Source organism: Pseudomonas sp. P1_A1 (assembly GCF_056406935.1).
The window spans coordinates 391,173-441,632 of record NZ_JBFTZE010000004.1 but is presented as its reverse complement, the minus strand read 5'-3'; the positions used below and the strand labels follow the sequence as shown (position 1 = coordinate 441,632).

General features: G+C 59.7%; 52 protein-coding genes (1 of these 52 cut by a window edge). 41 read left to right on the top strand and 11 right to left on the bottom strand.

All coding sequences use genetic code 11. From position 1 onward, the window contains the following. From AC1D2Q_RS09005 to pdxJ, 7 genes are all read left to right on the top strand, one after another. Window positions 1–222 (top strand): hypothetical protein (locus AC1D2Q_RS09005; protein WP_477812954.1); only part of this gene is annotated, 222 nt, incomplete at its 5' end. Further along, window positions 219–2,018: a translation elongation factor 4 gene (lepA, locus tag AC1D2Q_RS09000; RefSeq protein ID WP_018927092.1), complete on the top strand. Its 1,800-nt coding sequence runs from the start codon at window positions 219–221 to the stop codon at window positions 2,016–2,018. The genes AC1D2Q_RS09005 and lepA, both read left to right, overlap by 4 nt. Before the next feature lie 5 nt (window positions 2,019–2,023). Further along, complete coding sequence (gene lepB, locus AC1D2Q_RS08995) at window positions 2,024–2,878, top strand: signal peptidase I (RefSeq protein WP_018927091.1); 855 nt, start codon at window positions 2,024–2,026, stop codon at window positions 2,876–2,878. Between the two features lie 184 nt (window positions 2,879–3,062). After that, complete coding sequence (rnc, locus tag AC1D2Q_RS08990) at window positions 3,063–3,752, top strand: ribonuclease III (protein WP_103405809.1); 690 nt, start codon at window positions 3,063–3,065, stop codon at window positions 3,750–3,752. Next, window positions 3,745–4,647: a GTPase Era gene (era, locus tag AC1D2Q_RS08985; protein ID WP_018927088.1), complete on the top strand. Its 903-nt coding sequence runs from the start codon at window positions 3,745–3,747 to the stop codon at window positions 4,645–4,647. The genes rnc and era overlap by 8 nt, the downstream gene beginning before the upstream one ends. Window positions 4,648–4,795: 148 nt before the next feature. Beyond that, window positions 4,796–5,485, top strand: a complete 690-nt coding sequence (gene recO / locus AC1D2Q_RS08980) for a DNA repair protein RecO (RefSeq protein WP_477812953.1) — start codon at window positions 4,796–4,798, stop codon at window positions 5,483–5,485. A gap of 51 nt (window positions 5,486–5,536) precedes the next feature. After that, entirely contained in the window at window positions 5,537–6,283 is a 747-nt protein-coding gene (gene pdxJ / locus AC1D2Q_RS08975; RefSeq protein ID WP_019581078.1) for a pyridoxine 5'-phosphate synthase, read from the top strand. Window positions 6,284–6,379: 96 nt separating this feature from the next. Here pdxJ and mltF read toward each other — a convergent pair whose 3' ends face one another. Continuing rightward, complete coding sequence (gene mltF / locus AC1D2Q_RS08970; RefSeq protein WP_477812952.1) at window positions 6,380–7,840, bottom strand: membrane-bound lytic murein transglycosylase MltF; 1,461 nt, start codon at window positions 7,838–7,840, stop codon at window positions 6,380–6,382. A 274-nt stretch (window positions 7,841–8,114) separates the two neighbouring features. On the opposite strand from mltF, the gene purL reads away from it, so the two are divergent. Continuing rightward, entirely contained in the window at window positions 8,115–12,011 is a 3,897-nt protein-coding gene (purL, locus tag AC1D2Q_RS08965; RefSeq protein ID WP_477812951.1) for a phosphoribosylformylglycinamidine synthase, read from the top strand. Window positions 12,012–12,030: 19 nt separating this feature from the next. Continuing rightward, a complete protein-coding gene (locus tag AC1D2Q_RS08960; protein ID WP_019581076.1) occupies window positions 12,031–12,342 on the top strand; it encodes a YqfO family protein in 312 nt (103 codons plus the stop codon). A gap of 178 nt (window positions 12,343–12,520) precedes the next feature. Here AC1D2Q_RS08960 and AC1D2Q_RS08955 read toward each other — a convergent pair whose 3' ends face one another. Together AC1D2Q_RS08955 and AC1D2Q_RS08950 are read right to left on the bottom strand one after the other, a co-directional pair. Beyond that, a complete protein-coding gene (locus AC1D2Q_RS08955; RefSeq protein ID WP_477812950.1) occupies window positions 12,521–13,024 on the bottom strand; it encodes a L,D-transpeptidase family protein in 504 nt (167 codons plus the stop codon). Window positions 13,025–13,090: 66 nt separating this feature from the next. Further along, window positions 13,091–13,642 (bottom strand): NUDIX hydrolase, encoded by a 552-nt coding sequence (locus tag AC1D2Q_RS08950; protein WP_019581068.1) that lies wholly within the window; start codon window positions 13,640–13,642, stop codon window positions 13,091–13,093. A 146-nt stretch (window positions 13,643–13,788) separates the two neighbouring features. Here AC1D2Q_RS08950 and AC1D2Q_RS08945 point away from each other — a divergent pair, with 146 nt between their 5' ends. From AC1D2Q_RS08945 to purT, 5 genes are all read left to right on the top strand, one after another. Then, complete coding sequence (locus tag AC1D2Q_RS08945) at window positions 13,789–14,388, top strand: CoA pyrophosphatase (protein WP_018927081.1); 600 nt, start codon at window positions 13,789–13,791, stop codon at window positions 14,386–14,388. A gap of 68 nt (window positions 14,389–14,456) precedes the next feature. Continuing rightward, window positions 14,457–14,981, top strand: coding sequence for a gamma carbonic anhydrase family protein (locus AC1D2Q_RS08940; protein ID WP_007954617.1), 525 nt, complete (start codon window positions 14,457–14,459; stop codon window positions 14,979–14,981). Further along, window positions 14,978–15,193, top strand: coding sequence for a DUF1289 domain-containing protein (locus AC1D2Q_RS08935; RefSeq protein WP_096479584.1), 216 nt, complete (start codon window positions 14,978–14,980; stop codon window positions 15,191–15,193). Before AC1D2Q_RS08940 ends, AC1D2Q_RS08935 begins: the two co-directional genes overlap by 4 nt. Before the next feature lie 105 nt (window positions 15,194–15,298). Then, on the top strand, window positions 15,299–15,766 hold the full coding sequence (locus tag AC1D2Q_RS08930) for a preQ0 transporter (RefSeq protein WP_477812949.1): 468 nt from the start codon (window positions 15,299–15,301) through the stop codon (window positions 15,764–15,766). A 90-nt stretch (window positions 15,767–15,856) separates the two neighbouring features. Next, window positions 15,857–17,038: a formate-dependent phosphoribosylglycinamide formyltransferase gene (gene purT / locus AC1D2Q_RS08925; RefSeq protein ID WP_477812948.1), complete on the top strand. Its 1,182-nt coding sequence runs from the start codon at window positions 15,857–15,859 to the stop codon at window positions 17,036–17,038. 42 nt (window positions 17,039–17,080) lie between these two features. Here purT and AC1D2Q_RS08920 read toward each other — a convergent pair whose 3' ends face one another. The 3 genes from AC1D2Q_RS08920 to AC1D2Q_RS08910 form a co-directional block, all read right to left on the bottom strand. Next, window positions 17,081–18,397: an MFS transporter gene (locus AC1D2Q_RS08920; protein WP_019581065.1), complete on the bottom strand. Its 1,317-nt coding sequence runs from the start codon at window positions 18,395–18,397 to the stop codon at window positions 17,081–17,083. 329 nt (window positions 18,398–18,726) lie between these two features. Beyond that, window positions 18,727–19,959, bottom strand: coding sequence for a transporter associated domain-containing protein (locus tag AC1D2Q_RS08915; protein WP_477812947.1), 1,233 nt, complete (start codon window positions 19,957–19,959; stop codon window positions 18,727–18,729). 12 nt (window positions 19,960–19,971) lie between these two features. Then, entirely contained in the window at window positions 19,972–20,784 is an 813-nt protein-coding gene (locus AC1D2Q_RS08910) for a cytochrome C assembly family protein (RefSeq protein ID WP_018927074.1), read from the bottom strand. 210 nt (window positions 20,785–20,994) lie between these two features. On the opposite strand from AC1D2Q_RS08910, the gene ffh reads away from it, so the two are divergent. The 5 genes from ffh (at window position 20,995) to rplS (ending at window position 24,566) form a co-directional block, all read left to right on the top strand. Further along, on the top strand, window positions 20,995–22,371 hold the full coding sequence (gene ffh / locus AC1D2Q_RS08905; protein WP_007941401.1) for a signal recognition particle protein: 1,377 nt from the start codon (window positions 20,995–20,997) through the stop codon (window positions 22,369–22,371). Between the two features lie 250 nt (window positions 22,372–22,621). Then, window positions 22,622–22,873 carry a 30S ribosomal protein S16 gene (gene rpsP / locus AC1D2Q_RS08900; protein WP_003198088.1) on the top strand — a complete coding sequence of 84 codons (252 nt, stop codon included), beginning with the start codon at window positions 22,622–22,624 and terminating at the stop codon, window positions 22,871–22,873. Between the two features lie 5 nt (window positions 22,874–22,878). After that, the gene (gene rimM, locus AC1D2Q_RS08895; RefSeq protein WP_019581061.1) at window positions 22,879–23,415 is read left to right on the top strand and encodes a ribosome maturation factor RimM; all 537 of its coding nucleotides are present in this window, start codon (window positions 22,879–22,881) and stop codon (window positions 23,413–23,415) included. Then, window positions 23,397–24,170, top strand: coding sequence for a tRNA (guanosine(37)-N1)-methyltransferase TrmD (trmD, locus tag AC1D2Q_RS08890; RefSeq protein ID WP_172901170.1), 774 nt, complete (start codon window positions 23,397–23,399; stop codon window positions 24,168–24,170). The genes rimM and trmD overlap by 19 nt, the downstream gene beginning before the upstream one ends. Before the next feature lie 45 nt (window positions 24,171–24,215). Further along, entirely contained in the window at window positions 24,216–24,566 is a 351-nt protein-coding gene (gene rplS / locus AC1D2Q_RS08885) for a 50S ribosomal protein L19 (protein WP_003175895.1), read from the top strand. Between the two features lie 257 nt (window positions 24,567–24,823). Here the strand turns inward: rplS and suhB are convergent, their stop codons facing one another. Beyond that, the gene (gene suhB, locus AC1D2Q_RS08880) at window positions 24,824–25,642 is read right to left on the bottom strand and encodes a type III secretion system regulator SuhB (RefSeq protein WP_007941397.1); all 819 of its coding nucleotides are present in this window, start codon (window positions 25,640–25,642) and stop codon (window positions 24,824–24,826) included. 146 nt (window positions 25,643–25,788) lie between these two features. Between suhB and trmJ the strand changes: the two genes are divergently transcribed. From trmJ to AC1D2Q_RS08775, 21 genes are all read left to right on the top strand, one after another. Beyond that, complete coding sequence (gene trmJ / locus AC1D2Q_RS08875) at window positions 25,789–26,559, top strand: tRNA (cytosine(32)/uridine(32)-2'-O)-methyltransferase TrmJ (protein ID WP_018927071.1); 771 nt, start codon at window positions 25,789–25,791, stop codon at window positions 26,557–26,559. Between the two features lie 2 nt (window positions 26,560–26,561). Beyond that, complete coding sequence (cysE, locus tag AC1D2Q_RS08870; RefSeq protein ID WP_428633836.1) at window positions 26,562–27,338, top strand: serine O-acetyltransferase; 777 nt, start codon at window positions 26,562–26,564, stop codon at window positions 27,336–27,338. A gap of 184 nt (window positions 27,339–27,522) precedes the next feature. After that, a complete protein-coding gene (gene iscR / locus AC1D2Q_RS08865) occupies window positions 27,523–28,014 on the top strand; it encodes a Fe-S cluster assembly transcriptional regulator IscR (protein ID WP_007941394.1) in 492 nt (163 codons plus the stop codon). Window positions 28,015–28,064: 50 nt separating this feature from the next. Continuing rightward, window positions 28,065–29,279, top strand: a complete 1,215-nt coding sequence (locus AC1D2Q_RS08860) for an IscS subfamily cysteine desulfurase (protein ID WP_007941393.1) — start codon at window positions 28,065–28,067, stop codon at window positions 29,277–29,279. Window positions 29,280–29,364: 85 nt separating this feature from the next. Next, window positions 29,365–29,751 (top strand): Fe-S cluster assembly scaffold IscU, encoded by a 387-nt coding sequence (gene iscU, locus AC1D2Q_RS08855; protein ID WP_003443374.1) that lies wholly within the window; start codon window positions 29,365–29,367, stop codon window positions 29,749–29,751. A gap of 34 nt (window positions 29,752–29,785) precedes the next feature. After that, complete coding sequence (iscA, locus tag AC1D2Q_RS08850) at window positions 29,786–30,109, top strand: iron-sulfur cluster assembly protein IscA (protein WP_007941391.1); 324 nt, start codon at window positions 29,786–29,788, stop codon at window positions 30,107–30,109. 8 nt (window positions 30,110–30,117) lie between these two features. Beyond that, window positions 30,118–30,639 (top strand): co-chaperone HscB, encoded by a 522-nt coding sequence (gene hscB, locus AC1D2Q_RS08845; RefSeq protein WP_477812946.1) that lies wholly within the window; start codon window positions 30,118–30,120, stop codon window positions 30,637–30,639. A 51-nt stretch (window positions 30,640–30,690) separates the two neighbouring features. After that, entirely contained in the window at window positions 30,691–32,553 is a 1,863-nt protein-coding gene (gene hscA, locus AC1D2Q_RS08840) for a Fe-S protein assembly chaperone HscA (protein ID WP_064620145.1), read from the top strand. Window positions 32,554–32,556: 3 nt separating this feature from the next. Further along, window positions 32,557–32,898, top strand: a complete 342-nt coding sequence (gene fdx / locus AC1D2Q_RS08835) for an ISC system 2Fe-2S type ferredoxin (RefSeq protein WP_018927066.1) — start codon at window positions 32,557–32,559, stop codon at window positions 32,896–32,898. Between the two features lie 14 nt (window positions 32,899–32,912). Next, window positions 32,913–33,113, top strand: coding sequence for a Fe-S cluster assembly protein IscX (gene iscX, locus AC1D2Q_RS08830; RefSeq protein ID WP_477812945.1), 201 nt, complete (start codon window positions 32,913–32,915; stop codon window positions 33,111–33,113). A 92-nt stretch (window positions 33,114–33,205) separates the two neighbouring features. Continuing rightward, entirely contained in the window at window positions 33,206–33,631 is a 426-nt protein-coding gene (gene ndk, locus AC1D2Q_RS08825) for a nucleoside-diphosphate kinase (RefSeq protein WP_018927065.1), read from the top strand. A 28-nt stretch (window positions 33,632–33,659) separates the two neighbouring features. Continuing rightward, window positions 33,660–34,808: a dual-specificity RNA methyltransferase RlmN gene (rlmN, locus tag AC1D2Q_RS08820; RefSeq protein WP_477812944.1), complete on the top strand. Its 1,149-nt coding sequence runs from the start codon at window positions 33,660–33,662 to the stop codon at window positions 34,806–34,808. Window positions 34,809–34,820: 12 nt separating this feature from the next. Beyond that, on the top strand, window positions 34,821–35,579 hold the full coding sequence (gene pilW, locus AC1D2Q_RS08815) for a type IV pilus biogenesis/stability protein PilW (RefSeq protein WP_477812943.1): 759 nt from the start codon (window positions 34,821–34,823) through the stop codon (window positions 35,577–35,579). Further along, window positions 35,579–36,613, top strand: a complete 1,035-nt coding sequence (locus tag AC1D2Q_RS08810; RefSeq protein ID WP_477812942.1) for a RodZ domain-containing protein — start codon at window positions 35,579–35,581, stop codon at window positions 36,611–36,613. Before pilW ends, AC1D2Q_RS08810 begins: the two co-directional genes overlap by 1 nt. A 3-nt stretch (window positions 36,614–36,616) precedes the next feature. Then, the gene (gene ispG, locus AC1D2Q_RS08805) at window positions 36,617–37,726 is read left to right on the top strand and encodes a flavodoxin-dependent (E)-4-hydroxy-3-methylbut-2-enyl-diphosphate synthase (RefSeq protein ID WP_003185136.1); all 1,110 of its coding nucleotides are present in this window, start codon (window positions 36,617–36,619) and stop codon (window positions 37,724–37,726) included. A gap of 37 nt (window positions 37,727–37,763) precedes the next feature. Continuing rightward, window positions 37,764–39,053, top strand: a complete 1,290-nt coding sequence (gene hisS / locus AC1D2Q_RS08800) for a histidine--tRNA ligase (protein WP_018927062.1) — start codon at window positions 37,764–37,766, stop codon at window positions 39,051–39,053. Between the two features lie 40 nt (window positions 39,054–39,093). Next, window positions 39,094–39,735: a tetratricopeptide repeat protein gene (locus AC1D2Q_RS08795; protein WP_018927061.1), complete on the top strand. Its 642-nt coding sequence runs from the start codon at window positions 39,094–39,096 to the stop codon at window positions 39,733–39,735. Further along, window positions 39,728–40,879, top strand: coding sequence for an outer membrane protein assembly factor BamB (gene bamB / locus AC1D2Q_RS08790; RefSeq protein WP_019581056.1), 1,152 nt, complete (start codon window positions 39,728–39,730; stop codon window positions 40,877–40,879). Before AC1D2Q_RS08795 ends, bamB begins: the two co-directional genes overlap by 8 nt. Window positions 40,880–41,014: 135 nt before the next feature. After that, entirely contained in the window at window positions 41,015–42,487 is a 1,473-nt protein-coding gene (gene der, locus AC1D2Q_RS08785; protein ID WP_018927059.1) for a ribosome biogenesis GTPase Der, read from the top strand. Window positions 42,488–42,735: 248 nt separating this feature from the next. Then, window positions 42,736–43,884: a pyridoxal phosphate-dependent aminotransferase gene (locus AC1D2Q_RS08780; RefSeq protein WP_477812941.1), complete on the top strand. Its 1,149-nt coding sequence runs from the start codon at window positions 42,736–42,738 to the stop codon at window positions 43,882–43,884. Then, entirely contained in the window at window positions 43,872–44,663 is a 792-nt protein-coding gene (locus AC1D2Q_RS08775) for an amidohydrolase (protein WP_477812940.1), read from the top strand. The genes AC1D2Q_RS08780 and AC1D2Q_RS08775 overlap by 13 nt, the downstream gene beginning before the upstream one ends. A gap of 71 nt (window positions 44,664–44,734) precedes the next feature. On the opposite strand, the gene leuA is transcribed toward AC1D2Q_RS08775, so the two are convergent. The 4 genes from leuA to AC1D2Q_RS08755 form a co-directional block, all read right to left on the bottom strand. After that, a complete protein-coding gene (gene leuA, locus AC1D2Q_RS08770) occupies window positions 44,735–46,414 on the bottom strand; it encodes a 2-isopropylmalate synthase (protein WP_064620129.1) in 1,680 nt (559 codons plus the stop codon). A 430-nt stretch (window positions 46,415–46,844) separates the two neighbouring features. Beyond that, window positions 46,845–47,666 (bottom strand): peptidoglycan DD-metalloendopeptidase family protein, encoded by an 822-nt coding sequence (locus AC1D2Q_RS08765; RefSeq protein WP_477812939.1) that lies wholly within the window; start codon window positions 47,664–47,666, stop codon window positions 46,845–46,847. A 3-nt stretch (window positions 47,667–47,669) separates the two neighbouring features. Further along, window positions 47,670–49,049 carry an exodeoxyribonuclease VII large subunit gene (gene xseA, locus AC1D2Q_RS08760; protein ID WP_018927054.1) on the bottom strand — a complete coding sequence of 460 codons (1,380 nt, stop codon included), beginning with the start codon at window positions 49,047–49,049 and terminating at the stop codon, window positions 47,670–47,672. Window positions 49,050–49,121: 72 nt separating this feature from the next. Next, window positions 49,122–50,018 (bottom strand): LysR family transcriptional regulator, encoded by an 897-nt coding sequence (locus tag AC1D2Q_RS08755; RefSeq protein ID WP_305503143.1) that lies wholly within the window; start codon window positions 50,016–50,018, stop codon window positions 49,122–49,124. 100 nt (window positions 50,019–50,118) lie between these two features. Between AC1D2Q_RS08755 and AC1D2Q_RS08750 the strand changes: the two genes are divergently transcribed. Continuing rightward, on the top strand, window positions 50,119–50,460 hold the 5' portion of the coding sequence (locus AC1D2Q_RS08750) for a sulfite exporter TauE/SafE family protein (protein WP_477812938.1). It continues 426 nt past the right edge of the window; only the first 342 of its 768 coding nucleotides appear in the window; the start codon lies at window positions 50,119–50,121; its stop codon lies off the right edge, out of view.

Genomic DNA, 50,460 nt, shown 5'->3' with positions numbered 1-50,460 from the left:
CGCGATGGCATCGCTGCGGTCATCCAGACCCATCGCGGCGTCCCCATCGCCAGCAAGCCGGCTCCTACAAAAGTCGCCAAAAACGCCCCTGTCGCAAGACCGGGGCGTTTTTGTAGGCGCCGTCTGACCTGCAAACGTGACGCTTGCGCCGTGGATCAGGTACAATTCCCGGCTATTTTTCGGCGGGCTATGCCTGCAGCCTTTTTGAGTGTTGATCCGTGAGTGATTTGAGTCATATCCGCAATTTCTCCATCATCGCCCACATTGACCATGGCAAGTCGACGCTGGCCGATCGCTTCATCCAGATGTGCGGCGGCCTTGCCGAGCGCGAAATGGAAGCCCAGGTGCTGGATTCCATGGACCTGGAACGTGAACGCGGGATCACCATCAAGGCCCACAGCGTCACCCTGTATTACAAAGCCCGCGATGGCATTAACTACCAGCTGAACTTCATTGATACCCCGGGCCACGTCGACTTCACCTATGAAGTCAGCCGGTCGCTGGCGGCTTGTGAAGGTGCGTTGCTGGTGGTCGATGCCGGTCAGGGCGTCGAGGCGCAATCGGTTGCCAACTGCTACACGGCGATCGAGCAGGGCCTGGAAGTCATGCCGGTGCTGAACAAGATCGACCTGCCACAGGCCGATCCGGAGCGCGTCAAGGAAGAAATCGAAAAAATCATCGGCATCGATGCCACCGACGCAGTCGAGTGCAGTGCCAAGACCGGCCTGGGCGTCGATGAAGTGCTCGAGCGTCTGGTTCACACCATTCCCGCGCCGACCGGCAACATCGAAGATCCGCTGCAAGCGTTGATCATCGACTCCTGGTTCGACAACTACCTGGGCGTTGTTTCCCTGGTTCGTGTGCGCCACGGTCGGGTGAAAAAGGGCGACAAGATTCTGGTCAAGTCCACCGGCAAGATCCACCTGGTGGACAGCGTCGGTGTATTCAACCCGAAACACACCCCTACCGTCGACCTGAAGGCCGGTGAAGTGGGCTTCATCATCGCCAGCATCAAGGACATTCACGGTGCGCCAGTGGGCGATACCTTGACCCTGAGCTCGACGCCGGACGTCGATGTGCTGCCAGGCTTCAAGCGCATTCAGCCGCAGGTGTATGCCGGCTTGTTCCCGGTCAGCTCCGACGACTTCGAAGACTTCCGCGAGGCGCTGCAAAAGCTCACCCTCAACGATTCGTCGCTGCAATACACACCGGAAAGCTCAGACGCACTGGGTTTCGGCTTCCGTTGCGGCTTCCTCGGCATGCTGCACATGGAAATCATCCAGGAGCGCCTCGAGCGCGAATACAACCTGGACCTGATCACCACGGCGCCGACGGTAATCTTCGAGCTGCTGCTCAAGACCGGCGAGACGATCTACGTCGATAACCCGTCCAAGCTGCCAGACCTGTCTGCCATCGAAGACATGCGCGAGCCAATCGTGCGCGCCAATATTCTTGTGCCGCAAGAGCACCTGGGTAACGTCATTACCCTGTGTATCGAAAAACGTGGCGTACAGGTCGATATGCTGTTCCTCGGCTCCCAGGTACAAGTGACCTACGACCTGCCGATGAACGAAGTGGTGCTGGACTTCTTTGATCGTCTGAAATCCACCAGTCGCGGCTATGCTTCTCTGGACTACCATTTCGATCGTTACCAATCGGCCAGCCTGGTGAAACTGGACGTGTTGATCAACGGCGACAAGGTCGACGCTCTGGCGCTGATCGTGCACCGTGACAACTCGCACTACAAAGGTCGCCAGTTGACCGAGAAGATGAAAGACCTGATTCCGCGGCAGATGTTCGACGTGGCAATCCAGGCCGCCATTGGCGGTCAGATTGTGGCGCGTACAACCGTCAAGGCACTCAGAAAGAACGTATTGGCCAAATGCTACGGTGGTGACGTCAGCCGTAAGAAAAAGCTGCTGGAAAAGCAAAAGGCCGGTAAAAAACGCATGAAGCAGGTCGGTAACGTGGAAATTCCACAAGAAGCCTTCCTTGCCGTGCTCAGGTTGGATAGTTAGGTCCTATGTCACTAAATTTCCCGCTGTTGCTGGTCATCGCCGTGTTCGTCTGCGGCCTGTTGGCGTTGCTCGATCTGCTGTTCCTGGCGCCACGGCGCCGGGCTGCCATCAACTCCTATCAGGGGAGCGTCAGCCAGGCTGACATGGTAGTGATCGAAAAACTGAACAAAGAGCCGCTGCTGGTCGAATACGGCAAGTCGTTCTTCCCGGTGTTGTTCATCGTGCTGGTGCTGCGTTCGTTCCTGGTGGAACCGTTCCAGATTCCTTCCGGCTCGATGAAACCGACCCTGGACGTCGGTGACTTCATTCTGGTGAACAAGTTTTCTTACGGGATCCGCCTGCCGGTGATCGACAAGAAAGTCATCGAAGTCGGTGATCCGCAGCGCGGCGATGTGATGGTGTTCCGCTACCCGAGCGACCCGAACGTCAACTACATCAAGCGTGTAGTGGGCCTGCCGGGCGATCAGATTCGCTACACCGCCGACAAGCGCCTGTTCGTCAATGGTGAGTCGATTGCCGAACAACTGGTCGGCTCCGAGCCGGGCACGTTGGGTAGCGCCGAGCTCTACAAGGAAAAACTTGGCGCCGCCGAGCACCTGATCCGCAAGGAAATGAGCCGCTACCGCGCAACGCCGGACCATTCGTGGACCGTGCCGGCCGGGCACTACTTCATGATGGGCGACAACCGCGACAACTCGAACGACAGTCGCTACTGGGATGATCCGAGCATTCCCAAGGATCTGCTGGGCATGGTTCCCGACAAGAATATCGTCGGCAAGGCCTTCGCAGTCTGGATGAGCTGGCCGGAACCCAAACTCGGTCACCTGCCGAATTTCTCGCGGGTTGGTCTGATCAAGTAATCACACACGGCGCTGTTGAACACAGCGCCGAATGCATTTCTGGAGTCGGCACAATCGGCGACAGGAGCATGAAAACAACGATATTCAGGACGTTATTTTTGAACACAGCGTTAATTGTCCCAAGCCTGCGCCGCATCAAGGCCCTGGTGGTGGAATCCAACCACGAACTCAGCGTGGGTAAACCGTGAGCGTCTCCTTAAGCCGTCTCGAGCGTCAGCTCGGTTACACCTTCAAGGATCAGGAACTGATGATCCTGGCCCTGACTCACCGCAGTTTTGCCGGGCGCAACAACGAACGCCTGGAATTCCTCGGCGATGCCATCCTCAATTTCGTTGCCGGCGAGGCGCTGTTCGATCGCTTCCCGCTGGCCCGCGAAGGCCAGTTGTCGCGTTTGCGCGCGCGCCTGGTGAAAGGTGAGACCCTGGCCGTACTGGCCCGCGGTTTCGACCTGGGCGAATACCTGCGCCTGGGCTCCGGCGAATTGAAAAGCGGCGGTTTCCGTCGCGAGTCGATTCTGGCCGATGCCCTCGAAGCGCTGATCGGTGCGATCTACCTGGACGCCGGCATGGAGGTGGCGCGCGAACGCGTGCTGGCCTGGCTGGCCGGAGAGTTCGAAGGCCTGACGCTGGTCGACACCAACAAAGATCCGAAAACCCGCCTGCAGGAATTCCTGCAGTCCCGTGGTTGTGAGCTGCCGCGTTACGAAGTGGTGGATATCCAGGGTGAGCCGCATTGCCGGACGTTCTTCGTCGAATGTGAAATCATCTTACTGAATGAAAAAAGCCGAGGTCAGGGTGTGAGTCGTCGTATTGCCGAACAGGTAGCGGCCGCCGCAGCACTGATTGCCCTGGGTGTGGAGAATGGCAATGACTGATTCAACCGCAACTCGCTGTGGCTATGTTGCCATCGTCGGCCGTCCCAACGTGGGCAAGTCCACGCTGCTGAACCACATTCTGGGTCAGAAACTGGCGATCACCTCACGCAAGCCGCAGACCACTCGCCACAACATGCTCGGCATCAAGACCGAAGGTGACGTTCAGGCGATCTACGTCGACACCCCGGGTATGCACAAGGGCGGCGAAAAGGCCCTGAACCGTTACATGAACAAGACCGCTTCGGCGGCGTTGAAAGACGTCGACGTGGTGATCTTCGTGGTTGACCGTACCAAGTGGACCGACGAAGACCAGATGGTCCTCGAGCGCGTTCAGTACGTGACCGGTCCGCTGATCGTGGCGCTGAACAAGACCGACCGCATCGAAGACAAATCCGAGCTGATGCCGCACCTGACCTGGTTGCAGGAACAGCTGCCGAACGCGCAGATCATGCCGATCTCGGCCCAGCACGGGCACAACCTCGACACGCTGGAGCGAGTGATCGCCGAGCACCTGCCGGAAAACGATCACTTCTTCCCGGAAGATCAGATCACCGACCGCAGCAGCCGCTTCCTAGCGGCTGAACTGGTACGTGAAAAAATCATGCGTCAGATGGGCGCCGAGCTGCCGTACCAGATCACCGTTGAAATCGAAGAGTTCAAGCAGCAGGGCAAAACCTTGCACATCCATGCCTTGATCCTCGTCGAACGTGACGGTCAGAAGAAAATCATCATTGGCGACAAGGGCGAGCGCATCAAGCGCATCGGCACCGAGGCGCGCAAGGACATGGAGCTGCTGTTCGACTCCAAGATCATGCTCAACCTGTGGGTCAAGGTGAAAGGTGGCTGGTCTGACGACGAACGCGCCTTGCGCTCGCTGGGTTACGGCGACCTGTAACAGGTACAAAGATCAAAAGATCGTCCGAACGCGGCCCGAGCCTTCGGCAACTCCTACAGAGTTTTGTGTACCCCTGTAGGCGCTGCCGAAGGCTCGGGCCGCGTTCGGACGATCTTTTTGCAATCCCTGACCGGGACACAAATAAACCATGTCGACTACCGCGCCCATCGGCCAACCCGCCTACGTGCTCCACTCCCGCGCCTACCGCGAAAGCAGTGCGCTGGTGGATTTCCTCACGCCGCAAGGTCGGCTGCGGGCGGTGTTGCGCAGTGCGCGGGGCAAGGCCGGAACGTTGGCGCGGCCGTTCGTGCCGCTGGAAGTCGAGTTCCGTGGCCGGGGCGAACTGAAGAATGTCGGCCGCATGGAAAGCGCCGGTGTTTCCACCTGGCTCAATGGCGAAGCGCTGTTCAGTGGTCTTTACCTCAACGAATTGCTGATCCGCCTGCTGCCCGCCGAAGATCCTCATCCCGCGGTTTTCGATCACTACGCCGCGACCTTGCTTGCCCTGGCCGAAGGTCGACCGCTGGAACCATTGCTGCGCTCCTTCGAATGGCGACTGCTTGATGATCTCGGTTATGGCTTCGCGCTGAATACCGACATCCATGGCGACTCCATCGCACCGGACGGTCTCTATCGCTTGCAAGTGGATGCCGGCCTGGAGCGGGTCTATCTGCTGCAGCCGGGCCTGTTCAATGGTACCGAACTGCTGGCCATGGCCGATGCCGACTGGTCTGCACCCGGTGCGCTGTCCGCCGCCAAGCGCTTGATGCGTCAGGCGTTGGCCGTTCACTTGGGCGGGCGTCCATTGGTCAGTCGTGAGTTGTTTCGAAAGCCGTAGTCTCCCCGTATGCTGTGCACCGAACTTCCCCCCTTCTTCAGGAGCGTTTCCGTGACCACCAGCAATCGCATTCTTCTTGGCGTGAACATCGACCACGTTGCCACCCTGCGTCAGGCCCGGGGTACTCGTTATCCGGATCCGGTCAAGGCAGCGCTGGACGCGGAAGAGGCGGGCGCTGACGGCATCACCGTGCACCTGCGTGAAGACCGCCGGCACATCCAGGAGCGCGACGTATTGCTGCTCAAGGATGTGCTGCAAACCCGCATGAACTTCGAAATGGGCGTCACCGAAGAAATGATGGCATTCGCCGAGCGTATCCGCCCGGCGCACGTTTGCCTGGTCCCGGAAACCCGTCAGGAGCTGACCACTGAAGGCGGTCTGGACGTAGCGGGGCAGGAAGCGCGGATCAAGGCGGCGGTGGATCGCCTGGCGAAAATCGGCTGTGAAGTGTCGCTGTTCATCGACGCTGACGAGCGGCAGATCGAAGCGTCCCGCCGTGTCGGCGCGCCGGCCATTGAATTGCACACCGGGCGTTACGCGGACGCCGAGACGCCAACCGAAGTTGCTGAAGAGCTCAAGCGCGTGGCCGATGGCGTGGCATTCGGTCTGGCCCAAGGCCTGATCGTCAACGCCGGCCACGGTTTGCACTATCACAACGTCGAGGCTGTTGCGGCAATCAAGGGCGTCAACGAACTGAACATCGGCCATGCGCTGGTGGCCCATGCGTTGTTCGTCGGGTTCAAGTCGGCGGTGTCGGAGATGAAGGCGCTGATCCTGGCCGCCGCTTTGAAGGGCTGAAAATCAAAAGATCGCAGGCTTCGCCAACTCCTACGGGTGTACACAAGACCCTGTAGGAGCTGCCGAAGGCTGCGATCTTTTCGCAGGTGCCGCGATTTAAAGCGGCGGCGTTTCCTGGCTCGGCTTGGTCTTGTCGACCCCCGGCACGTGCAGGTTGCCCTCGGCGACCTGGGTGCCTTCGAGCTGCGGCTGCGTGACCCACGTCAGGATGTCGTAGTAGCGACGGATGTTCGCCACGAAATGCACCGGTTCGCCGCCACGGGCGTAGCCATAACGGGTTTTGCTGTACCACTGTTTCTGCGACAGGCGCGGCAGGATTTTCTTCACGTCCAGCCACTTGTCCGGGTTCAACCCTTCCTTGGCCGCCAGTTTGCGCGCGTCATCCAGATGACCGCTGCCCACGTTGTAGGCTGCCAACGCGAACCACGTGCGATCCGGCTCCTGGATCGACTCGTCCAGTTGATCCTTCATGTAGACCAGATACTTCGCGCCGCCCATGATGCTCTGCTTGGGGTCGAGTCGATTGGACACGCCCATGGCTTGTGCCGTGTTCTGGGTCAGCATCATCAACCCGCGCACGCCGGTCTTGGACGTGACCGCCGCTTGCCACAACGACTCCTGATAACCGATCGCCGCCAGCAGGCGCCAGTCGACTTTTTCTTTCTTGGCGGACGCCTTGAAGTGCTGTTCGTATTTGGGCAGTCGTTGCTGCAAGTGCTGGGCGAAGGTAGTGGCGCCCATGTAGCCGAGTACGTCGACATGCCCGTAGTAGCGGTCTTTGAGGCGTTGCAGGGTGCCGTTTTGCTTTACCTTGTCGAGGTAGGTGTTGATTTCGTTGAGCAGGCTGTTGTCATCGCCGGCGGCCACGGCCCAGCTCTGGTTGCTGGCATCACCGAGGTCGAAGGCGACCCGCACGTTGGGGAAGTAGACCTGGTTCATCGCCACTTCGTTGGAGTCGACCAGGGTCAGGTCGATCTGACCTTCGTCGACCATACGCAGCAGGTCGACGACTTCAACCGCGTCGGACTCTTCGTATTCAATGCCGGGATATTTCTTTTTCAGCTCTGCCAATTGCTCGGCGTGGGTGCTGCCCTTGAGCACCATGATTTTCTTGCCGACCAGATCGCCTGCGTCGGTCGGCCGCGACTGGCCGTTGCGATAGATGATTTGCGGGGTGACTTCGAGGTAGGAATGGGAAAACCGCACCTGCTTTTTGCGTTCCTCGCTGCTGACCAGGCCGGCAGCAGCCAGCACCGGGCCATTTGGCTTGCCCACCTGATTGAACAGGTCGTCGAGGTTGTCGGCGGTTTCGATCTTGAGTTCGACCCCCAGATCGTCGGCGAAGCGCTTCACCAGCTCGTATTCGAAGCCGGTTTCACCGTTGCGATCCTGAAAGTAGGTGGCGGGGCTGTTACGGGTAACCACCCGCAGCACGCCATCCTCCTTTACGCGCTCCAGCGTGTTGGGTTTATCAACACAGCCACTGAGCATCAGGAAGAGTCCGGTTGCGATCAGCCATTTGGCGTACCGCGGACGCAAAGCCGTTGGGGAAAACATCTGCGCAGTATACGCAAAGGACCACGAGCGCCATATCTCGACAGCGAAGGGCTTGTCTGCTAGGGCGTCAAAAACCCGCTTGGAGCCCGCAGGAATGGACCCGAACGGCTTTTTGTGACAGAAAAAATAACCCCCGGCGCACGCCTGTTCAAGGCCCGAATACCCGGCCCGACGTTCGGGTGCAACCGCGTGTACCGTTTCGGGTGATGTCGCGGGCGGTTTAGGCTAGAATGCACGGCCTCAAAGCACACCCCTTCCCGAGGCTGTCCCGAAGATGTTGATCCTGCGCGGCGCTCCTGCCCTTTCTGCCTTTCGCCACAGCAAACTCCTTGAGCAACTGAGCCAGAAGGTTCCAGCTGTCAGCGGCTTGTATGCTGAATTCGCTCACTTCGCCGAAGTCACCGGCGTCCTGACCGGCGACGAACAGCAGGTGCTCGCGCGCCTTCTGAAGTACGGCCCTAGTGTTCCGGTACAAGAGCCCACTGGTCGTCTGTTCCTGGTGTTGCCGCGTTTCGGCACCATTTCGCCGTGGTCCAGTAAAGCCAGCGATATCGCTCGCAACTGCGGCCTGACCAAGATCCAGCGCCTGGAACGCGGCATCGCGTTTTACGTCACCGGCCAGTTCAGCGACGCCGAAGCGCAACTGATCGCAGACGCGCTGCACGACCGCATGACCCAGATCGTGCTGGGCAATCTCGAACAAGCCTCCGGCCTGTTCAGCCACGCCGAGCCAAAACCGCTGACCGCGATCGACGTGCTGGGTGGCGGCCGCGCCGCGCTGGAAAAAGCCAACACCGAGCTGGGCCTGGCCCTGGCCGAAGACGAAATCGACTATCTGGTCAATGCCTTCCTTGGTTTGAAGCGCAACCCGCACGACATCGAACTGATGATGTTCGCCCAGGCGAACTCCGAGCACTGCCGTCACAAGATCTTCAACGCCAGTTGGGACATCGACGGTCAGAGCCAGGAAAAAAGCCTGTTCGGCATGATCAAGAACACTTACCAGATGCACAGCGAAGGTGTTCTGTCGGCTTATAAGGACAACGCCTCGGTCATCGTCGGCTCCGTGGCTGGCCGTTTCTTCCCGGACCCTGAAACCCGCCAGTACGGCGCGGTGCAGGAACCGGTGCACATCTTGATGAAAGTCGAAACGCACAACCACCCGACCGCGATTGCCCCGTTCCCGGGCGCATCCACCGGTAGCGGCGGCGAGATTCGCGACGAAGGCGCCACCGGTCGCGGCGCGAAGCCAAAGGCTGGCCTGACCGGTTTCACCGTGTCGAACCTGCAGATCCCGGGCTTCGAACAGCCGTGGGAAGTGCCGTACGGCAAACCCGAGCGCATCGTTACCGCGCTGGACATCATGATCGAAGGCCCGTTGGGCGGCGCTGCATTCAACAATGAATTCGGCCGTCCGGCGCTGACCGGTTACTTCCGTACCTTCGAACAGTCGATCACCACCCCCCATGGTGACGAAGTTCGCGGTTACCACAAACCGATCATGCTGGCTGGCGGCATGGGCAACATCCGTGAAGAACACGTCAAGAAAGGCGAAATCGTCGTTGGCTCCAAGCTGATCGTACTCGGCGGCCCGGCGATGCTGATCGGCCTGGGTGGCGGTGCGGCTTCTTCCATGGCCACCGGCACCAGCTCGGCAGACCTGGACTTCGCTTCCGTACAACGTGAAAACCCTGAGATGGAGCGTCGTTGCCAGGAAGTCATCGACCGTTGCTGGCAACTGGGCGACAAAAACCCGATCAGCTTCATCCACGACGTCGGCGCGGGTGGTCTGTCCAACGCCTTCCCGGAACTGGTCAACGATGGCGACCGCGGTGGCCGTTTCGAACTGCGCAACATTCCAAACGACGAGCCGGGCATGGCCCCGCACGAAATCTGGAGTAACGAATCCCAGGAACGCTACGTTCTGGCCGTCGGCCCGGCGGACTTCGAACGCTTCAAGGCGATCTGCGAGCGTGAGCGTTGCCCATTCGCGGTAGTCGGCGAAGCCACTGCCGAGCCGCAACTGACCGTGACCGACAGCCACTTCGGCAACAGCCCGGTGGACATGCCGCTCGAAGTGCTGCTGGGCAAAGCCCCGCGCATGCACCGTTCGGTGGTTCGTGAAAACGAGCTGGGCGACGATTTCGATCCGTCGACCCTCGACATCGCCAATTGCGTCGAGCGCGTCCTGCATCACCCGGCCGTGGCCAGCAAGAGCTTCCTGATCACCATCGGCGACCGCACCATCACCGGCCTCGTGGCCCGTGACCAGATGGTCGGCCCGTGGCAGGTTCCGGTGGCCGACGTTGCCGTTACCGCCACCAGCTTCGACGTTTATACCGGTGAAGCCATGGCCATGGGCGAGCGCACTCCGCTGGCTCTGCTGGACGCTCCGGCGTCGGGCCGCATGGCCATCGGCGAAACCCTGACCAACATCGCCGCCTCGCGCATCGCCAAAATCTCCGACATCAAACTGTCGGCGAACTGGATGTCCGCTGCCGGTCACCCAGGTGAAGACGCACGTCTGTACGACACCGTGAAAGCGGTCGGCATGGAACTGTGCCCTGAGCTGGGCATCACCATTCCGGTCGGCAAGGACTCCATGTCCATGGCCACTCGCTGGAACGACGAAGGCGTCGATAAGGCGGTCACTTCGCCGATGTCGCTGATCGTGACCGGTTTCGCGCCAGTGGCTGACATCCGTCAGACCCTGACCCCGCAACTGCGCATGGACAAGGGCACCACCGACCTGATCCTGATCGACCTCGGTCGCGGCCAGAACCGCATGGGTGCCTCGATCCTCGCTCAGGTTCACGGCAAGCTCGGCAAACAGGTACCGGACGTCGATGACGCCGAAGACCTGAAGGCCTTCTTCGCGGTGATCCAGGGCCTCAACGCCGACGGTCACCTGCTGGCTTACCACGACCGTTCCGACGGTGGTCTGCTGACCAGCGTGGTGGAAATGGCGTTTGCCGGCCACTGCGGCCTGAGCCTGAACCTCGACGGTCTGGCAGAGACTTCCGCCGATATCGCCGCGATCCTGTTCAACGAAGAACTGGGCGCTGTGATCCAGGTTCGCCAGGACGCCACCGCGGACATCCTCGCGCAGTTCAGCGCTGCTGGCCTGGGCGACTGCGTATCGGTGATCGGTCAGCCGATGAACAACGGCGAGATCAGCATCACGTTCAACGGCGATACCGTATTCGAAGGTCAGCGTCGTCTGCTGCAACGTCAGTGGGCTGAAACCAGCTACCAGATCCAGCGTCTGCGTGATAACGCCGATTGCGCCGAACAAGAGTTCGACGTGCTGCTGGAAGAAGACAACCCGGGCCTGAGCGTCAAGCTCAGCTATGACGTCAACCAGGACGTCGCCGCGCCTTACATCAAGAAAGGCATTCGCCCACAGGTTGCCGTGCTGCGTGAGCAGGGCGTCAACGGTCAGGTGGAAATGGCGGCCGCGTTCGACCGTGCCGGTTTCAACGCGATCGACGTGCACATGAGCGACATTCTGGCCGGCCGTGTCGACCTGAACGACTTCAAAGGCATGGTCGCTTGCGGCGGTTTCTCCTACGGCGACGTACTGGGTGCCGGTGAAGGCTGGGCCAAGTCCGCGCTGTTCAACAGCCGCGCTCGCGATGCCTTCCAGGGCTTCTTCGAACGTACCGACAGCTTCACCCTTGGCGTGTGCAACGGTTGCCAGATGATGTCCAACCTGCACGAGCTGATCCCGGGCAGCGAGTTCTGGCCGCACTTCGTGCGTAACCGTTCCGAGCAGTTCGAAGCCCGCGTGGCCATGGTTCAGATCCAGGAGTCGAACTCGATCTTCCTGCAGGGCATGGCTGGTTCGCGCATGCCGATCGCCATCGCCCACGGTGAAGGCCATGCCGAATTCGCCAGCGAAGAAGCGTTGCTGCAAGCCGATCTGTCGGGTTGCGTGGCGATGCGTTTCGTCGACAACCACGGCAAGGTCACCGAGAAATACCCGGCCAACCCGAACGGCTCGCCGCGCGGTATCACCGGTTTGACCAGCCGCGACGGTCGCGTGACCATCATGATGCCGCACCCGGAGCGTGTGTTCCGCGCGGTGCAGAACTCGTGGCGTTCGGAAGACTGGAACGAAGACGCACCCTGGATGCGTATGTTCCGTAACGCTCGCGTCTGGGTTAACTAAGAGCGGGGAGCTGATTGCCGTGTACAAGCTCTGCTTTTTTGTTCCGGCCAGTCATGTCGAAGTGGTCAAAAGCGCTGTATTCGCTGCCGGTGGCGGGCGGATCGGGGCTTATGACCACTGTGCGTGGCAGGTGTTTGGCCTGGGTCAGTTTCGTCCACTGGAGGGCAGTCAGCCGTTCATGGGTGAGGCTGGGCAGGTCGAGCAGGTTGAGGAGTGGAAGGTTGAACTGGTGGTCAGCGATGAGTTGATTCGGGCGGTGGTGGTGGCTCTGAAAGAGAGTCATCCCTATGAGACGCCGGCTTATGAAGTGTGGCGACTGGAGGATTTTTGATCTTCTGGTCTGTTGAAATGAGAAACCCGCTGAATTCGCGTTCAGCGGGTTTTTTGTTACTCGGGGATTTGTCCCCCGTCAAGCCCCCTCGCCACAAAAGCCCTTCACACACCCGATCGTTCCCAGGCTCTGCGTAGGAATGCCTCAATGGACGCTCTGCGTTCGGCTTCAGAGAAGGTTACGGCCGGATTTCGATCATCGTGCCGTCCGGTACCAGGCCCCAGACTTCGCGCATGTCCATGTTGCGCATGGCGATGCAGCCATCGGTCCAGTCCAGGGTGTGGAACAGGTCTTCGGGGTTGTCTTCGGTGTCTGGAGTACCGTGGATCATGATCATGCCGCCAGGCTCGACGCCTTCGCGCCGGGCGCGGGCGGAGTCGCTGACGTTGGGGTAGGAGATGTGCATCGCCAGGTTGAAACGTTCGCTGGTCTTGCGCCAGTCCAGCCAGTAAAGGCCTTCGGGGGTGCGTTTATCACCTTCCATCAGTTTTGGGCCGATGGGGCGTTTGCCCAATGAAATGCGATAGGTCTTGAACGGCTTGCCGTCGTTGATCAACTGCAACTGGTGGGCAGATTTTAGGACCAGAACTTTTTCGATGACTTTGCCGTCCGGGGCGGCCGCGACGGAAGCCTGGGAGAGTGCGACGAACGATAAGCAAAACAGGGCAAGCAACCAGCGCATTGAAACGATATCCCTAAGAGGTGTCGCGACTATTTTATTTATAGATGGTTTTTTACTAACAAGTGCTTAGATGATGGCAGGCTGAGCGAGTGGTGGGATCGATTCGGACCGCACGGGGTAGACCTCGGCCCGCCGGTCAGCGAAGAAGCATTCTAATGTACGGCCCACCGTGCGGAAAGCCAGTTCGCCCCAAGGAATATCGGCCTCTTCGAACAGCTGCACTTCCAGGCTCTCGGGGCCTGCGCGAAAATCCAGATCCACAAGCTCAGCGCGAAAGAACACATGCACCTGACTGATGTGCGGCACATCGATCAGCGTATAGATGCTCAGGTTGCGTACCCGGGCGCAAGCTTCTTCGGCGGTCTCGCGAATGGCGGCCTGTTCGATGGTCTCACCGTTTTCCATGAAGCCGGCGGGCAGGGTCCAGTAACCGAGCCGTGGCTCGATGGCGCGACGGCACAGCAATACCTTCGAACCCCAGGTCGGTACGCAACCGGCGACGATATTGGGGTTCTGGTAATGAATGGTATGACAGCTGTCGCAGACAAAACGCAGGCGCGAATCGCCTTCGGGAATGCGCTGGGTCACCGGGTTGCCGCATTGACTGCAAAATTTCATGCTTGGGTTCCTGAATGCTGCGCCTATCTTGGCGTGCGGCGGTGTCGGTCGGCAAGTTGTCGTTTCGCGACATGAGGCTTTTCGGGGGTTGGGCGGCCGGCGCGATTGGTGCATGATGCAGGGTAAGGCACAGATCGAGAAGACTCATGCTGGACGAGCTACTGCACCGGGTAAGCAATCACACGCCGCGTACGCTGGAAACCGACCGACGTTTCCCCGAAGCCGCGGTATTGGTGCCCATCACGCGCAGTGACGAACCGGAGCTGGTCCTGACCCTTCGCGCCAGCGGGCTCTCGACCCATGGCGGTGAAGTCGCTTTTCCCGGCGGTCGACGCGACCCTGAAGACCCTGATCTGATCTTTACCGCTCTGCGCGAGGCCGAAGAAGAAATCGGCCTGCCGCCGGGGCTGGTCGAAGTGATCGGCCCACTGAGCCCGCTGATCTCCCTGCACGGCATCAAGGTCACGCCCTATGTCGGCGTGATTCCGGATTTCGTCGAATACCTGGCCAACGATGCCGAGATCGCCGCAGTGTTCAGCGTGCCTCTGGAATTCTTCCGCAAGGACCCGCGCGAGCACACCCACCGCATCGACTACCAGGGCCACAGTTGGTACGTGCCGAGCTATCGTTATGGTGAGTACAAGATCTGGGGGTTGACGGCGATCATGATCGTCGAGTTGATCAACCTGCTCTATGACGCGAAAATCAGCCTGCATCAACCGCCCAAGAGTTTTATCAACACCTGAAGCCATCGCTCGTATGGCGTGAATCTCGCTTTTCGCTAGTGAGCCAGCCTGGTCGTGAGGACAACAAGATGAAATACCGCCTGGGCGACGCCCGCGTCGAGACCCATCCGCAGAGCTGGGTCGCACCCAATGCCGTGCTGGTGGGCAAGGTCAAACTGGAAGAGGGCGCCAACGTCTGGTTCAACGCTGTGTTGCGTGGCGACAACGAATTGATCCTGATCGGTAAGAACAGCAACGTGCAGGACGGCACCGTGATGCACACCGACATGGGCTATCCGCTAACCATCGGTACCGGCGTGACCATCGGCCACAACGCCATGCTCCACGGCTGCACGGTGGGCGATTACAGTCTGATCGGCATCAACGCGGTGATCCTCAACGGCGCGAAAATCGGCAAGAACTGCATCATCGGCGCTAACTCGCTGATCGGTGAAGGCAAGGAAATTCCGGACGGTTCGCTGGTCATGGGCTCGCCGGGCAAGGTGGTACGCGAGCTGACCGAGCCGCAGAAGAAGATGCTCGAAGCCAGCGCCGCGCACTATGTGCACAACTCGCAGCGTTACGCCCGCGATCTGGTCGAGCAGGAAGAATGAGCACTACTGAAAGGCCGGTCCCGTCGCCGTGCGTGAGCATTTGTGCGCTGGATGAGGATGACATTTGCACCGGGTGTCAGCGTACGGTGGAAGAGATCACCCGCTGGAGCCGGATGGATAACGAAGAACGGCGCAAAGTGTTGGGGTTGTGTCATGAGCGGGCGAAATCGAGTGGACTGATCTGGATGTTGCCTTCCAAATCCGATTCCTGAGTCGTTTGGTGCATTGTGGTGAGGGAGCAAGCTCCCTCACCACAGGTTATCTGTGCGCTGAAGATGAAGTACCCTGTGCACAAAATTGACAGGTGTCCCCGTCCCATGCTCTTTCTGATCGCCTACATCAGCAGCGTCGTGCTGATCAATTTCGCCTTTTCCACCGCCCCGCACCTGGACATCATCTGGTCGGCCTGGAGTGGCCTGGTGTTCGTGCTGCGCGACATGGTGCAAACCCGCTTCGGCCATGGCGCGATCGCGGCGATGCTGGTGGCGCTGGCGCTGTCCTACGTCACCTCCGATCCGTCGATTGCCCTCGCCAGTGCCACGGCGTTCGCCGTGTCCGAGTGCATCGACTGGCTGGTGTTCAGCCTCACCAAGCGCCCGTTGCACGATCGCCTGTGGATAAGTTCGGCCCTGAGCATCCCGCTGGACACCTTCATCTTCTTCGGCATGATCGATGCGCTCACACCGGGCGTGATCCTCACTGCGCTGGGTTCGAAGTTCGCGGGCGTCACCGTCGTCTGGTTGGCCATGACCTGGCGCCTGCGCAAACAGGCCGTCGTCAGCTGAAGCCAAACCCTCAGGTTCATGTAAAATGCCGCGCTTTCTCCCCATGGGAAGTGCGCTTCCCTCGATGATCCGCTCCTTTGAGGACCTGAGATGACCCGTATCGGAACTCCATTGTCGCCAACCGCGACCCGCGTATTGCTGTGTGGCTGTGGTGAGTTGGGCAAGGAAGTGGTGATCGAGCTGCAACGCCTGGGCGTTGAAGTGATTGCCGTGGATCGCTACGCCAATGCGCCGGCCATGCAAGTCGCCCATCGCAGCCATGTGATCAACATGCTCGACGGCGCCGCCCTGCGTGCGGTGATCGAAGCCGAGAAGCCACACTTCATCGTGCCGGAAATCGAAGCCATTGCCACCGCGACCTTGGTGGAGCTGGAGTCCGAAGGCTTCACCGTGATCCCGACTGCCCGCGCCGCGCAGTTGACCATGAACCGCGAAGGCATCCGTCGCCTGGCCGCTGAAGAGCTGGACCTGCCGACGTCGCCGTACCACTTCGCCGACACCTTCGAGGATTACCGCAAGGCAGTCGAAGACCTGGGCTTCCCGTGCGTGGTCAAACCCGTCATGAGTTCCTCGGGCAAGGGCCAGAGCCTGCTGCGTAGCGTCGATGACGTGCAGAAAGCCTGGGATTACGCTCAAGAAGGCGGCCGCGCCGGTAAAGGCCGCGTGATCATCGAAGGCTTCATCGACTTCGACTACGAAATCACTCTGCTGACCGTGCGTCATGTCGGCGGCACTACGTTCTGCGCGCCTGTCGGTCACCGTCAGGAGAAGGGCGACTACCAGGAATCCTGGCAGCCACAAGCCATGAGCCCGGTTGCTTTGGCTGAGTCCGAGCGTGTTGCCAAAGCGGTCACCGAAGCCTTGGGCGGTCGTGGTCTGTTTGGCGTCGAGTTGTTCATCAAGGGTGATCAGGTGTGGTTCAGCGAAGTCTCGCCGCGCCCGCATGACACCGGTCTGGTGACCCTGATTTCCCAGGACCTGTCGCAGTTCGCACTGCACGCACGGGCGATCCTGGGCCTGCCGATTCCATTGATCCGTCAGTTCGGCCCATCGGCGTCGGCGGTGATTCTGGTGGAAGGGCAGTCGACTCAGACCGCTTTCGCCAACTTGGGCGCTGCGTTGAGCGAGCCGGATACCGCGTTGCGTCTGTTCGGCAAGCCTGAGGTCAATGGCCAGCGGCGGATGGGTGTGGCGTTGGCGCGCGACGAATCCATCGAATCTGCTCGTGCCAAGGCGACCCGTGCTTCCCAGGCTGTTGTGGTAGAGCTGTAACCGAGGCGGGGCCATCGCGGGCTTGCCCGCGATGGCAGTCTCTCAGGCAACCCGATTCAAATCGTTATTGCGTGTCTCCTTCAGGCACAGCACCGCGATCAAGCTCAGCACCGCCGCCCCCGACACATACCCGCCGACATAACTCAAACCCCCCATCGCCACCAGTTTTTGCGCAAAGAACGGTGCCGCCGAGGCGCCGACAATACCGCCCAGATTGTAAGCAGCCGATGCGCCGGTATAGCGCACGTGGGTTGGAAACAGCTCCGGCAGCAACGCGCCCATTGGCGCAAACGTCACGCCCATCAGAAACAGTTCTATGCACAGGAACAGCGCCACGCCCCAGGTCGAGCCATGGGTCAGCAGCGGTTCCATCAAGAATCCGGACAGAATCGCCAGTACGCCGCCGATGATCAGCACCGGCTTGCGCCCGAAACGATCGCTGGCCCAGGCCGACAGCGGTGTCGCGGCGGCCATGAACAGCACCGCGAAACACAGCAGCGCGAGGAAGGTTTCCCGGGTGTAGCCGAGCGTCGACACGCCGTAACTCAGCGAAAACACTGTCGAGATGTAAAACAGTGCATAGCACACCACCATCGACCCGGCGCCCAGCAGCATCGGTGCCCAGTATTGGCTGAACAGCTCGACCAACGGAATCTTCACCCGCTCCTGGCGAGCCACGGCGTTGGCGAACACCGGGGTTTCGTGGAGCTTGAGGCGTACGTACAAGCCCACCATTACCAGTGCGGCACTGAGCAGGAACGGAATCCGCCAGCCCCACGAACGGAATTGCTCGTCGTTCAGGCTCATGGCCAGGGTCAGGAACAGGCCGTTGGCCGCCAGAAACCCGATCGATGGGCCGAGTTGCGGAAACATGCCGAACCAGGCGCGCTTGCCTTTGGGTGCGTTCTCCGTGGCCAGCAATGCGGCGCCGCCCCATTCGCCGCCCAGCCCCAGGCCCTGGCCGAAGCGCAGCACGCAAAGCAGGATCGGCGCCCAGGCGCCAATGCTGTCGTAACCCGGCAGCACGCCGATCAACGTGGTGCACACGCCCATCAGCAGCAAGGACGCAACCAGTGTCGATTTGCGCCCGATACGGTCACCGAAATGGCCGAACAGCGCCGAACCCAGCGGCCGCGCAAGGAAAGCGATGCCGAAGGTGAGGAATGCCGATAGCATCTGCGCGGTGCCGGAGGTTTGCGGAAAGAACACCGGGCCGATCACCAATGCTGCGGCGGTGGCATAGACGTAGAAGTCGTAGAACTCGATGGCCGTGCCGATGAAACTCGCGGTAGCCACGCGGGTGGCGGAGTTTGTCGGTTGCGCAGGCGCGGTGTCGCTGAACGTTGTGCTGGTCGTCATGTAGTTATCCCTGACAGTCATGTGCCCCAGTGGAGCGAATTATTATGGTCGAATACCCAGGGATGTGGGTTGAGGATCGGTCGCTGTTCAAGGTAGGAACAGTCGCCGCAGTAGTACGGATGTTGTCGAAGATCTGGCCGGAACCTGCTGCATGCGGGGTAAGCACGTGGTTCGGCGGGGCTTGGGTAAGCGGTTCGATTATAGGAAGGTTGCTAACGATCGAACAAGGGCATAGATCGCAGCCTCGCTTCGCTCGACAGCTCCTACAAGGAACGTATTCCGAACGGTAGGAGCTGTCGAGCGAAGCGAGGCTGCGATCTTTTGGCGAACTAACGGATGAGCGCGGGAACCGAACTGGTATGCCAGATCAGCACGCGTGTGACGCGATTCTCTTCAGTCTCCAGAATCTCCAGCCGGTATCGTCCGATCTTCAGGCACACCGCACTGTCCGGAATCGTCTCCAACGCCTCGGTCACCAGGCCGTTGAGGGTTTTCGGACCATCGCTGGGCAGGTGCCAGCCAAGGCTCTTGTTCAGCTCGCGGATGGACGCTGCACCATCAATCACCAGTCGGCCATCGGCCTGCGGGTGAATGTGCGGGTTATCCAGGCTGTGCTGGCTTTCGAACTCGCCGACGATTTCTTCGAGAATGTCTTCCAGGGTCACGATGCCCAGCACTTCCCCGTACTCGTCGACCACCATGCCCAAGCGCCGCTGCTGCTTGTGGAAATTCAGCAATTGCAGTTGCAACGGCGTGCTTTCCGGCACGAAGTACGGTTCGTGACTGGCCGCCAGCAGCGCTTCCACGGTCAGGCTTGAATCCGGCAACAAATGACGGATCTGCCGGGTGTTGAGCACCGCTTCGACCTGGTTGATGTCGCTGTGGAATACCGGCAGGCGGGTGCGCCTGTTGTGGCGCAGTTGCTCGATGATTTCTTCGAGGGGGTCGTCCAGGTTGATCCCATCGACGTCACTGCGTGGCACCAGAATATCGTTGACCGTGATGTTATCCAGTGCGTGGATGCCTGACAGTGGGCGATAGGCTGCGTGTTCGTGGTCGTCGTGTCGATCTGCCGGTGCCTCGTCTTCGCTTTGCTGCACCACGTTGATTTTGCGGGCGAATGGCCGCATCAGCAGTTGGCTGATGCCATTGAGTAGCCAGGCGGCGGGATAGACGATTTTCAACGGTATGCCGAGCAATGTGTTGCCCAAGGCCAGGACGGCATCCGGATAGCGGGCGGCGATGGAGCGTGGCAGGTAGTCGGCGAACACCACCAACACTGCGCCGGCACCGAGGCAGGCAATCCAGGGGCCGTTTTGTGCCCAGGTGAAAATCGCCAGCAAGGTGCTGATGACCACCACCAGCGCGCGGCACAAGGTGTTGCAGAGGATCAGGCTGTTGAGCGGGAAGCTCAGCCTGGCCACGGGTTTGTCGCTGGAGCGCGAGGCCGTGCGCTGGGCCAGTAATTGCTGTTGCGCGACTTCGATGGCGGTAAACAGCCCCGACCATATAATCAGCAGGGCCAGCACCGCGAGCATCGGTCCTATGGGCAAATCGTCCATTAATGCCGCCCGTCAGATGTGCAGAATGTATTCGCGGACCAGCTTGCTGCCGAAATACGCCAGCATCAGCAGGCAGAAACCGGCAAGGGTCCAGCGGATGGCTTTGTGTCCGCGCCAGCCGAGACGGTTGCGCCCCCAGAGCAGCACGCTGAACACGATCCAGGCCAGGCACGCCAGCAGGGTTTTATGCACCAGGTGCTGGGCGAACAGGTTCTCGACGAACAGCCAGCCGGAAATCAGCGACAACGACAGCAGGCTCCAGCCGGCCCAGAGGAAGCCGAACAGCAGGCTTTCCATGGTTTGCAGCGGTGGGAAGTTCTTGATCAGCCCGGACGGATGCTTGTGCTTGAGCTGATGGTCCTGAACCAGCAGCAGCAAGGCCTGGAACACCGCGATGGTGAACATGCCGTAAGCGAGGATCGACAGGAGAATGTGGGCGAGAATGCCGGGTTCTTCGTCGATGACCTGCACCGTGCCGGCGGGGGCGAACTGTGCCAGCAACACTGTTGCGGCGCCCAGCGGAAACAGTAATACAAGGAGGTTTTCCACCGGTATCCGTGAACAGGCCAGCAGGGTCAGGGCGATGACCGCTGCGGCAATCAGGCTGGCGGCGCTGAAAAAGTCCAGGGCCAGGCCGACCGGAGTCAGCAGATAGCTGATCAGGCTGGCGCTGTGGGCCAGCACGGCCAGCACGCCGAGCGTGACCAGCAGGCGTTTGTTCGCCTTGGCACCGGTGGCCAGGCGAGTGCCTTGATAGAAGGTCGCAGCGGCATATAAGCAGGCGGCGGCGAGAGTGGTAAGCAAGCTGGGTGACAAGGGGAGCATAAATCCTGTTAGGCAGGCCCGAAAGGCGTTGAGTTTGGCATAGAACCCATACGGCACGAAAGACTATACAAGCTGACGGCGAGGTGTCCGCCAGACGCAGTCTTCGCTATAATCCGCGACCTGCCCACGCCGCAGGCTCGCCGAGCACATGTTGATTCCGGTCTGGGCCGCCATTATCCCGGTCTACACAGGGCCTGAAAGGATCGCGCAATGTTTGAAAACTTAACCGACCGTCTCTCGCAGACGCTGCGCCATGTCACCGGCAAGGCCAAGCTGACCGAAGACAACATCAAAGACACCCTGCGCGAAGTGCGCATGGCGTTGCTCGAAGCCGACGTCGCCTTGCCGGTGGTCAAAGACTTCGTCAATTCGGTCAAGGAACGCGCTGTCGGCACCGAGGTGTCGCGCAGCCTGACGCCGGGCCAGGCCTTCGTGAAGATCGTCCAGGCCGAACTCGAAAGCCTGATGGGCGCGGCCAACGAAGACCTGAACCTGAGCGCCGTTCCACCGGCCGTGGTTCTGATGGCCGGTTTGCAGGGTGCGGGTAAAACCACCACCGCCGGCAAACTGGCGCGCTTCCTCAAGGAGCGCAAGAAGAAGTCTGTGATGGTCGTGTCCGCGGACGTTTACCGTCCGGCGGCGATCAAGCAGCTGGAAACCCTGGCCAACGACATCGGCGTGACGTTCTTCCCGTCCGACCTGAGCCAGAAGCCGGTCGACATCGCGCAAGCGGCTATTAAAGAAGCCAAGCTGAAATTCATCGACGTGGTCATCGTCGACACCGCCGGTCGTTTGCACATCGACGAAGAGATGATGGGCGAGATCAAGGCGCTGCACGCCGCGATCAACCCGGTCGAAACCCTGTTCGTGGTCGATGCCATGACCGGTCAGGACGCCGCCAACACGGCCAAGGCCTTCGGTGATGCATTGCCGCTGACCGGTGTGATCCTGACCAAGGTCGACGGCGATGCCCGTGGCGGTGCCGCATTGTCGGTACGTGCTATCACCGGCAAGCCGATCAAGTTCATCGGTATGGGCGAGAAGAGCGAAGCGCTCGAACCGTTCCACCCTGAGCGTATCGCATCGCGCATCCTCGGCATGGGCGACGTGCTCAGCCTGATCGAACAGGCTGAAGCGACCCTCGACAAGGACAAGGCCGACAAACTGGCCAAGAAGCTGAAGAAGGGCAAGGGTTTCGACCTCGAAGACTTCCGCGATCAGTTGCAACAGATGAAGAACATGGGCGGCCTTGGCGGCCTCATGGACAAACTACCCAATATCGGCGGTGTGAACCTGGCGCAGATGGGCAATGCCCAGGGCGCGGCAGAGAAACAATTCAAACAGATGGAAGCCATCATCAATTCCATGACCCCGGCCGAGCGCCGCGACCCTGAGCTGATCAGCGGTTCGCGCAAGCGCCGTATCGCCATGGGCTCCGGCACTCAGGTGCAGGACATCGGTCGCTTGATCAAGCAGCACAAGCAGATGCAGAAGATGATGAAGAAATTCTCCGCCAAAGGCGGAATGGCCAAAATGATGCGCGGCATGGGCGGTATGTTGCCCGGCGGCGGCATGCCCAAGATGTAAAGAATTCGCGCGGGAGCTTGCTCCTGCGCCGACCCACACGGACGTGGGATCTCCAGCAAACCCGCACTTGGCGGGAGCTGACTGGCCATCTTCAACGATGGCTCTATAGCAAATCTGGATGGCACGCCGATAGGCGCCGGAAAAAGACATTTGCAAAAGTCCGGATATTCCTTAGAATATGCGGCCTTTCGGGCACCTATGCCCGCTGTGCATTTAGATTTGCAGCACCGACTACAGGAACGATGTTCACATGCTAACAATCCGTCTTGCCCTTGGCGGCTCCAAAAAGCGCCCGTTTTACCACTTGACCGTAACCGACAGCCGCAACCCGCGTGACGGTTCGCACAAGGAACAGGTTGGTTTCTTCAACCCTGTTGCTCGTGGTCAAGAAGTTCGTCTGTCCGTGAACCAAGAGCGCGTAGCCTACTGGCTGAGCGTTGGTGCACAGCCTTCTGAGCGCGTTGCTCAGTTGTTGAAGGAATCTGCTAAGGCTGCGGCCTGAGCAATATGAACGCGACGCCAGCTGTTGCTGATGATTTGATCGTTATCGGCAAGATTTATTCTGTTCACGGCGTTCGCGGCGAAGTGAAGGTGTATTCCTTTACTGATCCGATTAAAAACCTGTTGGACTACAAAACCTGGACGCTCAGGCGCGAAGGCAACGTAAAACAGGTCGAGCTGGTCAGCGGACGCGGGAACGACAAGTTCCTGGTCGCAAAGCTCAAGGGTCTTGATGATCGTGAAGAAGCTCGTCTTCTGGCTGGTTATGAGATCTGCGTGCCGCGCAACCTGTTCCCTGAATTGACCGATGGCGAGTACTACTGGTACCAGCTGGAAGGTCTGAAGGTCATCGATACTCACGGGCAATTGTTCGGGAAAATCGATCATCTTCTGGAAACCGGCGCCAATGATGTAATGGTGGTCAAGCCTTGCGCTGGCAGCCTGGATGATCGTGAACGCCTGTTGCCGTATACCGAGCAATGCGTGTTGGCCGTCGATCTGGCAGCGGGCGAGATGAAGGTGGAATGGGATGCGGACTTCTAAACGTGGCTAACCTGCGCGTAGAAGTGATCAGTTTGTTTCCCGAGATGTTCTCCGCCATCAGCGAGTACGGCATCACCAGTCGGGCGGTGAAGCAGGGGCTGTTGCAGCTTACCTGTTGGAATCCGCGAGACTACACGACGGATCGACATCACACTGTGGATGATCGCCCATTTGGCGGTGGTCCGGGCATGGTGATGAAGATCAAGCCCCTGGAAGATGCTCTGGTTCAGGCCAAGGCAGCAGCCGGGGAGGCGGCGAAGGTAATTTACCTGTCCCCCCAAGGCCGTCAACTGACCCAGTCGGCGGTACGCGAGTTGGCGAATCTGGATGCATTGATCCTGATTGCCGGCCGCTATGAAGGCATTGACGAGCGTTTTATTGATGCTCATGTCGATGAAGAGTGGTCGATTGGCGACTATGTACTGTCTGGCGGCGAGCTGCCGGCGATGGTCCTGATCGATGCGGTTACACGACTGCTGCCTGGAGCTTTAGGGCATGCGGACTCCGCTGAGGAAGATTCCTTTACGGATGGTTTGCTGGATTGCCCGCACTACACCCGACCGGAGGTGTATGCGGATCAGCGTGTTCCCGACGTATTGCTAAGTGGCAATCACGCGCACATCCGGCGTTGGCGTTTACAGCAGTCCCTTGGTCGGACCTATGAACGACGCGCCGATCTTCTGGAAAGCCGCTCGCTTTCTGGAGAAGAGAAGAAGCTGCTCGAGGAATACATCCGCGAGCGGGACGATAGTTAACAACGTATCGATGGTAGATCCGACGATTTACCTTAGGAGCACAGCATGACTAACAAAATCATCCTTGCACTCGAAGCAGAGCAGATGACTAAAGAGATCCCTACCTTTGCCCCGGGCGACACCATTGTCGTTCAGGTGAAAGTGAAGGAAGGCGATCGTTCGCGTCTGCAAGCGTTCGAAGGCGTAGTTATCGCCAAGCGTAACCGCGGCGTAAACAGTGCTTTCACCGTTCGTAAAATCTCCAACGGTGTTGGCGTAGAGCGTACTTTCCAGACCTACAGCCCGCAAATCGACAGCATGGCTGTCAAGCGTCGCGGTGATGTACGTAAAGCCAAGCTGTACTACCTGCGTGACCTGTCCGGTAAAGCAGCTCGCATCAAGGAAAAACTGGCTTAAGTCCAGCTTCCGATGCCGAAAAGCTGGCCTGCTCAGGTTGGCATTTTCAAGAAAATGCCCTGTATCGAAAGATGCGGGGCATTTTTCGTTATGGCGGCATATAAAAGGCTGCGGCGCGCTTCTTGTAGCAGCAGGCTTCGGCAGCTGCTGCAGATCGCGTTATGGCTTAACTTGGGGATTTTGTTCGCGCAAAAGCAAACGCCCCGAACCAGTCGGGGCGTTTGCTTTAAGTGCTGCGGCTTTTTGGGCTTGGGCGCTTAGCGCTTCAGCGAAGCTGGCAGGTGTGGCTGGATCGCTGTCAGTACTGCCTTGAAGCACTTGGTGTTGCCGGCAACGACGTGACCTTTCTCCAGGAAGTCGTGACCGCCGGTGAAGTCGCTCACCAAGCCGCCGGCTTCCTGGATCAGCAGGGCGCCTGCAGCCATGTCCCATTCAGATAGGCCCGACTCCCAGAAGGCGTCGAAACGGCCGGCAGCCACGTAGGCCAGGTCGAGGCTTGCCGAGCCGGCGCGGCGAATGCCGGCGGTCTGGCCAACCAGGGCGCGGAACATGCCCAGGTAGTTGTCGAGGTTGTCCATCTGGTCGTCTCGGAACGGGAAGCCGGTACCCAGCAGAGCGCCGTCCAGGCTGGTACGGCCGCTAACGCGCAGGCGACGACCGTTCAGTTGAGCGCCGCGACCACGGCTGGCGGTGAATTCTTCCTGGCGAACCGGGTCCAGAACAACAGCATGTTCCAGGCGACCCCGGTATTTGCAGGCGATGCTGACAGCGAAGTGAGGAATGCCGCGCAGGAAGTTGGTGGTGCCGTCCAGTGGGTCGATGATCCACAGGTATTCTTCGCCTTCGATGCCGGTGCCGGCATGCAGGCCGGTTTCTTCACCCATGATCGAGTGATTCGGGTAGGCCTTGCGCAGTGCGTCGATGATTTTCTGTTCGGCGGCGCGATCCACCTCGGATACATAATCCTTGGCGTCTTTTTCGTCGACCTTGATGGTATCCAGGCGCTCGATGGAGCGGAAGATCAATTCACTGGCGCTGCGGGCGGCGCGCAGCGCGATATTCAGCATGGGCTGCATGGATGTGTCACCTAAGGTTGTTAAAGAAAGCCGGGCATTCTATCAGAAAGTTTCTACAGGAGAAGGTCGACGTTCGCTTTCATGGCTTAACGGTAGGAGGAGCTGTAAGATTCGGCTCCCCCATTCAATGTTCGAGAGCGCCTCCCTTGCTGCAAAACATTCGTGTCGTCCTGGTCAATACCAGTCATCCCGGAAATATCGGCGGTGCTGCGCGTGCCATGAAGAACATGGGCCTGTCGCGACTGGTGCTGGTCGAGCCGCGGTTGTTCCCGCACCACGAGGCCGATGCGCGTGCGTCCGGCGCCGGGGACATCCTTGAAAACGCGCAAGTCGTCGCCACCTTGGAAGATGCCTTGGTCGGCTGCAATCTGGTGCTGGGTACCAGTGCTCGTGATCGTCGCATTCCCTGGCCGTTGCTCGATCCCCGTGAGTGCGGTGCAAGGGTGGTCGAGGAAGCGGGGCAGGGTGCCGAGATCGCATTGGTGTTCGGTCGTGAAGATTCCGGCCTGACCAACGAAGAATTGCAGCGATGTCATTATCACGTGCACATCCCATCAGACCCCGAGTTCAGTTCGCTGAACCTCGGGGCGGCGGTGCAGGTGTTGAGCTATGAAGTGCGCATGTCCTGGCTGGCGGCCCAAGGTCAGCCGAGCAAGGTCGAGAAGGAAGAAGTGGCGTCCACCAAGAGTGGTGAGCTGGCGACCATGGATGAGCTGGAGCGATTCTATGAGCACCTGGAGCAAACCCTGGTAGCCATCGAATTCCTCGACCCGGAAAAGCCACGGCACTTGATGGCGCGCCTGCGCCGGTTGTACGGACGCAGCTCGGTCAGCCGGGCGGAAATGAATATATTGCGTGGCATCCTCACGGAAACCCAGAAGGCGGCCCGTGGCGAGCTTCTAAAGCGGAAGGATTAATGATGTTCGAGCGTTTGCGTGAAGATATCCAAAGTGTTTTTCATCGTGACCCTGCGGCGCGTAATGCTTTTGAGGTCCTGACCTGCTATCCGGGCATGCATGCCATCTGGATCCATCGCCTGTCGTCGCTCCTGTGGCGCGCAGATCTGAAATGGCTGGCGCGGCTGGTGTCGAACTTCGGTCGCTGGTTGACCGGGATCGAGATTCATCCGGGGGCCAAGGTCGGTCGTCGCTTCTTTATCGACCATGGCATGGGCATCGTTATTGGTGAGACTGCCGAGATCGGCAACGACGTCACCCTTTATCAGGGCGTGACCCTCGGTGGCACCAGCTGGAACAAAGGTAAGCGTCACCCGACCCTGGAGGACGGTGTGGTGGTTGGTGCCGGCGCCAAGGTGCTCGGCCCATTCACTGTCGGTGCCGGGGCCAAGGTGGGTTCCAATGCCGTGGTCACCAAGGCAGTTCCGCCGGGTGCGACGGTGGTGGGGATTCCGGGGCGGATTATCGTCAAGTCCGACGATGAGCAGGATGCCAAGCGCAAGGCCATGGCCGAGAAGATCGGCTTCGATGCCTACGGTGTCGGCGAAGACATGCCGGACCCGGTGGCCCGGGCGATCGGTCAGTTGCTCGATCACTTGCAGGCGGTCGATGGGCGTCTGGAGGGTATGTGTGGAGCGCTGAAGGATCTGGGCAGTAATTACTGTGCCAAGGATCTGCCTGAACTGCGTGAAGAAGACTTTGCCTGTGTGAAGGGCAAGGACGAAAGCAAGGCCAGCTGATTCATGGCAGGGTCGCATTCAGGCATTTGCACCGCGCTGGTTGGTGTGCCATTGCGCCGCAGACCCTGCTATGATGCGCGCGCTCTTTTGCGGGTAAACCTGAGTAATGCGCTGGGTCTTATAGTTGACTTAAATACTCGGGAATTGCATACTCGCCCCATTCCGAACTCCGTGGTAATTGTCCATGCGACTGACTACAAAAGGCCGATACGCCGTGACCGCCATGCTTGACCTGGCGTTACACGCGCAGCACGGGCCGGTGTCCCTGGCCGATATCTCCGAGCGCCAAGGCATCTCCCTGTCCTACCTCGAGCAGCTTTTCGCCAAATTGCGCCGTAGCAATCTGGTGTCCAGTGTTCGCGGTCCGGGCGGTGGCTACCAATTGTCCCGCGACATGCAGGGCATCCAGGTCGCCCAGGTAATCGATGCGGTCAACGAATCGGTCGATGCAACCAAGTGCCAGGGTCAGGGCGATTGCCATTCCGGCGACACCTGTCTGACTCACCATTTGTGGTGCGATCTTAGCCTGCAGATTCACGAATTTCTGAGCGGTATCAGCTTGGCTGACCTTGTAACTCGCCGTGAGGTGCAAGAAGTAGCCCAGCGTCAGGACCAGCGTCGTTGCAACAGCAAGACGCCACGCCTGGACAAGATTGAAGCGTCCGCCGTCGAATGACAGCCAAAGAGCTAGCGGCACGCCAGCCAGCCTGATTTAGGAGATAGTCCATGAAATTGCCGATTTACCTTGATTACTCTGCGACCACCCCGGTTGATCCGCGTGTCGCGCAAAAGATGAGTGAATGCCTGCTGGTCGACGGAAACTTCGGTAACCCGGCGTCCCGTTCCCACGTGTTCGGCTGGAAAGCCGAAGAGTCCGTCGAGAACGCTCGTCGTCAGGTCGCTGACCTGGTTAACGCCGACCCGCGTGAAATCGTCTGGACCTCCGGTGCCACCGAGTCCGACAACCTGGCAATCAAGGGGGCGGCGCATTTCTACTCCACCAAAGGCAAACACCTGATCACCACCAAGATTGAGCACAAGGCTGTCCTCGACACCATGCGCCAACTGGAGCGTGAAGGTTTCGAAGTGACCTACCTCGATCCTCGTGAAGATGGCCTGGTCACTCCGGAAATGGTCGAAGCTGCCCTGCGTGACGACACCATTCTGGTATCGGTCATGCACGTGAACAACGAAATCGGCACCATCAACGACATCGCCGCCATCGGTGAGCTGACCCGCTCCCGGGGTATTCTGTTCCACGTCGACGCCGCTCAGTCCACCGGCAAGGTCGAGATCGACCTGTCGAAACTGAAAGTTGACCTGATGTCGTTCTCTGCCCACAAAACCTACGGCCCTAAAGGCATCGGCGCGCTGTACGTCAGCCGCAAGCCGCGTGTGCGCATCGAAGCGACCATGCACGGCGGCGGTCATGAGCGTGGCATGCGTTCCGGCACCCTGGCGACTCACCAGATCGTCGGCATGGGCGAAGCGTTCCGTGTGGCCAAGGAAGACATGGCTGCCGAGAATGCACGCATCAAAGCGCTGAGCGACCGTTTCTTCAAGCAGGTTGAAGGCCTGGAAGAGTTGTACGTCAACGGCAGCATGACCGCCCGCGTACCGCACAACCTGAACCTGAGCTTCAACTACGTCGAAGGCGAGTCGCTGATCATGGCGCTCAAGGATCTGGCGGTTTCGTCGGGTTCGGCCTGCACCTCGGCATCGCTTGAGCCTTCGTACGTGCTGCGCGCCCTGGGCCGCAACGACGAACTGGCACACAGCTCGATTCGCTTCACCTTCGGCCGTTTCACCACCGAAGAAGAAATCGACTACGCCGCGCAGAAAGTCTGCGAGGCCGTCACCAAGCTGCGCACTCTGTCGCCGCTGTGGGACATGTACAAAGACGGCGTCGACATTTCGAAAATCGAGTGGGCGGCACACTGATATTCAAGTCGCCGCAACCGGGCCCTGCGAATCCACGATTGGCAGGGCTTCAAGAGCGACTCCTGATGAGTGAGGATTAAGAATCATGGCTTACAGCGAAAAGGTCATCGACCACTACGAGAACCCGCGCAACGTCGGCAAGATGGATGCAGAAGATCCTGATGTCGGCACCGGCATGGTCGGCGCTCCGGCGTGCGGTGACGTGATGCGTCTGCAGATCAAGGTCAATGAGCAAGGCATCATCGAAGACGCCAAGTTCAAGACTTACGGTTGCGGTTCCGCGATCGCCTCCAGCTCCCTGGCGACCGAGTGGATGAAAGGCAAGACTCTGGATGAAGCAGAGACCATCAAGAACACTCAACTGGCCGAAGAACTGGCCCTGCCGCCGGTGAAAATTCACTGCTCCGTGCTCGCTGAAGACGCCATCAAGGCGGCCGTTCGCGATTACAAGCAGAAGAAAGGCTTGATCTGACTTTCAAGATTTGGCGACGAGTAAGGAGTCACCGATGGCTATCAGCATGACAGAAGCGGCTGCTCAACACGTGCGACGCTCCCTCAACGGGCGCGGCAAGGGTGATGGGATTCGTCTGGGTGTTCGCACCACGGGCTGTTCCGGCCTTGCCTATGTGCTGGAGTTTGTCGACGAGGTAGGCGCGGACGATCAGGTGTTCGAAAGTCACGGCGAGAAAGTGATCATCGACCCGAAAAGCCTGGCCTACCTGGACGGCACCGAGCTTGATTTCGTCAAGGAAGGGTTGAACGAAGGCTTCAAGTTCAACAACCCCAACGTACGCGGTGAATGTGGCTGCGGCGAAAGCTTCAACATCTGAGGCTACTCGTGGGTACTCCTTGTCATTTCGCTTTATTTGAGCTGCAACCGAGTTTCAATCTGGACCTCGATCAGCTGGCTACGCGCTACCGTGAGTTGGCGCGCGGCGTTCATCCGGACCGCTTTGCCGACGCTTCCGAGCGCGAGCAGCGGCTGGCGCTCGAGCAATCCGCGAGCCTCAACGAGGCCTACCAGACGCTCAAAAGCCCCCCCAAGCGCGCGCGATACTTGCTCGCATTGAGTGGTGGCGAGTTGCCGCTGGAGGTCACGGTGCATGATCCGGAGTTTCTTCTGCAGCAGATGGAGTTGCGTGAAGAGCTCGAGGATCTGCAGGACAGCGCCGACATGGCGGGTATTGCCACGTTCAAGCGCCGCCTCAAGGCCGCTCAGGATGAACTGAACCAAAGCTTCGCAGCTTGCTGGAATGATGTGGCGCAACGCGAACGGGCCGAACGCCTGATGCGGCGCATGCAGTTCCTCGACAAGCTCACCTACGAAGTGCGCCAGTTAGAAGAGCGCCTCGACGATTAACCCAGTGCCGCTCCGGTCGCACGCCTGATATACAGATAAGTCCTGATCACGATGGCCCTACTGCAGATCGCCGAACCCGGCCAAAGTCCTCAACCGCACCAGCGTCGTCTGGCTGTGGGGATCGACTTGGGCACTACCAATTCGCTGGTCGCTGCATTGCGCAGTGGTCTTTCCGAGCCTCTGGCCGACGCGCAAGGGCGGGTTATCCTGCCGTCTGCCGTGCGCTATCACGCCGATCGCGTCGAGGTCGGCGAATCGGCCAAACTGGCTGCCGCTACCGATCCTCTGAACACTGTGCTGTCGGTCAAGCGCTTGATGGGACGTGGTTTGTCCGACGTCAAGCAATTGGGCGATCAGCTGCCATACCGTTTTGTCGACGGCGAGTCGCACATGCCGTTCATCGACACGGTGCAAGGCCCGAAAAGCCCGGTCGAAGTCTCCGCCGATATCCTCAAGGTGCTGCGTCAGCGCGCCGAAGCGACCTTGGGTGGCGAACTGGTCGGCGCAGTGATCACCGTTCCGGCCTATTTCGATGATGCTCAGCGTCAAGCCACCAAGGATGCGGCCAAGCTGGCCGGCCTGAACGTGCTGCGCTTGCTCAATGAGCCGACCGCTGCTGCGGTGGCTTACGGTCTGGATCAACAGGCTGAAGGCCTGGTTGCCATTTATGACCTGGGCGGCGGCACCTTTGATATTTCGATTCTGCGCCTGACCGGCGGTGTATTCGAAGTGCTGGCTACCGGTGGCGACAGCGCCCTGGGTGGCGATGACTTCGATCACGCCATTGCTGGCTGGATCATCGAGAGTGCCGGTCTGTCGGCCGACCTCGATCCGGGCGAGCAACGCAATCTGTTGCAAACCGCGTGTGCGGCCAAAGAAGCCCTGACCAGTGCCTCGTCCGTCGAAGTCGCGTATGGCGACTGGAAGGCGGGGCTGACCCGTGAAGCGTTCAATGCGCTGATCGAGCCGATGGTTGCCCGCAGCCTGAAAGCCTGTCGTCGCGCGGTGCGTGATTCCGGCATTGAGCTGGAAGACGTTCATGCGGTGGTCATGGTCGGCGGCTCGACTCGCGTGCCGCGCGTGCGCGAAGCCGTTGCGCAAGCCTTCGGTCGTGAACCGCTGACCGAAATCGACCCGGACCAAGTCGTGGCCATCGGCGCCGCGATCCAGGCCGATACCCTGGCTGGCAATAAGCGTGACGGCGGCGAACTGCTGTTGCTCGACGTGATTCCGTTGTCCCTGGGGCTGGAAACCATGGGCGGCCTGATGGAGAAGGTGATTCCGCGCAACACCACCATCCCTGTCGCCCGGGCCCAGGACTTCACCACTTATAAAGACGGCCAGTCGGCCATGGCGATCCACGTATTGCAGGGCGAGCGTGAGTTGATCAGCGACTGCCGCTCCCTGGCACGCTTCGAATTGCGCGGTATTCCAGCGATGGTTGCTGGGGCGGCGAAGATTCGCGTGACCTTCCAGGTCGATGCCGACGGTCTGCTCAGTGTCTCGGCCCGCGAATTGGGTTCGGGTGTCGAAGCCAGCATTCAGGTCAAACCGTCCTACGGCCTGACCGACGGCGAAATCGCCAAAATGCTCAAAGATTCGTTCCAGCACGCCAACGACGACAAGGTCGCCCGCGTATTGCGTGAACAGCAGGTCGATGCCCAGCGCCTGATCGAAGCAGTGCAGGGTGCTCTGGATGTCGACGGCGAACGCTTGCTCGACGCCGAAGAGCGCATGGTCATCGAATTGCAGATGCAGGAACTGACCGAATTGATGAAAGGCACCGATGGTTACGCCATTGAGCAGCAGACCAAACGTCTGTCGCAAGTGACCGATGCCTTTGCTGCCCGCCGCCTGGACTCGACGGTGAAAGCCGCTCTGGCGGGGCGCAATCTGAATGAAATCGAGGAATAATTGATGCCGCAGGTCATTTTTCTGCCACACGAGAAGTTTTGCCCGGAAGGCATGGTTGTGGAGGCTGAGCCCGGCATATCCATTCTCGAGCTGGCCCATGAACACCATATCGAGATGGAAAGCGCCTGTGGCGGCGTCTGCGCGTGCACCACTTGTCACTGCATCATTCGTGAGGGTTTCGACTCGCTGGAAGAGGCTGATGAGCTGGAGGAAGACTATCTTGATAAGGCCTGGGGGCTGGAAGCCCAGTCACGTCTGGCCTGTCAGGCAAAAGTCGGGACTGAAGACCTGACCGTCGAAATTCCGAAATACTCGCTCAACCACGCCGCCGAAGCGCCGCACTGATTCAAGGAACTTTCATGAGCCTGAAATGGGTTGATGTGCTGGAAATCGCGATCCAGCTGGCTGATTCAAAGCCGGATGTGGACCCGCGTTACGTGAACTTCGTCGATCTGCATAAGTGGGTGCTGGCATTGCCGGAATTCAGTGATGATCCGACACGCGGTGGCGAGAAGGTGCTTGAAGCCATTCAGGCCGCCTGGATCGAAGAAGCAGACTGATTCTGCACCGTACGCAGTTAGGCAATACCAAAGAACCCGCGTATAATTCGCGGGTTTAATTTTTCGCAAATTACCGTTTCTGGAGTTACACCATGGCTGTTCAACGTACTTTCTCCATCATCAAGCCTGACGCTGTTGCTAAAAATGTCATCGGCGAGATCACCACTCGTTTCGAAAAAGCAGGCCTGCGCGTTGTAGCTTCGAAACTGAAGCAACTGTCCAAAGCCGAAGCTGAAGGCTTCTACGCTGAGCACAGCGCTCGTGGTTTCTTCAACGACCTGGTTGCTTTCATGATTTCCGGTCCGGTTGTCGTTCAGGTTCTGGAAGGCGAAAACGCTATCGCTCTGAACCGTGAGCTGATGGGCGCTACCAACCCTAAAGAAGCTGCTCCTGGCACCATCCGCGCTGACTTCGCTGATTCCATCGACGCCAACGCTGTACACGGTTCGGACTCCGAAGCCGCTGCTGCTCGCGAAATCTCGTACTTCTTCGCAGCTACTGAAGTAACCACTCGCTAAGCATTGGCTTAAGAGTGAAGGTGAATCCATGACTACATCGACTGTAAAAACCAACCTGCTGGGTCTGACTCAACAGGAAATGGAAAAATTCTTCGACTCGATCGGGGAGAAGCGTTTCCGTGCCGGTCAGGTAATGAAATGGATTCACCACTTTGGCGTCGATGATTTCGACGCCATGACGAACGTCAGCAAGGCCTTGCGCGAAAAGCTCAAGGCTGTTGCTGAAGTTCGTGGTCCGGAAGTGGTCAGCGAGGACATCTCCAGCGACGGCACCCGTAAGTGGGTGGTGCGCGTGGCGTCCGGCAGCTGCGTCGAGACCGTTTACATTCCCCAGGGCAAACGCGGCACCTTGTGCGTTTCGTCCCAGGCAGGCTGTGCCCTGGACTGCAGTTTCTGCTCCACCGGCAAGCAAGGTTTCAATAGCAACCTCACCGTCGCCGAAGTCATCGGCCAGGTGTGGATTGCCAACAAATCCTTTGGCAGCGTCCCGGCAACCGTCGACCGTGCCATCACCAACGTGGTGATGATGGGCATGGGTGAGCCGCTGCTGAACTTCGACAACGTCGTGGCCGCCATGCATCTGATGATGGATGACCTGGGCTATGGCATCTCCAAGCGCCGCGTGACCCTGTCGACTTCGGGTGTGGTGCCGATGATCGATGAGCTGTCCAAGCACATCGATGTTTCCCTGGCGTTGTCCCTGCACGCACCGAATGACGCATTGCGTAACCAATTGGTGCCGATCAACAAGAAGTATCCGCTTAAGATGCTGCTGGAGTCGTGTCAGCGCTACATGTCGTCCCTGGGCGAAAAGCGCGTACTGACCATCGAGTACACCTTGCTCAAGGACATCAACGACAAGGTCGAACACGCGGTCGAAATGATCGAGTTGCTCAAGAATGTTCCGTGCAAGATCAACCTGATTCCGTTCAACCCGTTCCCGCACTCCGGCTATGAGCGTCCGAGCAACAACGCGATTCGCCGTTTCCAGGATCAGCTTCACCATGCAGGCTTCAACGTCACCGTGCGTACCACCCGCGGTGAAGACATCGATGCCGCGTGTGGCCAGTTGGTAGGGCAGGTGCTGGATCGCACCCGTCGCAGCGAACGTTATATCGCCGTGCGTGAGTTGAACGCCGACAACGATATGCCGCAAAACGCTGCGAACAATAATTAAGAGAGGATCTCTATGTCCCTGCGCTTCGCGCTGCTTGTGCTGTTGGCCAGCCTTTGTGCTGGTTGTGTCTTGTCGGGCGACTTCAACCCGATGAAGACCAGCAAGGGCCGTGATGAAGCGCGTGCCGCCTACGTGCAGCTGGGCCTGGGGTACTTGCAGCAGGGCATGACCGAGCGCGCCAAGGTCCCGCTGAAGAAGGCGTTGGAACTGGATGACTCGGATCCTGACGCCAACGCGGCCCTGGGGCTGGTGTTCCAGGCCGAGATGGAGCCGGAACTGGCCGATCAGCATTTTCGCAAGGCACTGTCTTCCCGTCCCGCCGATGCGCGAATCCTGAACAACTACGGCAGTTTTCTGTTCGAAGAAAAACGTTACAAAGAGGCGTACGAGCGCTTTGAACAGGCAGCCGCCGATACTCTGTATCCTGAGCGTTCGCGGGTTTTCGAGAACCTCGGCATGACCGCTTCAAAGCTGGGCCAGCGTGACCTGGCTCGCCAGCAACTGGAAAAAGCCCTGCGTTTGAACCGCCAACAGCCACGTGCCTTGCTGGAAATGGCTGAGTTGTCATTCGAAGACAGGCATTATGTGCCCGCGCGTGACTATTACGATCGTTTTAGCCTGCTCAGCGAGCAAAATGCACGTAGTCTATTGCTCGGCGTTCGGCTGGCAAAAGTGTTTGAAGATCGCGACAAGGCCGCCAGTTTTGGCCTGCAATTAAAACGACTCTATCCCGGTACGCCGGAATATCAGCAATACCTGTCGGAGCAATGATGAAAGCGGCGCATCCCGAAGTTGTAGCAGCGAATCGCGTTAACCCCGGTGAGACATTGCGCCAGGCCCGCGAAAGCAATGGCTGGTCGCTGGCCGAAGTGGCCCTCAAGCTCAACCTCACTGTCAATTCCCTGAGTAATCTGGAAGCCGGCGCTTTTGACAAGCTGCCTGGCCACACCTTTGCTCGTGGCTATATTCGCGCGTACGCCAAATTGCTGGGCATGGACCAGGCTGTTCTGGTTCAGCAGTTCGACCAATCCACCGGCACCGACTCCCAGGGCAGCAACGTCCACAGCCTGGGGCGTATCGAAGAGCCGGTTCGGGTTTCCCACACCATTTTGCGAATTGTCAGCCTGTTGTTACTGATCGCGGTGATTGGCGGCGGTTTTGTCTGGTGGCAGGATCAAACTTCATTGCGCACCAAGGACCTGGTCAGCCTGGCTCCGGAACACGTTGAAGTCGAAGGCGCCGATGGCACCACCCAGATCCATCCGCTGGACGAGCCGGAAGACCAGGCCGTTGCGCAAGGTGAGGCAGAAGGTGAAACGCCTCTGGCGTTGCCGCAGGCTGAGGAGCCTGCCAACGCCGAAGCAAGCGCGCCGGCGCCAACACCCGCTCCAGCAGCCCCGGTAGCAACACCTGCGGCTCCGGCCCACAATACTGCTCCGGTTGTCGCGACACCGGCAGCGCCAGCACCGGCTGTTGCCGCTGTACCGGCAGCGGTTGCGACGGCTCCGGTTGCGCCGACCGTTGCAGCTGCTGCTCCAGCAACTCCAGCGGCTCCGGTTGCGGGCCAGGGCCAGGTTCAACTGCAATTCAGCGCCGATTGCTGGACTCAAGTGACCGACGGCACGGGTAAAGTGCTGTTGAGTGGTCTCAAGCGTAAAGGCGAAAGTGTTTCCGTCAGCGGCAAGCCGCCCTTTGCCGTGCGTCTGGGCTTCGCCCGTGGCGCGCAGGTCAGCTACAACGGGCAGGTGGTTGATGTCGCTCCGTTCACCAGTGGCGAGACTGCTCGCCTGAAGTTAGGTCAATAAGTCATGCACGGCGAATCTCCAATCAAGCGTCGCGAATCCCGGAAGATCTGGGTCGGTAACGTGCCTGTTGGCGGCGATGCGCCCATCGCTGTGCAGAGCATGACCAACAGCGACACCAATGACGTGGCCGCCACCGTGGCCCAGATCAATCGTCTGGAAGCCGCTGGCGTCGATATCGTTCGGGTTTCGGTGCCGGACATGGACGCCGCCGAAGCCTTCGGCAAGATCAAGCAACTGGTCAAGGTGCCGTTGGTGGCTGACATCCACTTCGACTACAGGATCGCTCTGCGCGTAGCCGAACTGGGCGTCGATTGCCTGCGCATCAACCCAGGCAACATCGGTCGTGAAGACCGCGTACGTGCGGTGGTCGATGCCGCCCGTGATCGCGGGATTCCAATCCGTATCGGCGTGAACGCCGGTTCCCTGGAAAAAGACCTGCAAAAGAAATATGGTGAGCCGACTCCGGCCGCGCTGGTCGAGTCCGCCCTGCGTCACGTCGAACACCTCGAACGCCTCAATTTCCAGGACTTCAAGGTCAGCGTAAAAGCTTCCGACGTGTTCATGGCCGTTGAAGCCTACCGCTTGCTGGCCAAGGAAATCGTCCAGCCGTTGCACCTGGGCATCACCGAAGCCGGTGGTTTGCGTTCAGGCACAGTGAAATCCGCCGTGGGCCTCGGTATGCTGCTCGCCGAAGGGATTGGCGATACTATTCGCATCTCGTTGGCGGCCGACCCGGTCGAGGAAGTGAAAGTCGGCTACGACATTCTCAAATCCCTGCACCTGCGTTCCCGTGGCATCAACTTCATCGCCTGCCCGAGCTGCTCGCGGCAGAACTTCGATGTGGTCAAAACCATGAACGAGCTGGAAGGGCGCCTCGAAGACTTGCTGGTGCCGCTGGATGTCGCGGTAATCGGTTGCGTGGTCAACGGGCCGGGCGAAGCCAAGGAAGCCCATATCGGCTTGACCGGCGGCACGCCAAACCTGATTTACATCGACGGCAAGCCGTCGCAGAAACTGACGAATGACAATCTGGTGGATGAGCTTGAACGCTTGATCCGCCAGAAAGCGGCCGAAAAGGTCGAAGCCGACGCGGCTGTAATCGCTCGCGGCTGAGCCTGACTGAAGAGCCGAACGAATTTAAGGATTTAAAGTGAGCAAGTCTCTGCAAGCCATTCGTGGCATGAACGACATCCTGCCCGAGCAGACTCCCCTGTGGCGTCATTTCGAAGGCACCGTTTCGCGTTTGCTGGATAACTACGGTTACAAGCAGATCCGCATGCCGATCGTCGAGTTCACCGAGCTGTTCAAGCGCTCCATCGGTGAAGTGACCGACATCGTCGAAAAAGAGATGTACACCTTCGAAGACCGCAACGGCGATTCCCTGACCCTGCGCCCTGAAGGCACAGCGGCCTGCGTGCGTGCGGTGCTCGAACACGGCATTACCGGCGGCGGCCAGGTGCAGAAACTCTGGTACATCGGCCCGATGTTCCGCCACGAACGTCCGCAGAAAGGCCGTTATCGCCAGTTCCACCAGATTGGTTGTGAAGTCTTCAACCTCGACGGTCCGGACATCGACGCCGAGCTGATCGTGCTGACCTGGCGCCTGTGGGGCGAGCTGGGTATCCGCGATGCGGTCAAGCTCGAACTCAACAGCCTGGGCACTGCCGAATCCCGTGGTCGTTATCGCGAAGCACTGGTCGAGTACCTGACCGCTCGCCTGGATCAACTGGACGAAGACAGCCAGCGCCGTCTGAAGACCAACCCGCTGCGGGTCCTGGATACCAAGAACGCCGACACTCAAGCGGTGCTGGCCGACGCGCCGAAAATGGCCGACTACCTCGACGAAGAATCCCGCGTGCACTTCGAGGGCCTCAAGGCTCGCCTGGACGCCGCCGGCATTCCTTATGTGATCAACCCGAAGCTGGTTCGCGGGCTGGATTACTACAGCAAGACCGTATTCGAATGGGTTACCGACCAATTGGGCGCCCAGGGCACGGTATGTGCCGGTGGTCGTTACGACGGTCTGGTGGAGCAGATGGGCGGCAAACCGACCCCGGGCGTCGGTTTCGCCATGGGCATCGAGCGTCTGGTGCTGCTGCTTGAAACCCTGGAGCAGATCCCCGAAGAGATCTCCCGTCAGGTCGACGTCTACCTATGCGCCTTCGGTGAAGCCGCCGAGCTGGCCGGTCTGACCCTGAGCGAGCGTGTTCGTGATCAACTGCCCAACCTGCGCCTGCAAATCAATGCCGGGGGCGGCAGCTTCAAAAGCCAGTTCAAGAAAGCCGACAAGAGCGGTGCGCTGTACGCATTGATCCTCGGTGACGACGAAATGGCCCAGCAAGTGGTAGGTTTCAAACCCCTGCGTGGCCAGGGCGAACAACAAAGCATTGCCTGGGATGCGCTTGCTGCACACCTGGCCACCTGCGTCGTGCAGGGTTGAAGCTGTCAAACAGCCGATTTAGCGATTAAGGAGTATTGGGGTGTCGAGTACCGAAGACGAACATGTGGCGGAGTTGAAGGAGTGGTGGACACGCAACGGCAAGCCCCTGGTTACTGGCGGCCTGTTGGCGCTGGTCATCGTGTTCGGCTGGCAGGCCTTTCAGAAGTATCAGAGCAATCAGTCGCAAGGCGCCTCGATTCTCTACCAGCAGTTGCTGGAAACCACGCTGACGCCTGACGGCAAGCCTGATGCTGCACGTGTTTCGGATCTGGCCGGCAAGCTCAACAGCGAGTTCGGCGGCACCGCCTACGCGCAATACGGCAGCCTGTTCGTGGCGAAAGTCGCGGTCGACAGCGGCAAGCTGGACGACGCAGCCAGCGAGCTGAAAGCCATTGTCGACAAACCGGCCAACCCGGCACTGGGTGAAATCGCCCGTCAGCGCCTGGCGCAGGTGCTGGCCGCGCAGAACAAGGTCGATGAAGCCCTGAAACTGCTCGAAGGCGATGCCGACAAGGCCTTCCTGGCCACTCGTGAAGAACTCAAGGGCGACCTGCTGGTGCAACTGGGTCGTACCGACGAAGCGAACGCGGCGTATCAAAAAGCCAAGGCGGCACTGTCGGATGAAGCGGCGGTCGGTGGCCTACAAATCAAGCTGGACGACCTGGCCAAAGGGGATGCGTGACGTGATTCGTTGGAAACATGCAGCATTGCTGGCTCTGGCCATTCTGGCCGCGGGTTGCAGCAGCAACAGCAAAAAAGAGTTGCCACCGGCCGAGCTGACCGACTTCAAAGAAGAAGTGGTTCTGCACAAGCAGTGGAGTCGTTCGATCGGTAACGGTCAGGGCGAAACCTACAACATGCTGGTTCCGGCGATCGATGGCGATACCATCTATGCCGCCGACGTCACCGGTGTGGTGATGGCAATGGATCGCAGCAATGGCGACGTCAAGTGGAAGAAAGATCTCGAACTGCCTGTCTCTGGCGCCGTTGGCGTGGGTTACGGTCTGGTCATGATCGGCACGCTCAAGGGTGAAATCGTTGCCCTGGATGCCAGCAGCGGTGAAGAGAAATGGCGCGCTCGCGTGACCAGCGAAGTTCTCGCACCACCGGCCACCAACGGTGACGTTGTTGTGGTTCAGACCCAGGATGACCGTCTGATCGGTCTGGATGCCTCCACCGGCAACCAGCGCTGGTTGTATGACAGCACGCCAGCGGTCCTGACCCTGCGCGGCACCAGCGCACCGATCGTCACCAACCGCCTCGCGGTGGCTGGCCTGTCGACCGGTAAAGTGGTTGCTCTAGATGTGTCCAACGGCGTGCCGGTTTGGGAACAACGTGTAGCGATTCCACAAGGTCGTTCGGAGCTGGAGCGTGTGGTCGATATCGACGGTGGCTTGCTGCTGTCCGGCGGTACACTGTATGTCGCCAGCTACCAGGGTCGCGTCGCGGCACTGGACCTGGAAAGCGGTCGTCAGCTCTGGCAGCGTGATGCTTCCAGCTATGCCGGCGTCGCCCAGGGTTTTGGCAGCGTCTACGTAAGCCTGTCTTCGGGCACGGTTGAAGGCGTCGACGAGCGTTCCACCACTGCATTGTGGAGCAACGATTCGCTGGCCCGCCGTCAACTGTCGGCTCCGGAAGTGTTCTCCAGCTACGTTGCAGTCGGTGACCTGGAAGGTTACCTGCACCTGCTGAGTCAGGTGGACGGTCGTTTCGTCGGCCGCGAGCGCATCGACAGCGACGGCCTGCGTGCCCGTCCGCTGGTGGTGGGTGACACGATTTATGTGTATGGCAACAGCGGCAAACTGGAAGCCCTGACCATCAAGTAAAGACTATGCTTGGGGTTTAACCCCCAAGCGGCCTTGTTCTGCAAGGCTCGCAGCGCTTTCAAGCGCTGCCCCGAGCACCAGCCGCTGCCTCGCAGCGGCTTTTGTATTTTCTGAAATAACGAAGTGGAGAGCCGCATGGTTCCCGTAATCGCCCTGGTGGGCCGACCGAACGTCGGCAAGTCCACCTTGTTCAACCGCCTGACCAGGACTCGCGACGCCATCGTCGGCGACTTGTCCGGTCTGACCCGTGATCGCCAATACGGTGAGGCCAAGTGGCAAGGGCGTTCCTACATTCTGGTCGACACTGGTGGTATCTCCGGTGACGAGCACGGTATGGACGAAAAAATGGCCGAGCAGTCGCTGCTGGCCATTGAAGAAGCGGATGTCGTTCTGTTCCTGGTAGATGCCAAGGCCGGTTTTACCGCCGCCGACCAGATGATCGCCGAGCACTTGCGCAAGCGTAATAAGCGTTCCTATGTGGTCGCCAACAAGGTCGACAACATCGACCCTGAAATGGCCCGCGCCGAATTCGCCCCGTTGGGCATGGGCCACGCGATCCCGATCGCCGGTGCCCATGGTCGTGGCATCACCCAGATGCTGGAAATCGCCCTGAGCGACTTCCCGAAAGACGAAGAAGAACCGCAAGAAGGCGAAGAGGAAGAGATCGTTGCCGAAGGTGAGGAAGCCAAGCGCATTCCTGGCCCAAGCGAAAAAGACGGTATCAAGATCGCCATCATCGGTCGTCCGAACGTCGGCAAGTCGACCCTGGTCAACCGCATGCTCGGTGAAGACCGGGTGATCGTGTATGACCAGCCCGGTACTACCCGCGACAGTATCTACATCCCGTTTGAGCGTAACGACGAGAAGTACACGCTGATCGACACCGCTGGTGTGCGCAAGCGCGGCAAGATTCACGAAGAAGTCGAAAAGTTCTCCGTGGTCAAAACCCTGCAGGCGATCAAAGACGCCAACGTGGTGATCTTCGTGATGGACGCCCGCGAAGGCGTGGTGGACCACGACCTCAATCTGCTGGGCTTTGCCCTTGAAGCCGGTCGTGCGTTGGTGATCGCGATCAACAAGTGGGACGGCATGACGCCGAGCGAGCGCGACTTCGTGAAGGTCGAGCTGCAACGTCGACTGTTCTTCGTCGACTTCGCCGACATCCACTTCATCTCGGCCCTGCACGGTACTGGCGTAGGCAATCTCTACGCCTCGGTACAGAACTCGTTCAAGTCCGCGGTCACCCGCTGGCCGACCAACCGCCTGACCCAGATTCTGGAAGATGCGGTCGGCGAGCACGCGCCACCGATGGTCAACAACCGCCGGATCAAGCTGCGTTATGCCCACTTGGGTGGTGCGAACCCGCCGATCATTGTGATCCACGGTAACCAGATCGAGAAGGTGCCGAAGTCTTACGTCCGTTACCTGGAAAACACTTACCGTCGTGTGCTCAAGCTGGTCGGTACGCCGATCCGCATCGAGTTCAAGGGCGGCGAGAACCCGTACGAAGGCAACAAGAACTCGCTCACCGACCGTCAGGTCAACAAGAAGCGTCGTTTGATGTCGCACCACAAAAAGGCCGACAAGAAGCGCCGCGACAAGCGCTGATCCAGGTGATCATTTCCACATCCTCGCGTGGGAATGATCAACCGCTTTGTAGGAGCTGGCGAAGCCTGCGATCTTTTGATCCTGGCTTGTGTGATGGCTGAAAAGATCGCAGCCTGCGGCAGCTCCTACAGGGGGCGGTGATAAAAAAAGGGTGCTCACCAGCACCCTTTTTTTGTGGGCGTCGTTTGGGCTATCCTCGGGCTCTCCCGTGCCGCCGTTAGAGCCGGGTGTAGCCCAGGGAATCACCGATGATCACCAGTAAGCTGCCGAATGTCGGCATCACTATCTTCACGCAGATGTCTCAGCTCGCGACGCAAACCGGGGCGATCAACCTGTCCCAGGGTTTTCCCGATTTCGACGGCCCGCAGGCCCTGCGTGATGCGGTCGGTCGGCATATCGCCAGTGGCCACAACCAGTATTCGCCGATGACCGGCTTACCGGCGTTGCGTCAGCAGATCGCGGCGAAGATCGCTCGCAGCTACGGCGCGCATGTTGATGCCGACAGCGAAGTGACGGTCACCCCCGGCGCTACCCAGGCGATCTTCTGCGCGATTCAGGCGGTGATCCACAGCGGCGATGAAGTGATCGTGTTCGATCCGTGCTACGACAGCTACGAGCCCTCGGTCGAGCTGGCCGGTGGTCGCTGTGTGCATGTGCAACTCGGCCTGAAGGACTTCGCCATCGACTTCCAGAAGCTCGCCGAAGCCCTGAGCCCGCGCACGCGGATGATCATCCTCAATACCCCGCACAACCCAAGCGGTGCGCTGATCAGCCGTGCCGAGCTGGATCAGTTGGCGGCGTTGATCCGCGACCGCGACATCTATGTGATCAGCGACGAAGTCTATGAACACCTGGTGTTCGACGGTGTGTCTCACGCCAGCGTATTGGCCCATGAAGAGCTGTATCAGCGCGCTTTCGTGGTCAGTTCGTTCGGCAAGACGTACCACGTCACCGGTTGGAAAACCGGTTATGTCGTGGCGCCGCCGGCCCTTAGCGCGGAGCTGCGCAAAGTGCACCAGTACGTCAGTTTCTGCGGTGTGACGCCGTTGCAGTACGCGTTGGCCGATTACATGGCCGAGCACCCGGAACACGTCGAAGAGCTGCCGGGCTTCTATCAGGCCAAGCGCGATCTGTTCTGCGATCTGCTGACGCCGTCGCGCTTCAGTTTTACCCGCGTGGCCGGTACTTATTTCCAGTTGGTCGATTACTCGCAGATTCGCCCGGACCTCAATGACGTCGAGATGGCGCTGTGGATGACCCGCGAGCATGGCGTCGCGAGCATTCCGATCTCGGTGTTCTACCAGACTCCACCTGAAGGCCAACGCCTGGTGCGTCTGTGCTTTGCCAAGCGCGAGGAGACCCTGCGTGAAGCAGCGGCAAAACTATGCGTGATCTGAGTACCCTGCCCAATCTGAATCTTGCGCTGATCCAGACCACCCTGGCCTGGCACGATCGTCAGGCCAACCTGGAGCATTTCGAGCCGTTGCTGGAACAGGCTCGCGGTGCGGACCTGATCATCCTGCCGGAGATGTTCACCACCGGTTTCTCCATGGAATCGGAAACCCTCGCCGAGCCGGAAAATGGCCCCACCAGTAAATGGATGCGGGCTCAGGCAGCGAAGCTGGGCGCGGTGGTGACCGGCAGCATCATCGTCCAGGCGGCTGACGGTAGCCATCGCAATCGTCTGTTGTGGGCACGGCCGGACGGAGAGGTGTGGCACTACGACAAGCGTCACCTGTTCCGCATGGCCGGGGAGAACAATCACTACACCCCGGGCGAGCGTCAGGTGCAGTTCGAATTGAAGGGTTGGCGAGTGCGGCCGCTGATTTGCTACGACCTGCGCTTCCCGGTCTGGAGTCGCGATCCGCAAGACACTGACTTGCTGCTGTACACCGCCAACTGGCCGGGCGCACGGCGTCAGCACTGGAACCGATTGCTGCCGGCACGGGCGATCGAAAACCTCTGCTATGTGGCGGCGGTGAACCGTATCGGTACCGATGGCAAAGGCTTTGCGTATACCGGTGACAGTCAGGTCCTGGATTTTCAGGGCGAGACGCTGCTCGGTGCAGGTGATGCCGATGGTGTGTTCAAGGTCGTACTGGACGCGGCGGAACTGGCGGCGTATCGCACACGGTTCCCGGCGAATCTGGATGCGGATACCTTCGAGTTCACCTGACCGATCGTTGATCAACAAAAAAGGCCCCGAGGTTCTCACCCCGGGGCCTTTTGCATTGCTGCGATGGGTTTTTACGCCGCTTTCGCTTCCGGCTGGCTCAGGGAGCGGTTCAGTGCGCTGAACAGCGCCTTGAAGCTGGCGGTGGTGATGTTTTCGTCGATGCCGACGCCGTGCACCGCACGCTCACCATTCACCCGCAATTCAATGTAGGCCGCGGCCTTGGCATTGGTGCCCGCGCCGATGGCGTGTTCGTTGTAGTCCATGATTTCCACCGGGATCGGCAGGCCGGCCACCAGTGCTTCCAGGGCACCGTTGCCCTTGCCGCGCCAGTGCAGGTTGGTTTCGCCCTGACCTTTGCTGGAAACTTCGACTTCCACGGCGCTGTGACCGTTTTCTTCCTGCAAGCGATGGCTGACCAGCGCGTACGGGGTGTTGGCCTGCAAGTACTCGCTGTGCAGCAGCGCGTGGATCTGCTGGGCGGTCATCTCCAGGCCCAGGCGATCGGTTTCACGCTGCACGACCTGGCTGAACTCGATTTGCATGCGACGCGGCAAGCTGATGCCGTATTCCTGTTCCAGCAGGTAAGCGATACCGCCCTTGCCCGACTGGCTGTTGACCCGAATCACCGCCTCGTAGCTGCGGCCGATGTCGGCCGGGTCGATCGGCAGGTACGGCACTTCCCACAGGGCGTCCGGTTGTTGCTGGGCGAAGCCCTTGCGGATTGCATCCTGGTGCGAGCCGGAGAACGCGGTGTGAACCAGGTCGCCGACGTACGGGTGACGTGGGTGCACCGCAATCTGGTTGCACTCTTCGACGACTTTACGCACGCCGTCGATGTCGGAGAAGTCCAGCTCAGGATCGACGCCCTGGGTGTAAAGGTTCAATGCCACGGTAACGAGATCGACGTTACCGGTACGCTCGCCGTTGCCGAACAGGCAGCCTTCGACACGGTCGGCGCCAGCCATCAGGCCCAGCTCGGTAGCGGCTACGCCGGTGCCACGGTCGTTGTGGGTGTGCAGGCTGATGATCACGCTGTCACGACGGTTGATGTGACGACCGAACCATTCGATCTGGTCGGCATAGATGTTCGGGGTCGCGCATTCGACGGTGGCGGGCAGGTTGAGGATCACCTTGTGCTCAGGCGTCGGGTTCCACACCTCGATCACCGCGTCGCAGACTTCCTTGGCGAATTCCAGTTCGGTGGCGCTGAAGGTTTCTGGCGAGTATTCGAAGGTCCACTCGGTGTCCGGCTGCTGGGCGGCATATTTGACGAACAGCTTGGCGGCGTTCACGGCAATGGCCTTGATCCCGTCCTTGTCCTGGTTGAAGACAATGCGGCGGAAGGAAGGGGAGGTCGCGTTGTACAGGTGAACGATGGCCTTCTTGGCGCCGCGCAGGGATTCGAAGGTGCGCGCGATCAGGTCTTCACGGCCCTGGGTCAGCACCTGAATGGTGGTGTCGTCCGGGATGTGGCCGCCTTCGATCAGGGTACGCACGAAGTCGAAGTCGGTTTGCGAAGCAGCCGGGAACGAGGCTTCGATTTCTTTCACACCGACCTGCACCAGGGTCTTCCAGAAACGCAGCTTCTTGACCGCGTCCATTGGCTCGATCAACGACTGGTTGCCGTCACGAAGGTCCGAGCTGCACCAGATCGGCGCTGCAGTGATGGTCTTCGATGGCCAGGTGCGGTCCGGCAGGTTGATGGTCGGGAACGCGCGGTATTTCGAAGACGGGTCTTTGAGCATGCTCATTGGAAAATCCTTATTGTGTGGGCCGAAAAAAGGCGGCCTGCCGGTGGATCAAATGTTCTGGTAAAGCATCGGACGAGGCACCGCGATTCAGYCTGGCAGTCGTGCACTGACGAGGCACAGGCTGCGGTGCTGGCGGAGCTGAATGAGGGTGTGAGAGGTTTTCATGCCTTCAACCCTAACCGCGGGGGGAAAGGATGGCAAGCAGTCGAAAAACTTTGAGAGGAATACTCGAAAAGCGGGTTTTTGCGAGATTTTATTGCTCGTAAGAAGTAGGATCGTTTAGTCGCTTGCGCAGTGTCTCAGCCATGCGCAATCGATAGAAGAGGGATTGAGTGGGTTGGGAGTGTTCGGTTTACCTGCGGGTTTCGGTGATGCTCTGGCCGTCTTCGCGGGCTTGCCCGCGATATAGGCCATCAGCCTCAACCACTGCTTATGGCTGAAACGCACCAATGAAAATCGCCGGATCCACCCGCGCATCGTTCAAGCTGACGTTCCAGTGCATATGCGGCCCGGTCGCGCGGCCAGTTGAGCCGACTTTCCCGACCACGTCACCACGCGCCAGTGGCTGGCCGACTTTCACATCGATCTTCGACATGTGGCAGAACATGCTGATAAAGCCCTGGCCGTGGTCGACGAACACTGTATTGCCGTTGAAGAAGTAATTCCCGATCAGGATTACCTTGCCGGCGGCCGGGGTTTTGATCGGCGTGCCTGCGGGTACGGCAAAGTCGAGGCCCGCATGGGGATTGCGCTCTTCGCCATTGAAAAAGCGGCGCACGCCGAACTTGCTCGACAGCGGCCCATCGACTGGTTTGTCCAGCAACAGGTTGCTCGGGGTATTCGGGCTGAAGCTGCGATAGGCCCGGATCTGCTCGGCCAACTCGCCCTCGATGCGCTTGAGATTCGCCGGGTTCGGATTGACCTGTTGCGTATTCTTCAGGGTGATGTGCTGTTCCGGGTATTTCTTGTTGCCGACGGTGAAGTTCAGGTTACGACCGCCGCTGCTCAGCGACTGACTGCCTGGTTTGACCGTCAGCGGCACGCCGACGATGGCCAGCCAGTTGTTCTGTTCCTTGACCACCAATACGGGCTTGCCTTGATAACTGGCTTTCGGCGCTTGGGCGGAGCTGCCCAGATCCACCACAGCCACGCCGCCCGGCACCGGTTTGTTCAACAGGCGGGTGATGTAACTGTCGGCGTGGGCGTTGAAGGTCAGGCACAGCAACAGCAACGGAGCAAAAAAACGCGGCATGGATCAATCCAGTAAAGAAAGGGTGACAGGCGTCAGGTGATTGTCTTCGACCCGCACTTGCAGCTCGCCGTCGCCGAGTTTGGCTTTCAGGCGCTGGCCGGTGTGGGTTTGCGCGGCGCTGCGGATCGCGTTGCCGCGCTCGTCCAGCAGAATGCTGTAACCACGAGCGAGGGTCGCCAACGGGCTGACCACATGCAGCGTCTGCATCTGACTTTGCAGTTGCAGACGACGGGATTTAAGCCCTTCGCGCATGGCCCGGGGCAGGCGCTCGGCGAGGCTGTCGAGGCGCTGGCGAAGCATCGCCAGTTGTCGCCCGGGATGTTGCCCGGCGAGGCGGGTTTCCAGACGGATCAAGCGCTCGCGACGGGTGTTGAGGCTACGTTCGAAGGCGCGGCGCAAGCGCATGTCCAGATCATCCAGGCGTTGCGCTTGCTGACGCAGGCGTTCACCGGGATGGCGCAAGCGGCGAGAGATGCCTTCCAGACGCAGCCGATCGCGCATCAAGCGGTCACGCATGCGCATCACCAGTCGTCGGTGCAGGCTTTCGACCCGACGCACCAGATCGCTGGAGTCAGGCGCCAGCAGTTCGGCGGCGGCGGACGGCGTAGGCGCGCGAACGTCGGCGACGAAGTCACTGATCGATACGTCGGTTTCATGGCCGACGGCGCTGACGATTGGCGTCACGCAGGCGTCCACGGCGCGGGCCACGGCTTCTTCGTTGAAACACCAGAGGTCTTCCAGCGAGCCGCCGCCGCGGGCCAGGATCAACGCATCGAAACCACGGGCGTCCGCCAGTTTCAGCGCGCGGACAATTTGCGCCGTGGCTTCGCGGCCTTGCACGGCGGTGGGGATCAGCGTCAGCTGCACTTGCGGYGCACGGCGGCGGAACACACTGATGATGTCGCGGATTACCGCGCCGGTGGGTGAGCTGATGATGCCGATGCGTTGCGGGTGCGCCGGCAATGGTACTTTGCGCTCGGCACTGAACAGGCCTTCGGCGCTGAGTTTTTCCTTCAAGGCATCGAAGGCCAGACGCAGGGCGCCGTCACCGGCCGGCTCCACGGTGTCGAGAATCAGTTGGTAGTCACCACGGCCTTCAAACAGCGAAACCTTGCCGCGAACCTTGACCGCCAGGCCATCCTTCAGCGCCTGGCGAACCCGTGCCGCGTTCTGCCGGAACAGTGCGCAACGAACTTGGGCGCCGCTGTCCTTGAGGGTGAAATACACATGGCCGGACGCCGGGCGGGCGAGGTTGGAGATTTCGCCTTCGACCCAGATGTTGCTGAACACGTCTTCGAGCAACACCCGCGCGCGGCCGTTGAGCTGGCTGACAGTCAGGACTTCCCGGTCCAGGCCGAGTCTTGCAAAGGGATCTTTAATCATGGGGCGCAGTTTAAAGGCATTCGGCGATCAATCTCCATGAGTCAGCGTAAATCCCTTGTGGGAGCGGGCTTGCTACGGCGATTGGGTGAAGTGCTGGATGAATTGCTGAACCAGCGCAGGGGGACTCTGCCGATAGGCGAGGGCGACGGTGCTGTGGCAATCCGGGTCGGCCAAGGGCAGAAAGTGGATATCCGGCGGCGCGATGTCCTGCATCGATTCCGGTAGCAGCGCGATGCCAAACCCGGCCTGGATTAATTGCAGTTGCGTGGTTTTGCGCGACACCACTCGAGCTGGCCGGGGAAAGAACCCCTGGCGCATGCACAACTCGGCGGACAGATAGCTCAGGCCGCCACGCTGTGGATGAGGAATGGAAATAAACGCTTCATTCTTCAACTGCGCCAGATCGATACCTTGCGCGGACTTATCCACAGCCAGCCGATGATTCGGCGGCACCGCCAGCAACAGGCGCTCGCTGTATAGCGGAACAATCTGCACCCCTTCACGCTGACGCAGCACCGGCAGGCGCAACAACCCCACATCAAGGCGACCTTCGGCCAATTCCTCCAGTTGCGCCTCGGAGGACAGCTTGACGATGTCCATCGACACACCGGCGTGCTGATCGAGATAAGCGCTGATGCCGCGCAGCAGCCGACCGCTCATGGGCACGGTGCTGGAGTGGCTCAGGCGCAAAACGCCCAGTTGACCGGTGCCCACTTGAGTGGCCATTTCGCTGGCCTTGGTCAGTTCGTTCAGCAGATTTCTGGCCCGAGGCAAAAACGCTTCACCCGCCGCCGTCAGTCGGGGTTGGCGCGCAGTGCGTTCGAACAGCGGCGTTTGCAGCCGGATTTCCATGTCTTTGATCTGCCGGCTCAAGGCCGATTGAGCAATAAACAGTCGTTCGGCTGCAGCGCTGAAGCTGCCGCTCTCGGCGATTTCCACGAAGTAGCGCAATTGACGGGTTGAAAGCACAAGATATGCCTTTTTGAGATGGATAGTCGACCTTGAAGATATTAGTCGCAACGCTAGGCGCTGGCTAAAGTCATCACAGGAATTAAAGGAAGCCGTATCGATGAGTGTGCTGGAGTTGTTAAACCAATGGCCGTGGGGGGCGGTGGATTGGCTGGTGATCGGGTTGGGCGTTGCCCTGGCCTACATCGTGTTCGGCATTGCCGGTTTTGGTACCGCGCTGGTGGCGGGGCCGATTCTGATTCTGTTCATGCCGCTGTCGAAAATCGTGCCGCTGCTGGTGCTGCTGGATTTCGTCGCCGCGTTCGGCAATCTGCTGCCCTCGCGCCGAAATGTAGAGCGGTCCGAATTGCTGCGACTGCTGCCGTGCATGGCGGTGGGTTGCACGTTGGGGGTGATTTTTCTGCTGAACCTGAAATCCGATGTGTTGCTGCTGTTGATGGGG

Coding starts and splice junctions, on each gene's coding strand:
- lepB (WP_018927091.1), top strand. CDS start 2,024: ATGTCACTAAATTTCCCGCTGTTGCTGGTCATCGCCGTGTTCGTCTGC.
- era (WP_018927088.1), top strand. CDS start 3,745: ATGACTGATTCAACCGCAACTCGCTGTGGCTATGTTGCCATCGTCGGC.
- recO (WP_477812953.1), top strand. CDS start 4,796: ATGTCGACTACCGCGCCCATCGGCCAACCCGCCTACGTGCTCCACTCC.
- mltF (WP_477812952.1), bottom strand. CDS start 7,840: ATGTTTTCCCCAACGGCTTTGCGTCCGCGGTACGCCAAATGGCTGATC.
- purL (WP_477812951.1), top strand. CDS start 8,115: ATGTTGATCCTGCGCGGCGCTCCTGCCCTTTCTGCCTTTCGCCACAGC.
- AC1D2Q_RS08955 (WP_477812950.1), bottom strand. CDS start 13,024: ATGCGCTGGTTGCTTGCCCTGTTTTGCTTATCGTTCGTCGCACTCTCC.
- AC1D2Q_RS08950 (WP_019581068.1), bottom strand. CDS start 13,642: ATGAAATTTTGCAGTCAATGCGGCAACCCGGTGACCCAGCGCATTCCC.
- AC1D2Q_RS08945 (WP_018927081.1), top strand. CDS start 13,789: ATGCTGGACGAGCTACTGCACCGGGTAAGCAATCACACGCCGCGTACG.
- AC1D2Q_RS08940 (WP_007954617.1), top strand. CDS start 14,457: ATGAAATACCGCCTGGGCGACGCCCGCGTCGAGACCCATCCGCAGAGC.
- AC1D2Q_RS08935 (WP_096479584.1), top strand. CDS start 14,978: ATGAGCACTACTGAAAGGCCGGTCCCGTCGCCGTGCGTGAGCATTTGT.
- AC1D2Q_RS08930 (WP_477812949.1), top strand. CDS start 15,299: ATGCTCTTTCTGATCGCCTACATCAGCAGCGTCGTGCTGATCAATTTC.
- purT (WP_477812948.1), top strand. CDS start 15,857: ATGACCCGTATCGGAACTCCATTGTCGCCAACCGCGACCCGCGTATTG.
- AC1D2Q_RS08920 (WP_019581065.1), bottom strand. CDS start 18,397: ATGACGACCAGCACAACGTTCAGCGACACCGCGCCTGCGCAACCGACA.
- AC1D2Q_RS08915 (WP_477812947.1), bottom strand. CDS start 19,959: ATGGACGATTTGCCCATAGGACCGATGCTCGCGGTGCTGGCCCTGCTG.
- AC1D2Q_RS08910 (WP_018927074.1), bottom strand. CDS start 20,784: ATGCTCCCCTTGTCACCCAGCTTGCTTACCACTCTCGCCGCCGCCTGC.
- ffh (WP_007941401.1), top strand. CDS start 20,995: ATGTTTGAAAACTTAACCGACCGTCTCTCGCAGACGCTGCGCCATGTC.
- rpsP (WP_003198088.1), top strand. CDS start 22,622: ATGCTAACAATCCGTCTTGCCCTTGGCGGCTCCAAAAAGCGCCCGTTT.
- rimM (WP_019581061.1), top strand. CDS start 22,879: ATGAACGCGACGCCAGCTGTTGCTGATGATTTGATCGTTATCGGCAAG.
- trmD (WP_172901170.1), top strand. CDS start 23,397: ATGGGATGCGGACTTCTAAACGTGGCTAACCTGCGCGTAGAAGTGATC.
- rplS (WP_003175895.1), top strand. CDS start 24,216: ATGACTAACAAAATCATCCTTGCACTCGAAGCAGAGCAGATGACTAAA.
- suhB (WP_007941397.1), bottom strand. CDS start 25,642: ATGCAGCCCATGCTGAATATCGCGCTGCGCGCCGCCCGCAGCGCCAGT.
- cysE (WP_428633836.1), top strand. CDS start 26,562: ATGTTCGAGCGTTTGCGTGAAGATATCCAAAGTGTTTTTCATCGTGAC.
- iscR (WP_007941394.1), top strand. CDS start 27,523: ATGCGACTGACTACAAAAGGCCGATACGCCGTGACCGCCATGCTTGAC.
- AC1D2Q_RS08860 (WP_007941393.1), top strand. CDS start 28,065: ATGAAATTGCCGATTTACCTTGATTACTCTGCGACCACCCCGGTTGAT.
- iscU (WP_003443374.1), top strand. CDS start 29,365: ATGGCTTACAGCGAAAAGGTCATCGACCACTACGAGAACCCGCGCAAC.
- iscA (WP_007941391.1), top strand. CDS start 29,786: ATGGCTATCAGCATGACAGAAGCGGCTGCTCAACACGTGCGACGCTCC.
- hscA (WP_064620145.1), top strand. CDS start 30,691: ATGGCCCTACTGCAGATCGCCGAACCCGGCCAAAGTCCTCAACCGCAC.
- fdx (WP_018927066.1), top strand. CDS start 32,557: ATGCCGCAGGTCATTTTTCTGCCACACGAGAAGTTTTGCCCGGAAGGC.
- iscX (WP_477812945.1), top strand. CDS start 32,913: ATGAGCCTGAAATGGGTTGATGTGCTGGAAATCGCGATCCAGCTGGCT.
- ndk (WP_018927065.1), top strand. CDS start 33,206: ATGGCTGTTCAACGTACTTTCTCCATCATCAAGCCTGACGCTGTTGCT.
- rlmN (WP_477812944.1), top strand. CDS start 33,660: ATGACTACATCGACTGTAAAAACCAACCTGCTGGGTCTGACTCAACAG.
- pilW (WP_477812943.1), top strand. CDS start 34,821: ATGTCCCTGCGCTTCGCGCTGCTTGTGCTGTTGGCCAGCCTTTGTGCT.
- AC1D2Q_RS08810 (WP_477812942.1), top strand. CDS start 35,579: ATGAAAGCGGCGCATCCCGAAGTTGTAGCAGCGAATCGCGTTAACCCC.
- ispG (WP_003185136.1), top strand. CDS start 36,617: ATGCACGGCGAATCTCCAATCAAGCGTCGCGAATCCCGGAAGATCTGG.
- bamB (WP_019581056.1), top strand. CDS start 39,728: ATGCGTGACGTGATTCGTTGGAAACATGCAGCATTGCTGGCTCTGGCC.
- der (WP_018927059.1), top strand. CDS start 41,015: ATGGTTCCCGTAATCGCCCTGGTGGGCCGACCGAACGTCGGCAAGTCC.
- AC1D2Q_RS08780 (WP_477812941.1), top strand. CDS start 42,736: ATGATCACCAGTAAGCTGCCGAATGTCGGCATCACTATCTTCACGCAG.
- AC1D2Q_RS08775 (WP_477812940.1), top strand. CDS start 43,872: ATGCGTGATCTGAGTACCCTGCCCAATCTGAATCTTGCGCTGATCCAG.
- leuA (WP_064620129.1), bottom strand. CDS start 46,414: ATGAGCATGCTCAAAGACCCGTCTTCGAAATACCGCGCGTTCCCGACC.
- AC1D2Q_RS08765 (WP_477812939.1), bottom strand. CDS start 47,666: ATGCCGCGTTTTTTTGCTCCGTTGCTGTTGCTGTGCCTGACCTTCAAC.